Here is a 57,671-nt window from a genome sequence, read left to right on the forward strand (position 1 = left end):
TAATTAATAAAGCAATAGAGAAGTGGCAGACATGAAAGGCTTCTGATAAGATAACGATATATTCTTAGAAAACCAAACACTTAAGGAGAAACAATGAAATCCAAAGATTCGTTAATTACACAAATAAAACCCATTCTAGCGATATTTGATGAAGAACATATCGCATACACCATTGAGGGAGAAGCATCCTGTATCCTGCAAGATGTTGAAGCTTCTATAACAGATCCAATCGCTATTTCCGTTCAATGGGACTTCTACTCTAAAGTTCCTTACCTTTTTGATCAAAGTAAGCTTCAAACGATTATGAAAGATGACCAAAAGATTATTCTTTCTTATTTACACGAAGATCATCCGATTCATTTTATTTTCTATTTTAATCATGTCATCGTCACAGATCCTTTTCGCCTACCAATAAAGACCGGTAAGACAACGGTTTGGGTTCGATCATTGGATGCTGAACTGCGTTTGTTAAAAAAGGAAGATTCTCTCTATCGAGCCATTAAACATCATTTTCAAAAGTTACAAGAATCGAATACGGTTCAAAACGGTGGAGCTTGGAATCAAGAAGCTTATCAGGCTTGGATTAAGCGATTTGGGAGTCCTGACGAAATGGCTCATAAACTGCGTACTCACCCAAAAAGAACATTGTCACATTTACTTGAGTATTTAGGGGATCTTCAAGGTAGGAAAGTGATTAATTTGCTAGGGAGTCACGGAGCCAAGGCCATTGCCATGGCCATTCTAGGCGCATCATCTACGGTCGTGGATATCTCAAATGAAAATGCAAAATACGCGAGAGAAGTGGCCGATGCTGCTGAGGTTCCTTTAAATTATATCGTTTCAGACGTTTTATCACTTCCTGAAACTGAGAAAAACTCCATGTATGATCTTGTTTTGATGGAGCTGGGCATTCTTCATTATTTTATTGATTTAGAACCTTTAGCGACTTTGGTTTATCAGCTGCTTGATCGAAGCGGAAAACTCATTCTGCAAGATTTCCATCCTATTTCTACAAAATTAATTACTTCAAAGGGAAAAAAACATAAAGTCACAGGGAATTATTTTGACAAACAACTTGAAATAAGAGAAGTCGCCTATACGAAACATTTAACGCAATCTCAGGACAATAAACATTACGTTTATTTAAGAAAATGGACGATAGGTGAAATTGTGACTGCTTTTGCTGAAGCAGGATTAACGATCACTCGACTAGATGAATCTCCAAATATTAAAATCAATGATATCGGAATCCCAAAAGTCTTCACACTTGTGGCTCAAAAAAAGGGTTAACGTTGTCACTTGTAAACAGAACAAGGGAAGAATACAATGAATGAAGAAGTTGAAAAGAAAGGAATGATGTGTGGATGACCTATCCTGATGTTAAAGCGACCATGAAATTATTAAAGGATTTAGTATCCATTCCAAGTCCCACAGGCAATACAGGAAAAATAATCACGTTTGTTGAAAATCTTTTACATACATACGGCTACGAAACAGAACGAAATAACAAAGGTGGTTTACTCATCACGATTCCAGGAGAAAATCAGTCTCAGCACCGTTTTTTAACCGCTCACGTGGATACACTAGGTGCCATGGTCAAAAAAATAAAATCAAATGGCCGACTAAAACTATCGATGATTGGTGGTTTTAAATGGAATGCTGTAGAAGGTGAATATTGTACAATCGAGACTTCATCCGGAAAAACGTACACTGGAACAATTCTGATGCATCAGCAGTCTGTACATGTTTACAAAGATGCAGGGGACGCCGAACGAAGTAACGAAAACATTGAAGTTCGCATTGATGAAAAAGTCACAAATGAAGAAGACGTTAGGTCCCTTGGGATTGAAGTTGGGGATTTTGTTTCGTTTGATCCGCGTCCTGTGATCACAGAAAGTGGTTTTATTAAATCCCGCCATTTAGATGATAAAGCAAGTGTTGCTATCCTTATTCGTCTATTGAAGCATTTAAAAGAAGATAACATCACGTTGCCTTATACCACGCATATCCTTATTTCAAATAATGAAGAAATCGGTTATGGGGGAAACTCCAATATTCCACCTGAGACAGTCGAATACGTTGCGGTCGATATGGGTGCTCTTGGTGATGGACAGGCTTCAGATGAATATACGGTTTCTATTTGTGCGAAAGATTCAAGCGGTCCCTATCACTATGGTTTAAGAAAACATTTTGTAGAATTAGCAAAAGAAAATGATATTGATTATAAAGTGGATATTTATCCTTACTACGGATCTGACGCCTCGGCTGCTATATCTGCTGGAAATGATATTATCCACGGCTTGATTGGTGCTGGCATAGAATCTTCGCATGCTTTTGAAAGAACGCATGAATCGTCGATATTAAATACCGAGAAACTCGTGTATGTGTATGTTCTATCAAAGATGGTCATCTGAACGCCTCTCACGTCCTTTAGCAATAATAGAGGATCATAAGGAAATCAATACACACCATTTTCAATGAAAGAAAAGCTGACATCCTTTTTGTCAGCTTATCTTCGTTTTATCCCGCCTTAACGGGCAGTAAAGGGCCCACCGAACTCATAATTTTTGACCCTTGAAAGACGAAACCGTAAATTGCCATATATGACCCTCTTACACTTTCATCCGTTAAATCTGCCACAATTAAATGTTTTGTTCATCTTGCGTTCATAAACAGAGCGTACAATGATGGTTGATTAAGAAAAGTATGTGCATTTTTGATTGGAGGTTTACTTATTTTGCTGAAATTATCAAAGAATTTATATCCTTATAAGTGGTCCATCGTCATGACGATTCTCTTTGTTTTTCTACAGTCCCTTGCTAACTTGTATTTACCGACGTTAATGTCAGATATCGTAGATACAGGGATTGTTAAAGGTGATATCTCGTACATTTTATTAATGGGAGCTTATATGCTTCTAGTCACCTTAATAGCGGGTGGTTTCACCATCTTAGCAAACTATTTATCCGCCAAAGTAGCATCCGGTTTCGGGAGAGACATACGAAATCGCATGTTTAAACATGTCGAATCGTTTTCTTTGCATGAATTTGATGAAGTAGGGACGGCTTCATTAATTACACGATCAACCAATGATATCTCCCAAGTGGAACAGGTCTTTCTTATGATTTTGAAATTGATGATCATGGCACCTTTGATGTGTATTGGTGGAATTATTATGTCTTTTTATAATGATGCGAAACTATCCCTTGTTCTTGTTATTACCATTCCGGTTATAATAGGCACCATTTTACTGATTGCTCGTCATGGAATGCCGTTATTTAAAGTCATTCAAAAAAAATGGATCAATTAAATCTTGTTTTACGTGAAGGTTTAACAGGAATGCGAGTGGTTCGTTCATTCGATCGACAAGAGGATGAGCTAAAAAGATTTGATCAAGCGAATCAAGAGATGACAATGACGGCTGTTCAAGTACAAAAAATTATGGCGGCCATGATGCCGATGATGATGCTCATTATGAATGTTGCAACCCTTGCCGTTGTTTGGTTTGGAGGGCTACGTATTAGTCATGGAGCGATGGAAGTGGGTGATTTAATGGCCTTCATCCAATATGCTATGCAAATTATGTTTTCACTGATGATGGGTGCAATGTTATTTATTATGATCCCAAGGGGTCAAGCCTCTGCCCAGCGCATACAAGAAGTGTTAGCTATAAAACCTGATATTTCGAGTTCAACAAACCATCAACTGAACAAAAAAGAGATAGAACAAACACAGGGTTTGGTTGAATTTAAACATGTCTCATTTTACTATAAAGGCGCAGAGAATCCAGCACTCATGGATCTCAATTTTACAGCAGTACCTGGGGAAACAACGGCTATTATCGGTGGAACCGGTTCAGGAAAATCGACTTTATTAAATTTAATTCCTCGATTTTATGACGTTTCAGAGGGAGAAATTCTCATTGACGGGATCAATATAAAAAATTGGCCGATTGAAGTTCTTCGCCGGAAAATAGGCTATGTTCCACAAAAGGCAGTTCTATTTACTGGGTCAGTCGAAGACAATCTTCGTTTTGGACATGATAATGCAACGGATGACGAAATAAAACAAGCCGCTTCCATCGCTGTTGCTGATGAGTTTGTTCGTCAGATGAAAGAGGGTTATGCCTCCATCGTCTCTCAAGGAGGGAAAAATTTATCAGGGGGGCAAAAGCAACGTTTATCCATTGCTCGTGCTCTTGTAAGAAAACCGCCTATTTACCTTTTTGATGATAGTTTTTCTGCTCTTGATTACAAAACAGACGCAAAATTGAGAGAAGCGCTAATAACGCAGACACAAGCAGCGACATGTATCATTGTGGCTCAGCGTATTAGTACGGTCATCAATGCCGATAAAATTATTGTCCTTGATGATGGCAAAGTAGCCGGTATAGGGTCACATCAAGCCTTGATGAAGTCATGCAAGGTCTATCAAGAGATCGTGGCATCACAAGTCAATAAGGAGGAACTTGCATGAAAAAGGGAACCCGAACGTCACCAGGATCATATTCGATGGGACCTAGGCATGGACATCATCCTGGCTTTCAAGCACCAAAGGTTAAAGATTTTAAAGGAACGTTATTTCGCTTCCTTGGTTACTTAAAACCCCATAAAGGCACCCTATTGATTGTTTTTATCACGGCAATCATCAGTACCATTTTTTCTATCATAGCCCCAAAATTACTTGGAAAAGTGACGACAAAATTATTTGAAGGGTTAATGCTGAAAATCAAAGGTGTCCCAGATGCATCGATCGATTTTGGCTATATTGGACATCTTTTACTTCTACTTTTGATATTTTATCTCATTAGTTCATTATTCCTTTATCTCATGCAATATCTCATGAGTGGTGTTGCACAAAAGATCGTCTATATTTTACGCCGACAAGTGAATGTCAAACTATCAAAATTGCCGCTACAATATTTTGATGATCGGACGCATGGAGAAGTTCTTAGTCGAGCCGTTAACGACACAGAAAATATCAGTAACACCCTGCAACAAGGGTTAACAACAGCGATAACGTCGATTGTAACTTTTATAGGGGTTATTGTTATGATGTTTTCCATCAACATTTTGCTGACTATCTTGTTAATTTTAACGATTCCATTAAGTTTCATAGGAATAAAGATGATTACGGGGAAGTCACAAGGACATTTTGTTGAACAACAAAGGCAAATTGGTCACTTGAATGGACATGTTGAAGAGATGTTCACGGGCCATCAAGTTGTAAAGGTCTTTGGCCGGGAAAAACAAGCCATAGAGACATTCGAGAACATGAATAATAAACTTTATCAATCGGCCTGGCGAGCACAATTCTTATCAGGCATCATGATGCCACTGATTATGTTTGTCTCTAATATTGGTTATGTCTTAATTTCCGTCGTAGGCGGTATTTTAGTGACCAAACGAACAATCGAGGTAGGGGATATTCAAGCGTTTATCCAATATGCACGACAGTTTACACAACCATTAACTCAAATAGCCAATATATCAAACCTTATTCAATCGACCATGGCTTCGGCTGAGCGTGTTTTTGAAATTTTAGACGAAAAAGAAGAGATTCCAGATGATAAAGAGGCTATCATATTAAAATCTCCAAAAGGGGATGTAACATTTGATCACGTGGCCTTTCGATATAAGGATGACGAACCACTCATTGAAGATATGTCGATTGAGGTAAAAGCAGGTCAATCTGTAGCTATTGTTGGACCGACGGGCGCAGGAAAAACAACGGTCATTAATCTCCTGATGCGTTTTTATGAACTAAGGTCTGGACACATTCAAATTGACCATGTTGACATCACTAAAATTAAAAGGCAATCTTTACATCAATTATTTGGCATGGTTCTTCAAGATACATGGCTTTTCAACGGTACGATCCGCGAAAATATTGGATATGGAAGAAAAGATGCGCGTGACGAAGAAATTATAGCTGCAGCTAAAGTGGCAAATGCTGATCATTTCATCCGAACTTTACCTGATGGGTACGATACGATTTTAAACGAAGAGGGATCAAATCTCTCACAAGGTCAAAAGCAACTATTAACGATAGCACGAGCGTTATTAGCAGATCCCGCAATTTTAATCCTTGATGAAGCAACAAGTAGTGTTGATACGCGAACAGAAGTACAGATTCAACTTGCGATGAACAAATTAATGAAGAATCGAACGAGTTTTATTATCGCTCACCGATTATCAACCATTCAAGATGCTGATCTGATTTTAGTGATGGATCAAGGAAAGGTCGTCGAGCAAGGAACACATGAAAGTTTATTAGAGAAAAATGGATTTTATGCTGACCTCTATCAAAGCCAATTCTCAAAGGCTGATCGGTCTTCAATTGGACTAAGTTTGTAAAGAAAAGGATGGAATAGGTATGAATGAAATTAATGGATTAGTTGTGGATGATGATCCAAATATTCGAGAATTAGCGGGATTATTTTTAAAAAAAGAAGGTTTTTCTATTATCGAAGCTAAGGATGGAAAAGAAGCTCTTGCCTATCTTAGCGAACAAACGGTCGATTTCGTTGTTTTAGACATTATGATGCCTGATATGGACGGTTATGAAGCCTGTGAAGAGATTAGACGCTATTATGGACAGGATCTTCCGATATTAATGCTGACGGCAAAGGGAGAAACTGTCCACAAAATCAAAGGTTTTAAACTTGGAGCAGATGATTATTTGGTCAAAACCTAAATATTATTGAACTTGAAACAGATCGACTATCTAAATTAAGTGATAATCTTCTTAAATTAACGTCATTAGAATCAGAAAACCAACCTTTTGATCCAAAACGGTACCGTTTAGATAAACAACTTCGTCAAATTATTTTATCTGTTGAACCACAGTGGAGTAAAAAGGATCTTCTACTTGATATTGATTTAGATGAGGTTCTCATTTTTGCAGATAAAGAATTGCTGAGTCATGTATGGATCAATTTAATACGTAATAGTATTAAATTCACACCTGTTAAAGGAAAGATTTATATTCGTCTAATACAAACTCCAAAAGAGGCGATTGTTCGTATTTCTGATACAGGAATTGGAATAACTCATGAAGATCAAGTCCACTTATTTGAACGTTTTTTTAAAGCGGATAAATCACGTAATCGTACAGCAGGCGGAAATGGTCTAGGACTTTCTATTGTTAAAAAAATCGTCGATATGCACGTTGGAACGATTGACGTCGATAGTCAGGTAGGTGTAGGGACGAACTTTACCATCTATTTGCCTAAAAAGGAACTAAACCCAAACAAAAAACAAGGACTCTAACCTTGTTTTTTTGTTTGATTACTAAAAAGTGAGTTTAAAGGGAAAATGACCCATAATACGCTGATATTTAATAGAATATTTGCTATAATTAATATAGGTGGATATTTAGTTAATTGATGGAAAATAGATCATTGTATTTTTAAGGGAGCATCTTGATTTACTCATGAAGGAGACGCACAATGGCCAAGAGGAAACGAAAGAAAAGTGAAATATGGGGGATTTTTTCATTACTTTTTATTTTTCTAACAAAATTTAAGTTCTTATTAATCGTTTTAAAGGCATTTAAACTTTCTTCTCTCGTGTCGCTAGTATTATCATTAAGTGTGTATGCTATTTTTTATGGATGGAGTTTTGCTGTGGCTTTGATGTATTCCCTTATTTTGCATGAGACGGGGCATATGATCGCAGCAAAACAACGAGGCATCAAGACATCACCTGTGTTCTTTATCCCGTTTATTGGTGCGACTGTTGGTATAAAGGATGAAATAAAACATTCTAAAGATGAAAGTTATGTGGCTTATGCGGGTCCTTTCCTTGGCATGCTGGCAACACTCTTGGCGATTGGTTTATATCTCTTAACGCATTCTAGTTTATATGCTCTGATGGTCTATTTAGGAAGCATCTTAAATTTGTTTAACTTGTTGCCAGTTTCCCCGCTTGATGGTGGACGAATTGTCAGTGCTATTTCACCAAGAATTTGGTTCATAGGGATTATTTTGCTTGCAGGATTGATGTTTATTATGCCAAACCCAATCATTATTTTGATCTTGATTTTTGGTATCATTCAATGTATTAATCAATTGAGACAACCTGTTGATCATAGGTATTATCAAAATGATATTCGTCGATTAAAAAGACGAGCTGATTTCCTTCATAAATTTAATCAAATCGAAGATATCTATGTTAAGAATGAAACCCAATATTTAGATGATTATCGCTCTAAACGATTATCTGAACGATTAATGGAAATTGATGCTAACCAGTCTATATCAAAGTCATTCAAAAAAATTCGTAAGCAACACTATAAAAGACAAATGGACATATATAAAAATACATCGCTCGACCAAAGTGAAGATGGACTGATTTGGTTAGATAAAGAGATAAAGAAAATGCAACAAAAGGCTGACCAAGTGGCTAACTATTATAAAACGTCCATGAAACAAAAGATAGTCATAGGGGTAGCTTATGTCATACTGATCGTCATTCTTGGTTTCTTTTATTATTACAGTCAATTGATTCTTCCAAATCCAAATCAATTGCGTTAGAAAATGGTCTTGTTATTTTAAATCTATAATTTGCGCAACAATTTCCCGTATTATGGTTGAAAAAAACGATTAATTGACGAAGGTAATAGTATCTATTATTTCGTGAAACCATTTGAACTCTTTTTCCGTCTAATATATTGAAGAGGGGAGTTGTACGATATAAAATGGGAAGCTTTCAATTAATGGAGAATGGAAACATGAGTTTTACTTTATTTATCACTGTATTTTTCATTCTTTTTATTCTGATCATTGCAGCAACGATTATTTATCATATTAAACTCGAATCTTACAATCATAAACAACCTTTATCAAAAGTTGAAGCGGCTGTTCTTCAAAAACGGACACAAGAAAACGATTCGTTAAACAAAAATAATACAGACTATTTTGTCACTTTTCAAGTTGAAAGTGGTGCTCGTATTGAACTCGAAGTATCAAGCTTAGATTATGGACAGTTAGTCGATGGTGATCAAGGATCTCTTGTCTATCAAGGCGATCACTATTTAAGATTTAGTCGAATTTAGTATGAATGCCTAAACAATGAGGGTTTAGCTCTATTTCTATCAAACAAGAATGAATCGATCTCATTTATAATGAGAAATGATCAACATATATAAACTCAATAACAAATGACGAGAATAAATTCTTAGATACCCTTGCATAAGCGGGAGTTTATGACTCCTATGATTGATTGGTCACTGTTTTGATTAAACAAAGCCTTCCAAATTGAGGAAGGCTTTTTGGGTGAAAAAGAATTATCTATCATCCTAGTATTAATCCCATAAGTAAGGCGTTTCTTGATAGACATAGTAGTTTAGCCAGTTTGAAAAGAGTAAATGTGCATGCGAACGCCACCTATGTAAAGGTTTTTGGTTCGGATCATCGTTAGGAAAGTAATGGAGTGGTAATGTGGGATTCAAACCTCGCTCAAGATCTCTTTTGTATTCATTTAACAAAGTATCTTCTTCATATTCCAGATGACCGGTAATCATGATTTGCTTCCCATTCTTTGAAGACATGATGAATGGACCAGCTTCTTCTGAGGATGACAAAAGCTTAATATCCGGACATTTTTCTATTTCATGAATATCTACATCGGTAAGACGTGAATGTGGTGCAAAATAAAGGTCATCAAAACCCCGTAATAGTTTCTCCGTCCGATCTTGAATGGTATGTTCAAAAATACCGAAACATTTGTTTGGAAGTAAAAATTTCCCTATTCCAAAGTGATAATATAGAGCCGCTTGAGCACCCCAACAGATATGTAGGGTGGACGTTACGGATGATTTTGACCATTCCATAATGTTTGTAAGCTCTTGCCAATAGTCCACCTCTTCAAAAGGCAGTTGTTCTACTGGAGCACCAGTTATAATCAAACCATCAAATTTCTTATGTTTAATCTCATCAAAACTCTTATAAAATTGATCTAAGTGGAGATGACTTGTATTTTTTGATTCATGCGTCATCATACGTAGAAATGATACATTGACTTGCAAGGGAGTGTTACCTAAAAGCCTAAGTAATTGGGCTTCATATTTTTGTTTCTCAGGCATTAGGTTAAGAATCAGTATATTTAAAGGACGTATATCTTGATTATTTGCCCTTTCATCTGTCATAACGAATATATTCTCGTTCTCTAGTACTTCTTTTGCTGGTAAACGTTCCGGGATCTTAATTGGCAAAGAATCATCTCCTAAAAAAATTTCTGTATATTCATTATAATGATGAATGAAGTTGTGATCAATTCCCTTTTTATAGATCTGTTGTGAATCATGTGCATATTTTCTTTTTGAATAGGGAATAGTTAACTCTTAGGCTTTCTGTATGATACATACGAAAGGAGAATTATTATGACTAGAATACTAGCAAAATCAAAAGATGGTGAATTGCAAAAGCAATTATCTATTCATTCTCTACATAATGAAAACATCGCTTGGTTTTGGGCTGATATAGACTTAAAGCAGTCAAATAAAGACGAATTTAAAGAACTTCAACGTGCCTTACATCTTGATTGGCAATCTATGAATGATCAACAGGGGTTTAGGCGTTCTCAGTTAAAATACGCTAAAGACAACTTTTATTTAGGGGTCTTTGCCGTTGAAGAAAAAAAAGTCAAAGGATATAAAGTCCATTTTTTTGTCAATCAAAATGGTATCGTCTCCGTACATGAAACTGAGCTACCGGAAATCAATCATTCATGGGACTTTTGTTCTAAAGCTGAAAATGCTGATGCGTTAATTAATCCAATGGATATTCTGTATTTAACTTTAGATGATATTGTAGATGGTTATTTCCCTATTATTCACACGTTAGAAGAGAGAATTGAAAAAATTGATCGAAAATCTAAAAATGAGTCCATGAAAAGAGTATTTAATCAAGTCTTTGATATTCGGAGTGACTTGTTAAAATTCAGAAGTATAGTTGCTCCATTAGAAGATATTTTACATCGAATGATTGAATCGGATCATGTAAAAATAGAAGATAATAAAATAGAAAAATTCCAAAATATTTATAGGAATTTAACAAGACTTTCTCATGCGATCGAATCAGATATGGAAATTACGGCAGATATAAGAGATGGGTATATGTCTCTTACGTCCTACCGAATGAATAATATAATGAAAGTTTTGACCGTATTTTCGACAATTTTTATGCCACTTACCTTTATTGTTGGTCTTTATGGTATGAATTTCAAGTATATGCCGGAACTAAACTGGCGATATGGTTATTTTTTATCGTTGATCGTTATGGCTATCATCGGTTTTGGTCTTTATTTTTGGTTTAGAAGGAAAGGATGGTTTCGAGATTAAGCCATCGTCAAGCAAAAGACTTCTTCAAACCAAGAGAGTGTAAAGGAGGGGTTATTCAGTATAGAGATAGTCTTTTTTAAAAGGGAGTACGTATGTTTGCTCCTTATTTTTTATAGTCAATACTATATATAAATAACATTATGTAAACTAACAAATAAAACTATACAAGAAAAAATTGATTAAAGCGCGTGTTCAAAACGATGACAAATAATGGTGAATACTAGTGACACGAGAGAAGAGAGTTTTTGAAGGCTATAAAACTATTTAGAAGCAAGAAGATAAGAGCGAACGGGGCAATTCTAGACATTTTATAAAAACTATAGAAGGAGGGAGGAGGAGCATCATCCACTCCTTTCTATAAGAGGTTTATTCATTTGGGAACTGATCTTCGAGACGTTCATCCATTTTATCAACGGCTTTTTTCAATTCATCATTGGAGAGATGGGTGTATATCATCGTTGTTTGAACAGAAGAGTGCCCGAGTTGGCGTCTTAATTTTGGAATATCATTATTTTCAGCGTGGTATCGGGTAGCAAACGAGTGGCGCAGTTTGTGAACAGATAACGATGGTTTACCAAAGGCTTTTGCGTATTTTTGAACCATATTTTCGATAGCCCGAGGACTAAGCCTACGTGTCGTGCCTTTAGGTCCCATGGGTGACGAAATAAAGAGAGCTTTATTCGATTGGTTGATATCATATTTTTTACTTCTTACAGCCATATAATCATGCAAATCAAGCATCGCTTGCTCGCTAAAGAAGACATATTGTTCTTTATTTCCTTTACGAATGACTCGAGCTGAGAACTTTTTAAAGTCAATATCATCAACATTCAAGCCAACAACTTCAGAAAGTCGAAGTCCTGAACCCAGAATAAGGGAGATAATGGCCGTATCTCGTTCACAGTTTTGCACATGGAAGTTGTAGAGTTTTTTATTATCTTTAAAAACAACACCATAATCATGTGCAACAAATTGCCTAAATTGCTCATATTCATTATCCCAAAGAATTTTCCCAGCCATTTTTTGAGCAACGGCTTCTTGATCTTCTTTAACCGGATTCAGCTCAATTTTAGCCATCGCATTTCGCTGAATGTAGGGCTGAAGGTCAGAGGTTTCAGCAATATTTTGTAAATAGTGAAAAAGCGATTTTAAAGCGGAAAGCTTACGATTTACAGTAAGAGTTGAATTATTAAGACGAAATTGTAAGTACGAAAGAAAATTTTCAATTTGCTGAGGCGTTAATGATTCTAAACAGCTTAATGGAATATCATTGGTTGACTCAGCATCATAAAAACCTTCAGCAAGCAGCCAATCAAAAAAGATCAGATAATCATGACAATAATTCAATAACGTGGCTGGTGACATGATTCGTTTCTTTTTGTTAATGTATTCTGATACATACCAAGGGAGTTTTTGTGATTTTTCATCGATTCGTTCATAAAGATGTAATTTGCGTTCATCATCCATAAAAAAACCTCCTAAGTAAGATATTTATGTAATTAGGTGTTATTAATAAAAAATGTGTTCGAGGTACGTTTTAATTATACACTTTAAACATTACTTCGTCAAAATGATATTTTACGTAGTAATTTAGAAAAAAGAAAAACTCCCTTCTTTAAAGACTATTAGTTTAATTATACCTGGCTTCTTTTGTTTCTCAAACGTATGTTTAGATATTTTATTAAAGAAAACCAGCATTAAGATTGCTTAACACTGGTTTTCTTTAATATTACTTTTTATGATCCTTTTTAGAGTCAACTTCTCTCACAGCAGTAGTCATAGTTTTAGAGAGCTCAGTGTTGATTTTGCCATTCTGATAGTCTCCCTTAACTTTTTTCCATTTTCCGTTGGCTTCTTTATAGGAATATATTGAAATAGTTTCTGGTTTCTCTATTTTTGAAGCATCAACGATATAAGTTATTTCAACTGGTGTCTTGAATTTGGAAATCTTCTGGTCCTCTTGCATTACCGTAAAGTTATATACTTGTCCGATGACAGCACTGTCTGTCACATCTGTACGATTTGAAATTTTTATTGTTAACGACTGATCGGTCTTCAAGTCTGATGAAGGAAGTTTAAATATGAAGTCTCCTTTATTAATTTTAATGATAGTCTTCTGTTTTATCGCATAGGATATGAGATCGGCGTCTAGGGTTATCGATGCTGAATCTCCTGTTTGCTCTGTGACATCCACATTAAGTACGTTATTTTGGATGGCTGGTATGATATCATCCATTAATCTGGGCCTTAACTTATCCCCTGATGCTATGCCTGAGACAGTCACGTAATCCCCTTGATGGAATTTCTTAGTCCATTCTACGTATTTAATTCCGGTTCTACCATCAATTGATACCGTAGTCGTTTGATCACCGTTTACGACATCAAATGTAAAGTTTCCATAACTGTCAGGTTCTGAAATGTTACTTATCTTTACATTTTGAAGAGAGACAAGTTGATACTTAAGATCATCAGAAAGGTTAGGAACGACCTTAGGTGAGAGATTCACATGATCTACAACTTGTGATGCGGTCATATATTTCAATTCGGCCTCGTTGTTATAGGTGGATTTGGTTGCAGTTATTTTCACCTTGTCACCAATTTTCAATCCAGGATCCAGTGATTGATAAACATTAATCGCGCCTGTTCCATCCTGTAGATAAAAACTTTTATTATTGCCAAACTCGCCTGGTGTCGATGTGACAACACCCTCAACGGTTACCTTGGTATTATCGGCTTGTGCTTTTGCATCGGCTAGAGAAAGTACTTTGGCATTTGGATCGGGATCTCGTGGGACATAGACCTCAGAAATCCGGCCTTCTGATGTGTAAGCAAGTGGTTTATCAAAACTTTTTACGAAGTCGACCAGAGCATCAACATCGACCGGACCCTGAACCAAGTTTTTACCTGCATCCCCAATCGCCTTATACTTAGCTCCTGTTGCCGTTGCCATAAAGTTGTTGACTGTTAGCGTATAAGTTTTATCATTAGAGATTTTGTTACCATCTGGTAGATAGATATCGACGGCTCTCCCTGTATTGGTATCCCAGGTGTATTTAAAACCAGCTACACTGAAATCTGGTCCATAATACGTACTTAATTGGGCATTTAGAATGTCCTGCAGATCCTTCCCGGTAATATCCATTTTTACTAGTGTGTTACCAAAAGGTAGAATGTTAAAGAGATCATTCCAGGTAATATCCCCTTTATCGAGGTTATCACGGATTCCACCTCCATTCATAAGTGCGAAGTCACTATTCATGGTCGATTTCATACTATCGGCAACTAAATTTCCTAACGCATTATCGCCTTTTTCACCCTTGGTCGCATAGCCACCTTCCATGGCTATAGAGGCTTCGCCTTCAACTTCATTGAGTTTGGGTGCCGCTTGGGTCTCATATTTATCGAGAATGCTTTTCACTATAGGATCTGGCTCAACCTTACTATCATCTACAAAGGTAATGTCTGAGGATTTCTTAACGATATCATCTGTTGCCGGGTCAATCGTTAAATCCACATCACTGAAAGCCTTTCCGTATTCAGAGGCTTGTACAATTAGCTTGTTGTCGACTGTACCATTATCGACAGCATGGTTGTGAGCGGCGAAAATGACATCGACGTCATCATCAACACTCTTCGCCAAATCTGCTGCCTCTCCTGTAATAGATCCATCCGATCCTTGTGTTGCTGGGGAGTGAGCGAGAACGACAATAGCATGAACCCCCTTCTTGTGCAATTCATTAACGGATTGATTGATGGCTTCAACCGGATCCGTAAATCTGATATCCTGAATGCCACCTGGCATTACCATATCTGGGGTGCTCTTTGTCGTTACACCTATAAAGCCAATTTGTTCACCGCCAACTGTTTTGATTGCATATGGAGGCAAAATTGGTTGTCCGGAATCTTTGTACACTACATTTGCAGCAAGCTCGGGATAATTCATGCCTTCATATGACCGATTTTCATTATCTTTTGGGTAGTCACCGCCATTAACCATGCGCAGAAGTTCCGTTGTTCCTTCATCAAATTCATGGTTTCCGATTGTGCTAACATCCATCCCCATGGCGTTCATAATATCGACCGTGGGTTCATCTTGGAATAAGGCAGATAATGGCGGGCTGCCACCGATAATATCACCGACACCTACGAGTAGTGAGTTCGGAATGGCTTTTTCACGTTGTTTAATGTATGAAGCAAGATACTCCATTCCTCCATAGGTCCCGTCGTTACTTCCGTCTCCGTTTAAGTCCAGACTGTAATGCTGATCAATTTTACCATGCAAATCATTAATGCCAAGGAGTTGGACATTGACCGGTGATGATTCAGCATCAATTAAATCTTCCGCTGAACGGGGTTTTATTTGATAGGTATTTTTAAAAATACTCGCCAATCCAGTAATGTTTAACACAGATCCTTCTTTATAGGTCGCGATAAAATCATCATATGGCATGCCACCTCGGCTATCTACTCGTACTCGAGTTGTCGCGTCTCCATTTACAGCATCAAATTCAAATGTCCCATAGCTATCGGTTTTCGAGATGTTCTTTACCGTCGCCTTCTGTAAAGTGACTAATTGACCTTGATTGCTGCTATCAATAGTCGTAACAACCGACGGAGAGGGAACGGTTCCATCCCCTTCATCAGAAGACTGAATAATGTTGGATAGTTCTATTTCTCCATTATAGGTTGATTTTTGGGCAGTTAATCTAACTTTTTGTCCCAGATGATAGTTATCAGTCCCCTGGTAAACGTAGACCCCACCTGTCTGATCTTGAAGATAAAAGCCCTTTGACCCCCATATTCCTGGTTTCGTCGTTATAACGCCTTCAACTGTGACATGGCTCATTTCATCCGCTTGTCTAGCATTAGCAATAGTTGTGAGCTCTGGAATGGTCGGTGTCGTAGCTTCTTTCTCTGAACCAAATGAGCCCGGCTTGAATGTAGAAGAGTCATACCACTTATAGCCGGATGGTGGTGTGGTCCATGGCTCATGTTCAGGTTCTGTTGAAAGTGAAGGATCTTTTTCATCGTCTCTTAGCGGCGTAGGCTGGCTTAATGGGATCTTTCCTTCAAAGCTAGTGTAGTCCTCTTGGTTGGCAAGCCATTCAACTGTATTAACAAAGTAAGCCTTATCCTGTCCTTCTTTTGAAAAACCATCAAAACCCGTTTTTTTTCTACCATTATCTTCACGAAGATATTTTGGTGTAGAATCCTCTGCAGGTGAGGAATCACCAATGAAGGCCGCTTTTCCTTTACCTACCTTCGAGATGGCAGCAAAGGCACCTTCATCAATGCCACCACCGTTGTAAACACCTTCATCTACGGCTGGTGACCATTTAGATGGATTTTTTGGAAGAAAGATTAAGCCTTTGGCAATATCAGGGTTAATAATGGATAACGTACTACCTGCATGCATTTCAACCGTTGTAACCCCTTGAGTAATTCCGAAAGAGTCACTTGGCGAAACAACTGTTTCTCCATTTGTGATATCCCCAATTGCATTCGTACGGAATCTAACACCAAAGTTATTTTTTAACCAATCAGAGCTGGTAACGTCTTTCATTGCGGCAGAATTTGCTTCTTCAGTTCCCATCCCTTTCGTTGGATTCCCCCATGCACCTCGGCGATAGCCATTATAGATTTCGCCTGAGTCCCATCGATTGAGGTTTCGGTCAGAGTTATAGTGGTCGGCGATAAAAAATATACTACCCCCATTTTTCACATAATCAAGCATAGCTTGCTGCTCGGATGCCTTAAAAGGCACATTGGCTTCTCCTAGGATAAATACATCATATTGGCTTAATTTATCTAAAGTAATTGCCTCTGTGCCAAAATCATATGGAATGGAACGGTCTAATTGATCAACAGTAAAACCGTCAGCTTTTAATCCATCCGCAAAATCTGAAAATCCACCGTTGATGACCCAATCTGCGGCTCCAGCTGTCTCACCGTGAGTATTATCAAAGAGAACCTTCTTTCCTGTCCCACCTAGCGGATCGATTGAAGTCGGATCCGTTGGAGGTGGATTATCTGAGTCATCGACAAAAGAAATCCCCGTTACCAACTTTAATCCAGGAAAACTATTATAGTCTTGAAAACTTCCAGTTATTTTGACTTTTTTGCCTACAATACTTGGGTTTGATTGAAGCCCAAACTGGTTTCTGTTGCCACTAGGTATTTGAACATCGATAAGTTTGGTTTTATCATGTTCGGTCGGGGAATCAGCAATTAAGAAATTGAAATCATTACTGAAAGGGGCGTTAAAGTTGGCTGTATTAGAACCTGTTGCGTGTCCGACAATGTATCCCTCTACTGTGTCAGTATTCTCTTTATTAATTTCATAACTCGCAAGGGCTTCCGTGACAGTCATGGAACCATCTGAAGTTAGCGCATCCGCCTGATAATTCCCCCCAGTATTAAAAAGATTAAAAGGAAAGATGAGCAATAGTGCTAAAAAAACTTTCAATAAAATTCTTCTTTTCAAATCAGTTACCTCCTAGAGAGTTAAATAAAAACGAAAAGGTAAGAAACAACGGTCCGATTACTCGAAGTCTATATGTGTTGTTCTATCATTTGACAATGAAGGCCCTTCCTCCCTTTCCTTATTTCGCCTCCTTAGTTCTTGATCTGCTTGTAAATTATCTGTATATACAATAAAGTTCGATAATTAGACATAATATCCTTTCAAAATTATGGACTAATTAACTGACCAATTTCGACAGTTAAGACAATTTCTGTCGAATGGTCAGTATTTTTTATAAAAAAAGACCATAAAAAACACCCCAAAAGTTAGATTTTTAGGTCTAACTTTTGGGGTGCACATCACCATAGTGGGTCAAACGATTATAGATGTTAATTGACATAGCGTGATGAAAGTTTAATTTTTGATAATTTATTATTTAAATTAGCACGATCCCTCTTCATTTGATTCATTTTGTTTGAAACAACTTTTTTCCCATATCCTTTTGGAGCGGAGGCAATTAAAATAACGTTTTCTTTATTATTCATTGACCAGACCTCCTATTAATTTTTTTGCAAAATAGCAATACGTATACACTTTTGATTCAAGTATAGCAATAAATAAATGTTCTTGATAAGTCTGAAGTTTATATCAATGCTATTTGTTCATTCCCTTTTAATGATCGTTTATCAACCCATCAACATATCCTTACAGTTTAAAAAAAGTTAAAGAATAAATTATCGCATATTTTATATAGTATTCCGCCATGCATAGATCGTTGTTTGCTAAAAAAGTTTCTCTTTAGCGTTACCCAACCCGCGAGTTAATTTCTATTATGTTTCTTCAATCGAGCGAGTAAGAACCCACCTTTAAGTTGTCTTGGCTCATAAGATATAATGAAAGCCTTTGGTTCGAATTTTTCTATTGTAGCAAGCAATTCATTTTCTCTATTTCTTTTTGTCAAGATTTCCATTCTTATCCGATTACTATCTCTTCCTTCACCTGTAAAGATGGTTACTCCAAATCCATTTTTTCGAAGCATATTAATCAATTCAATATTTTTATTTTGCGTATTCACGATGACATTAATATAACCAATCGCGAGCTTCGTCTCAATCTTTGTACCTAAAATGATCCCTATACCGAATCCGACCGCATACACAAACATGGCTATAAAACTTTGATCTCCCCCAAATACAAGCGATAAGCCAAAAACATAAATCAACATCTCAACAATACCTAGAACCGCTGCGAGAGTTGTAATGTTTTTAACCAAAAAGATCGTTCGTAATGTATAAATAGGAACATATAGAAGTTGTAACAACAATATAAGTAGTATATTCAGCATATCTGTTCCTCCCCTTCTCCCTCTTCTAAATCAATACAACATTAACATATTCTAATGTAAACTTAAAATTTTGCAAGCCCAATAATTAACAATATAGTTATGACTAAAATGGCAATAAAAAAGAAGCTAGAATTGAATCCGCTTCTAAAGTAATTCTTATTCTATTTTCCTTTATGATTCTACTTTTTTGATCTACTTCATCCAAATTTTTTTTGATAATGACTTAACGCAAGAAGTGGCCAAATTAAGTCATAGCTATGGTAGTGAATGTAAAAAGCACCTGCCATTCCCTTCCCCTTCGGATAATGATGAACCCAATCCTCTTGTTCGTTGTTTGAGGTTAGAAAATCAATACCGTTTTTTATTTCAGGTGTCACGCGTTTTGATGCAGCAATTAGAGCGTCTATTGCCCAAGCTGTATGTGTACGAGTGCTTGTTTTAAGAGGGATATATCTTTTCTCCTTATCACTTCGGCAGGACTCCCCCCAACCACCATCCTTATTCTGAATCGAGAGGATCCATCTTAATGCTTTTTGAATGGCTGGGTGTTTTATATTGACACCGGCAGACACCATCCCGGTTACTGCAGCCCATGTTCCGTACAAGTAATATATCCCCCATCGTCCTGGCCAATATCCCGCGTCTTCTTGATGATCCAATAACCAGTTAATACCTTTTTGGATCACCGGGTGATGATGCTCTAATGTCGTAGACTCCCCCAAAAAATGCAACGTTCGTCCTGTCAGATCTGCAGACGAAGGATCAATCAAAATGTCCTGAGCCTCTTCGATGGGAAGCCAAGTCAGAAACTGTTTATCTACGTTTCTTTCAAAGGCTGGCCATCCCCCATCGTCATTCTGCATACTCATGATCCATTGAATACCAAGTTTCCATGATTGAAGGTAGTGATGATTCGTTTGTGCAGCCGATCGAAAGGCTCTAAGCGCAGCCGATGTATCATCTACATCTGGGTTCATTGTATTAATATGAGAAAAACCCCAGCCACCTGGTAAAGCACGAGAATTGTGAATAGCCCAATCACCGAATTTTGTATGCTGCCGACTAAGAAGATAGCGATTGGCTTTTTGAACCACTGCCTCTTGATGTCCAATACCCGCTTCTTGCAATGCATAGCTGATTAGGGTCGTATTCCATACATTGGCGGTTGTATATTGAACATGATGATCCCCATCAATCTTACAGACCATAGATTTTAATCCTTGTACCGCCTGTGTGATGATGGGATGTTCTTTCTTATAACCGCGAGCGAGCAGCGCAAAAATCATGAGAAAGGTCGAGCTAAAATAGCTCAAAAGAGTCCCATCAGGTTCAATTCGACCCATCATATATTGCTCGGCTTTACTTAAAGCTGCCTCGTGGGCTTCTTCTGGCAAGGACATTAAGGATTGAACGCCTTCCTTAACAAGATTCACAATCGATCGATAATCAGGATCATCAGTAAATAACACGTCCTCCCGACCTTCTAGTAAATCTGACAAGTCAGGTGCGTCGATTTTATTAATAGAATAGTTATAATCGGCCAACATCAGAATAGGGATAAAATTAGCTCTACTAAATACTGAGAGATCAAATAGATTAACAATGAAAGAGTTTGGGAGCAAGATAAATTCTATGGGGATTTGGATATTTTCGGGCCATTTATATTGCCCTGAAATAGCTAACATAATTTTTGTGAATGTATTAGCTTGGTGCAACCCACCTTTGGAAATAATGAATTTCCTGGCAAGCTGCATCTTTGGATCGTGTTTTAGCTTCAAACCAGAGAATAATAAAGCGTAATAGGCTTCAATTGTCGCTGATAGATTTCCATCTCCCTCATCATGAAAAAGCGTCCAAGAGCCATTTGCTCGTTGTTTTTGATAATTCGATTCGATAGAGATTGGATGAGCGTTTCATCCTCTTTCTCTAATAGTCTAAGTAAGATGATCATATAACAGTCAGTGACGATTCCCGTTTCAAAAGGATAGTCCCATGAACCATCCGGCAATTGATCTTTTTGAAAAAGGTTCATCAGCCGATTTATTTCTAATTTAATTTTTTGCATACTGAACGTATCCCCTCTTTAGAAAATAGCCTTCTATATCCATATTCTAAAGAGAGCGATCACATTCGCTATTTTACTTTTCATATCTAAGTAAAGTAATATTTGTTTTAAGAATTGAGTAGGTCTATTTGTTGCCTGAAAAGTGAGTAGATAGATAAAGAGATTTACCAAATGAAAATTTTCATTAGTAAATCTCTTTTGATTTATTTTATACGAGTAAATTAAATAATGTAGGGTCATTCGTTATTTCTTGATATTTTATACCATGCTCATTCATCCGTTCAATTAAATCGGTATAATCTTCTTTGTTCGCTAATTCTAATCCGACTAGTGCAGGACCTGTTTGTTTATTTGTTTTCTTAATATATTCAAAACGCGCAATATCGTCATTTGGTCCGAGGACATTATCCAAAAATTCTTTGAGTGCCCGAGGACGTTGTGGGAACTTAACGATGAAATAATGTTTTAACCCTTCATACACGAGCGAAAGTTCCTTTATTTCTTGCATTCTATCAATATCATTATTTCCACCACTTATGACGCAAACCACCGTCTTGCCTTTGATTTCCTCTTTATAAAAATCAAGAGCAGCAATTGGCAGTGCTCCTGCCGGTTCAGCCACAATTGCATTCTTTGAATATAAATCGAGTATGGCTGAACAAACTTTCCCTTCAGGCACTACAACAATATCATCAAGAACCTCTTGACAAATATCGTATGTAAGTTGACCCGGTTGTTTGACAGCAGCACCATCAACGAACTTATCAATTTTAGGCAAGGTGATGACTTTGCCTTGTTTCAAAGATTCGTGCATACAGGCAGCCCCTTTAGGTTCAACTCCTATAATTTGAGTTGTTGGGTTAATCCCTTTTAGATAGGTCCCTGTACCTGAAATTAATCCGCCTCCACCGATGGACATAAAAGCATAATCCACCGGTTGATCGATATCATTTAATACTTCAACTCCAATGGTCCCTTGCCCCGCAATGACGCCAGGATTGTCAAATGGGTGAATAAACGTCATATGATGTTGCTCACAATAGGAGACGGCTTCATGATACGAACTATCAAACGTATCACCAACTAAGATCACTTCAACGGCAGATCCACCAAAAAAACGTACCTGGTTGACTTTTTGTTTTGGTGTCGTACTAGGCATAAAAATAGCTGCTTTGATCCCTAATTTATGGCATGTATAAGCGACCCCTTGCGCATGGTTTCCAGCACTTGCACAAACAACGCCATTTTTATAGTCTTCTTCGGATAAACTTTGGATGCAGTTGTACGCACCGCGAATTTTAAAGGATCGCACAACTTGTAAATCTTCTCTTTTTAAATAAACATTGCAGTCATATTTCTCTGATAAGATGGTGTCACGTTGTAATGGTGTTTTTATGACAACATCTTTTAAAACATTATGAGCGACTAAGATATCTTCAATTCGAACAAGTTCCTTTACACTTTTCATCTCGTAATTTCTCCTTACCCTTTTCTTTTTCTACCATAATTAGTCTTTCATTTCTAAATCAATGGTCTTAATAAAAAATTATAACGCTATTTTCAATATTACGTAAGTCCTTTTTTATCCAAGTATCTTGAAAATGTTGGTAGGTATAATCGATATCCTCATTTCATAAGGGGTACAAAATTTAAAAAAGAAGTTATTGATATGTATGTACAACAGCGTCACCTTATGTTCGAATGTCTTACTACCGAGAAAAATGAATCAATAGGAAAAGAGCGTTCAATTGGTTGACGAAATCAACGAGCTCATAATTTGAGCATAATATGGATCTAACAAAAAAACGATTATTCAGATGAACAATCGTTTTTTTGTCTATTTTTATGAATTCTGCTCATTACCATCATGGTTCATTCATCACGTTAACATCGCTGTTAAATAATGAATTGACTAATCATTTAAAAAATCATGTAATGCCTGTTGATTTTTTTGTTGGTCAATTTGAAGTACCAGTCCGCTATCTACGGTTCTAACATTTTCATATGAATTAGCAACCGGCAAGGTTAAACGCTCGATTTCTTTTGGATGTTTAAATAAGAAGTCTTTGACTAATCCAATCCGATCAACGTTTCCTATATTGGTATGGATGTAGGGTTCAATGGTTCCAATCAATTTAGGTGCTTTAAGAACGCCATTTGTACTAATGAGCTCATCCGCTACTGTTTGTAGCACTTGTTGTTGACGCCTAACACGTCCGAAATCGCCTTCAGCATCGTGTCTAAATCGGGCATACCCAAGTAATTCTTTCCCATTTAACTTCTGCTCACCCTCATGTAATGTCACACCAATATTTTTACTCATATCTTTTTCTACGTTAATCTCTATCCCATTTGGTTCAAGTGTATCAATAATTTTTTCAAATCCTGTAAAATCAACCATGACGTAGTATTGGATATTTATATTAAATTCTTGCTTAAGCGTTTTTCTTAATAATTCAGGCCCGCCTAAGTAATAGGCTGTGTTTAATTTATATTCAGAGTACCCAGGTATGGGAACAAACATATCCCGCATTAACGAGACCATCTTGACTTTCCCATTATCCGGATTATATTGAGCAACCATCATAGAGTCCGTTCGAGACTTGGTTTCTCCTTTTCTTTTATCGATACCGAGTAAGAGGACGTTGACATTCCCATTCTTGTCTTTTTCACCATTAAATCTAATGTTTTCCTCACTTTTTGGTTCAGAAGTTTTTTTTCCATCATGATATTGAGCATAACCATAACCAAAAAAGATTAAGAAAAAAATTATAACGACGAGTAAAACGGCATACTTTTTCTTTAATCTTCTTCTTCGTTTGTTTTGTCGTAATTGCTGCATAGTAACCCCTATCTTCTCTTTGTTTTATTCCCAACTCGCTAAGTATATAAATTCGCCGTTCATATCGAATTTTTGTCGTAAAAGATAAGCTGATTCAATTTTGTGAAGAAAAATGTCGTTAAGATTGTATAATTAACCAAATGATGGTAAATCTTCACTTATCAGGAATAAAAAATATTTTTGAGGGACATTCTAACGACGTTAATATCAACTCATCGAGGAGGGACTCAGTTGGAAGATAAAAAGAAACTAGACCTTGCATCATTGGCTTCTATTCCACTCGTCATGACTTTAGGTAATTCTATGTTGATCCCCGTTTTACCAATGGCACAAAGAGAACTAGATATAACAAAGTTTCAATCGAGTCTAATTATAACGGTCTATTCCGTCGTTGCTATATTTTTTATACCTATAGCGGGATATCTTTCTGATCGGATCGGTCGAAAAAAGGTCATTATTCCTAGTCTTTTCATTTCAGGAATTGGTGGATTAATCTCTGGTCTTTGTGCCTGGTTCATCCCACATTCATATTGGTTGATTTTACTTGGACGATTTCTGCAAGGGATTGGGGCATCCGGTGCCTTTCCTGTCGCTATTCCTTTGGTAGGTGACATGTTCAAAAATCAAGATGACGTAAGTAGCGGATTAGGTGTTCTTGAAACATCAAACACATTTGGCAAAGTTCTTAGCCCAATATTGGGGGCTTTTTTAGCCAGTTTCATCTGGTACATCCCTTTATTAGCGATCCCTGTTTTGAGTTTCGCTTCTTTATTACTTGTTGCTTTTTTTGTCAAGTCACCCAAGGGCGAAAAGAAAGAAGTGGTTCCAGTAAAAAAATTCTTATCCGATATAAAAAAGATATTTAAGCAGAAATGGAAATGGATAAGTAGTGTATTTATGATTGGTGGCATCATCATGCTCATTTTATTTGGAACTTTATTTTACCTCTCTGATTTACTTGAAGAAAAAAATCATATTAATGGTATTAAAAAAGGGTTTGTACTTGCTATCCCCCTCTTTTCATTATCCCTTTGTTCTTTTATTACAGGTAAAAAAATTGGTGAAAATAAGGGATTAATGAAATGGTTAACTTTTAGCGGGATGGTCATTTTAATGGCGATGATGATCGTATTGAGTTTTAAACCTTCCCTTTATCTTTTTATTGGGTCCCTTTTTATTGCGGGTATTGGAATCGGTTTAACGCTTCCAAGTCTTGATGCTTTTATTACGGAAGGCATTGAAGAAGAAAACCGGGGAACCATCACGTGCTTATATAGTAGTATGCGTTTTATTGGCGTTGCCTTTGGTCCTCCTCTTTTCGCTTTTTTAATGACGTATTCTGTCAGATTAATGTTTTGGTTAAGTGCTTTATTTGCCCTTTTAGCCATTATTGCGACTTTGTTTTTTATTAGGCCCAGTAAAAACGAAATAAGTGACTGAAATGGAAGGTATGGCCATCCTAACATTCCTCTCTTTTGTAACGGTTGGTTACTGCTGCCTTTCCATATAGTATGAGAGAATTAGTTTTGCTTTTGGATCTGTCCTTGAATTAGACCTTGATCGATCTCCATTTGATTTACGTAAACGGCTGTTCCTGTGATGGTAACAACAGGTTTTTCATCTTGATGCTGAACTTGGACGACCACTTCTCCTCGTTTACCCATTTCTTGGCCTTGTTCAACGACTAACTTTTTACTTTTTCTAGGATGAATATAAGTTAAATAATAGGCTCCCATAACGCCAGAAGCTGTCCCTGTAACGGGATCTTCTTTGATTCCCGAGTAAGGTGACGAGAAGTGTCTGGCGTGCATGTTGCAATCATGACTATACGTTTCCAAACAAAATGGATGAATAGATACCTTTGGCATGTCTTGAAGTATGAAGGGAAAATGCGTGTTTTTAGGTTTCATTCTTTTAAATGCTTCAAGTCGTTTAATCGGGACTAAGAGTGTCCATGTGCCCGTACTTCCGTAAACAATGGGTAAAGATGAATCAATATCATTTTCTGTTAGGTCAAGTGACTTGGTTAAAGATTTAATGGATCCCCGAAATGGTTTAAATTTAGGCGGTCGTTGTTGCATGGTTACTTGAAGCTGACCAATACGATTTCGGTGAACTTTAATAGGCACTAATCCAGCCTTCGTTTCGATTAAGACTTCCTTTTTATGATCAATAATTTTTTTTGCATGAAGCGCGTAGACCATCGCAATTGTGGCATGTCCACACAGGTCTACCTCATGACCTGGTGTAAAATACCTTAATTTAAAATCAGCAACTTTTGAAGGAAGAAAGAACGCCGTCTCACTATACCCAACATATGTTGCGATATTTTGCATTTCAGTCTCACTGAGGTTAGCTGTTGTAATCACAATACCTGCTGGATTTCCTCTATTTGGTATATGACTAAATGCGTCATAATGATAAATCGTTATTTTCTTCAACGTAGTCTACCCCTTTATCTAAATAAAACATGTTCTTGGTTTTTATATCAGGTAATGTACCTTATACTATTCTCTAACATCTCATAAATGAAACATTTTTAGCCTGTATATCTTAAATGATAGAACTCCCTTTTTTTAAAATCAATAATTTAGAGAAATTGGTCTCTTTATAGAACTATCCCGTCTTTAGTTCTTTATATAACATTAAGTTTGCAAAAAAATCAGGATTAATAGAAAATATAGATATCTTAGGATGGGAGGAAAAAAGATGGCAACGACACGATTAAGACGAGATGAAGTTCCTGATATTGAAACCTGGGATCTATCTAAATTGATCCCTACTGACCAAGTGTTTAAAAATGAACTCAAAGAAATTCCACAAGCAGCCAAAAAGTTAATAAAATGGAAAGGAAAAGTTATACAGGATGCAAAAACACTCTTTGATGTTCTCGAAGCTTACACAAATTTAAAAATACGCCTTATTCATTTGGATACCTATGCTTCATTAAAACTTTTTGGTGATACGACGAATACGAAAAATCAAATGGACGAAGCTCAAGCAAATTCGGTTATAACCGAAGCCCAATCGGTATTAACGTTCATAGTTGATGAGCTCTATTCATTAGATGAGACTAGGATCCAGACATTTATCGATGAAGAACCTCAACTAAGGACGTATTCTATCTACCTAAACCGCCTTCTTGACTTGAAACCATATCGTTTAAGTGCAGAAACTGAACAGACTCTTGCCTCATTATCTGAAGTCCTGCAAGCTCCTTATTCCATTTATAAATATAGTAAATTAGCCGATATGCAATTCCAACCCGTGATAGACAGGGATGGTAATGAGCAACCGGTTTCATTTGCCTTATATGAAGGAAAATATGAAGCAAGCGATGATACCGTTTTACGTCGTAATGCCTATGACTCCTTTACCCAAACTCTTAATCAGTATAAACATACATTTGCGACGATTTATGCAACTGAAGTTAAAAAAGAAATCGCCTTGGCCAAGCTACGAGGCTACCAATCTGCGACCGAGGCACTCCTCAAACGCCAACATGTTACGAAAGAGATGTACGATAACCAATTAGACATTATTAGCCAAGAGCTAGCCCCCCATTATCGACGTTATGCTAGATTAAAACAAAACGTTCTCGGTCTTGATAAAATGACATTTCCGGATCTAAAAGCACCGCTTAGTACATATAATCCTCCCATATCCTTTGAAGAAAGTAAAAAATCTATCTTAGAAGCATTAGAAGTCATGGGAGCAGACTATTTGTCTATCATCAAACAAGCCTTTGATGAGCGATGGATTGACTACGCCGATAATATTGGAAAATCAACAGGTGGTTTTTGCTCCTCCCCATATGGTGCACCATCCTATATTCTTTTAACTTGGACGAATCAGATACGGAATATGTTTACTCTTGCACATGAATTAGGGCATTGTGGCCATTTTCAACTGTCCAACAAACATCAACACCTTGTCAATACAAGGGCATCAATGTATTTTATTGAAGCTCCCTCCACGTTGAATGAACTTATATTGACCCAACATTTAAGAAAAAGGGCAACAACTGATCAAATGAAGACATGGATTACAGACCAATTACTAGGCACCTATTACCATAATTTTGTCACGCATTTACTAGAAGGGGTTTATCAAAGGAAAGTGATGAACCATGCTGAAAAAGGAAACCCAATTAATGCGGATGTTTTGACAAAGTTTAAATTAGATACATTGAAAGACTTTTGGGGTGACTCTGTCGAAATTATGGACCGAGATGGACTAACCTGGATGCGCCAACCTCATTACTATATGGGGTTATACTCCTATACTTACTCTGCGGGATTAACAGTTGCTACGGTCGTCAGTCAACAATTTGAAGCGGAAGGTCAGGCGGCTGTTGACCGGTGGTTATCGGTTTTGAAATCTGGTGGATGCTTATCACCACAAGAGCTCATTGAAAAAGCCAATGTAGATATTTTAAATCCTGACACAATACGTCAAGCTGTAAGATACGTTGGCTCGCTGATAACGGAAGTTGAATCCTATTATTCTTAGAGAAGCAAAAATCACATTGACTAATGAAACATAGAGAGCTTAAATGCTCTCTTTTCCTATGTATCTAAAAATGGTTATAGCGATTAAATTCATAAGCAACCACGGCTCTCTAAAAAGACCTTAAACCCTCTTATAAATTTCCTTAAGATGACCTGCAGTTACAGATCAGAATCTCGTTTCCTTTTTCTAGCATTCCTATTTGCTATCTAAACATGGTATAATAAACGGAAATCACTTTTTTGGAGGAACTGCGTATTGATTACAGTAAATAATGTTGGGTTGCGTTATGGCGATCATAAGCTCTTTGAAGAGATCACTATTAAATTTAATCCAGGCAACTGTTATGGCCTCATAGGGGCAAATGGTGCTGGAAAATCAACATTTTTAAAAATATTATCAGGAGAAATTGAACCACAAACAGGTGACGTTCATATGACTCCAGGTGAGAGACTCGCTTTCTTAAAACAAGACCACTTCCAATATGAAGAACAGGTTGTTCTTGATGTTGTTATTATGGGCCATACAAGATTATATGAAGTCATGCAAGAAAAGAACGCCATTTACATGAAGCCTGATTTTTCAGATGAAGACGGTATGAGAGCCGCAGAACTTGAAGGGGAATTTGGTGAATTGAACGGATGGGAAGCCGAATCAGAAGCAGCCGTTCTATTAAATGGTTTAGGTATTTCTGATGACCTTCATTCTAAAAAAATGAATGAATTGACCGGTTCAGAAAAAGTAAAAGTCCTCTTAGCACAAGCTCTATTTGGCAAACCAGATATACTTCTTTTAGATGAACCGACGAACCACTTAGACAGTCGTGCCATTCAATGGCTAGAAGAATTTTTAATAAACTTTGAAAACACGGTTATTGTTGTCTCACACGACCGTTATTTCTTAAATAAAATCTGTACACATATTGCAGATCTGGATTTTGGTAAAATTCAAATCTATGTCGGGAATTATGATTTCTGGTATGAATCAAGTCAATTAGCTCAAAAATTGATGCAAGAATCAAATAAGAAAAAAGAAGAGAAAATCAAAGAACTTCAAGCCTTTGTTGCTCGGTTCAGTGCTAATGCCTCAAAATCCAAACAAGCTACTTCACGTAAGAAGTTACTTGATAAAATTACGCTCGATGATATTCAGCCTTCTTCACGCCGGTACCCTTTTATCCATTTCAAACCAGAACGCGAAATTGGAAATGATGTCCTCTTCGTCGAAGGCTTAACGAAAACAATTGACGGCGTTAAGGTTCTTGATAATCTCCATTTCACTCTTGGTCGTGAAGATAAAGTGGCCTTTGTAGGCCCGAATGAACTTGCCATTACGACTCTATTTAAAATCTTAGCGGGTGAACTTGAACCAGACAGTGGATCATTTAAATGGGGAGTCACGACAAAGCAGTCTTACTTTCCAAAAGACAACACCGCTTACTTTGAAAATAGTGATCTAACATTAGTCGATTGGCTTAGACAGTATTCGCCTGATGACCAAAGCGAAAGTTTCTTAAGAGGATTCTTAGGACGCATGTTATTCTCTGGTGAAGAAGCACTCAAAAAAGCGAAAGTTCTTTCTGGTGGCGAAAAAGTACGCTGCATGCTATCAAAAATGATGTTATCTGGCGCTAATGTATTAATGCTTGATGAACCAACGAACCACTTAGATCTCGAATCCATTACAGCTCTGAACGAAGGTCTAATCAACTATAAAGGTGTCCTTCTTTTTGCCTCACATGACCATCAATTTGTCCAATCGATGGCAACAAGAATTATGGAAATCACACCTCAAGGGTTAATTGATAAAGAATGCTCTTATGACGAGTATTTGGAAGATGCGGAATTACAAGAAAAAGTTAACAGTATGTATTAATTCTAAAACCATGTCTGTGTGAGATCTCACGTAGACATGGTTTTTTTTCGCTTTTCACACCACTCTATCAGATATAGGGTTATTAATAGTTTTTAATATTCTTGTTTGTGGTCCTAAATGTTTTGGTTAAAAAGAAGCTTTTAAAGTAATTACGATACTACTTTATCCCTCCCCTTCCTCTCTTCTAATCACATTTCTATTAAAAAATCTATTTCTATCATATTTCAAAAGAATCACTCATAGGTTTATAGAGACAAGGATCAGATAGGAGGATACCCCATGAATTCACGACCCAACAAAGACCAGCAGCCTTTCTTTACCAACCTTTTATATAAATGTTTAATTTTATTTCTAACCATCTATGGTTTTATTCTTATTCTGGTTCTCAATCACACACATGTAGGAGTTGTAGACTCTTATTTAAATAACATGACCATTCATTCAAAAACACTTTTCTTTGAAACTTTTGGAAATGAAAATGCCAACTTCAAACAAGTGGTATCTAAAGACGATGAACCCGTAAATGTTTATAATTTGTTACTTCAAACCGTAACAAATATAAAATTTAATGATATTCGTAGCCTCATGGGCTCAGAAATTCCTGGATTTTCCTCTTACAATGCCAAAATTTTTGTAGCTGGTAAAGGCGTCAACTATACTAACCTACCAGAGGAGTCTCCACCACCACCAAAGAATAGTCTTCCCGATAAAGAAAATGAAAATAAAGATAATAATGAAAATAATAACCAAAAAAATGAACAAAATAATCCATCGAACTCGATTAAGAAAAAAGTGGTTTATATATATCATTCACATAGTTGGGAATCCTACTTGCCGGCTCTTGAAAATAAATCAGATCCAAATGCCGCTGTCAGTAACGATCCGTCAAAAAATGTCCTTCGTGCAGGTAAAGACATACAAGATTATCTTGCCAAAAAAGGTATTGGTTCGAATCAAGATACAACAGTCAAAAAGAATTATAACCAAGCTTATCAGATTTCACGAGGTATTGTTCAAAATGCGATGAAAAAAGATAAAGATCTAAACTACTTAATCGACATTCACCGTGATGCCTCTGGGCGTAAATTAACAACATCGACGATTAAAAATCAAACGTATGCTCGAGTTGCGATTATCATTGGAGAAGCCAATCCGAACTACTCGGCAAATCTATACTTTGCCAAACAGATTCACAAAGTACTCGATAAACGTTATCCTGGATTAAGTCGAGGTATTATCGGAAAAAGTAAATTAGAAGGAAACGGTGTATATAATCAGGATCTTTCTAAAAATGCCATCCTAATTGAAATTGGTGGTGTTCAAAATACGTTAGATGAAGTCGATCGATCTGCTAATGCTTTTGCTGAAGCTTTGACAGAAGTCATAAATTCAACAAATTAATTTTAAATATAAAAGGCCTCGTCTTCACATCATTAGTCCCACTACCTAAGGCCTTTTGTTTTTTTATAAGTGACTTTTGTAATTTTTTAGAGAGTTAACACGTTCTGAGTAGGCCATTTTTCTGATCTATGTTAAAATAAAAAAAGTAATATAAATATTAGTAGCAGGTCATAATATTAAGTAATATAATATAACTATAGAAATATCTTTACTATATAAATATTTGTGACTCTGTGAACATCATAAACTTTTTAACAAGGAGACAAAATATGGAACTTAGCGATCTTATAGCACCTGACCAGTACAATTTAACAAGTGAAATAGAAGCCTTTGCTTCAGACAAAACAGCCATTATTTGGGAAGATGAAACGGGAGAACAAAAGAAAATATCTTATAATGAGCTCTTATCAAGAGCCAATCAATTGGCTAATGGACTAACGCGTCTAGGTCTTACAAAAGGCGATAAAGTTTTAGTTATGGTCCCAAGGTTGATTGAAGCTTATGTCATCTATCTTGGTTGCCTTAAAGCAGGGATGGTTCTGATACCTGGATCTGAGATGCTCAGAACCAAAGATATCCATTATCGTATTCATCAAGGTGAAGCAAAAGCCGTGATATCCTATAAAGACTTTTGCCCACAAATTGATCGAATCACGGATCCGACACCAACTTTAAAATTCAAATTTTCTATTGGTGGGAAAGTTGAAGGTTGGGAAACTCTTGAGTCTATTACGAACCTTGAATCTAAGACATTCAACACGGTTGAAACAAAACAAGATGACACGGCTTTCTTGACCTATACATCTGGTACGACAGGAAATCCTAAAGGCGTCGTTCATAGTCATGGATGGGCCTATGCTCACCTACGTATTGCTCCCACTCGCTGGCTCAATATATCAGAAAATGATACTGTTTGGGCAACGGCAGGTCCTGGTTGGCAAAAATGGGTTTGGAGTCCCTTCTTATCTGTATTAGGTAAAGGTGCTACTGGGTTTGTTTATCATGGTCGATTCAAACCAGAAAACCAATTAGCTTTATTAGAGAAACATCAGATCAATGTATTATGTTGTACACCAACTGAGTATCGACTCATGGCTAAAGTGGATCATTTAAGTGATTTTGATCTATCAAAGTTGCATAGTGCCGTCTCTGCAGGTGAACCATTAAATCGTGAGGTTATTACTATTTTCCAAAACGCCTTTGATATTCAAGTTCGTGATGGGTATGGTCAAACGGAAAGTACTTTACTCATCGGTACACTTAAAGGTATGGAAATTCGTCCTGGATCGATGGGTAAACCCCTTCTCAGTGAATTTATAACCATTGTTGATGAAGAAGGAAATCCCGTACCTCCAGGTGTCGAAGGAAATATTGCCTTAAGACGTGATTTCCCCGCTCAGTTCAAAACGTATTATAAAGAACCTGAACGTATGAAAGCAGCGATAAAAGGTAATTACTTTTTAACTGGCGACCGTGCAACAAGAGACGAAGATAACTATTTCTGGTTCCAAGGTCGTCGCGACGACATTATTATCAGTTCTGGCTATACCATTGGACCTTTTGAAGTTGAAGATGCTCTAATGAAACATAAAGCCGTCAAAGAATGTGCGGCGGTTGCGAGTCCAGATGAAATTCGTGGTAATATTGTTAAAGCCTTCATTGTTCTTAAAGACGGCTACACAGGTTCAGAAGAACTTATCAAAGAACTGCAAACGACGGTCAAAGAAAATACAGCTCCCTATAAATATCCACGTGCCATTGAATTTGTTGAGGAGTTACCAAAAACAGATTCTGGTAAAATTAGACGAGTGGATTTACGTAATCGAGAACTTCAGGCAGCAAAGCGGTAATAGACCTGATATTTCTCAAAATAACATTATGAAAAGGACTCTCACTTCTAAAATGAGAGTCCTTTTCATTTTGCAAAAAACTACAATTTTAATAAGATCTTTCCAATACATTGTTATAAGGGGTTAACGGCACGTATGATGAGAAAATCCATGAACCAATGATAATAAGAAGAATGAGACAGGTAAATAAAACATCATATCGACTAAATCCGATTTGATAATAGTATGTCCTCTTTTTAACCATTGAAAATTGTTTTGCTTCCATGGCGACAGCAATTCGCTGAGCACGACGGATCGCTTGGGCTAATAAGATAATAGCATACCTTTTCATACGCCTGTAAAAGGCACGGAGTCCCTTTTCTTCCGACATCCCTCTTACTTTCATCGCGGCTCGAATAATTCGATATTCTTCTATCATGATGGGAATTAACCGAAAAGCCGCTAGGAAGGAGTAGGCATATTTAGGAGGAATTCTAAGCTGCTGCATGACAGAGTAGAAAAAAGGAACGGGCTCCGTTGTTGAAGCAAAGATCAATCCTAACATACCATAGACGAATGTCCGTAGCCCTAAATGTAAACCCCTTGTCATACTTTCAATCGATATCGTAATAAGGTGCCATTCAAAAAGCATATGTGTTCCTTTTCCAAAGAACACCATGGCTGACGCACTAAAAACCGATAGGATAAACGTCATGGCCACAAGCCAGAACGAGAGTTTTTTGGAAAAACCGTTGCAGAATAGGTAAAAAATAAAAAAAGCAAACGAGGAGACTAACATCACATTAAAATTATGGACGAAGAGATAAATCATAAAAATAGCAGCTATTGTCAAAAACTTCAAGCTTGGATTGACTCGTGCTAACCATTTTTGATTCGGGTTCCAGTAGGTGTTCATGTAACGACCCCTTCCAATTGCATCCCTCGCTTCGTTTTTTCATCTGACTTAATTCGGCCGTTATGAATCCTAATTTTGCGAGTCGCCAAACGATGAACAATTTCTTCTTCGTGAGTAACCATAATCAACGTTGTCCCTTCTTCTCGCATCGTTTCAAACTGCCTAAGCAGGGAAAAGGTATTTCTTGCATCTTGTCCAAAGGTAGGCTCATCTAATAAAATGACACTTGGTTTATGAATGATCGAAGAAGCAACGCTTAACCGTCGCTTTTGGCCAATGGACAATTGAAAAGGATGTAAATGTCGAACATGATCCAAATTAAATAACCGAAGGGCATCATTTACTTTTAATTGAATCTCCTCTTCTTCTCCTCCCCTAATGACAAGCCCGAAAGCCATCTCTTCTTCTACACTATCCGTCACAAATTGGTATTCTGGGTTTTGAAATAGAAAACTTACATCATCTTTCTCATTTTTAACCTTCCAGATCCGATCTCCCTTTGTTTTGATTAAATCCATCATTCCTTCAATAAATGTGCTTTTTCCAGCTCCATTTTCGCCAACGATAGCGACCCATTCTCCTTTATTGATTTGGAATTGGGATACCTCAAATTTCACTTGTTTGCCCCGGTAAGCTCTAAAATTTTTTAATATTAAACGTGGATCTGTTGAAACTTCTTGAGGCAATTTTAAGATCTCCTCTTCTGGAAACGTTTCTTCCCAGATTCCGGGATGCCAAATACCATATTGCCGTAATTCACTTTTGTATTGGTTAAAAATCAGTTCTTTTGGACCATCAGCAATGATCTGGCCATTGAAGTTAAATAAGACAATTCGATCAACAAAGTCGATGACATGATCGATTTTATGTTCGACAATGATAAGTGTTTTATCTTTTGAGATAGTTTGTACCGTTTTCCACAGATCTTCTGTTCCTTTAGGATCCAGCAAGGCGGTCGGTTCATCAAGAAATAAGACATCCGGTTTTAAGGCTAAGACAGACGCTACAGCTAGCCGCTGTTTCATTCCTCCCGATAGCGTAGAAATGAGTTGATGTCGATGATTTAACTTAAGCCCCACAGCTGTTAGATACTGATCAATCAAGTCTTTCATGTCATCTTTAGGAACTTGTTGATTTTCAAGGACGAAAGCTATTTCTTCATCTACATAGGGCATACAAAATTGTGTTTCTGGATCTTGAAAGATAATGCCGCATCTTTTTGGGATGCGGCTATCTTTCGTTTTAATCGGTATTTCAATACTATTGGGTATCAATCCAGATAAGACTTGTAAAAGCGTCGATTTCCCGCACCCTGAAGGACCTAAAAATAAGATTTTCTCGCCTTGATGATATTGGAATGTCAGGTCTTTTAAAAATAAGTCCTTCTCTTTCGGAAATACAAGTCTAAGATCTGTCACGCCAAACGCCTCTCTATTTGTTAAGGACATCATAGTCATCCTTAGAGGCTGGTCTCACAAGATTTGTAACTCCCGTTTTCTCAAGTGCTTTAACAAGGAAATAGGCAATAAATCCTGAAATAACAATCGTTCCTAGGAAACGGAAAACAACATTTAACAGTATATTCCACCCTGCTAAATCAACAAGATCGCCATAATAATAATCTAAGATATAAGAGCCTACAGCAGCAGCTAAGCCAGATAAAATGGTTACTGGAAGATTAAATTTCTTATAAGCAAAGATTAAGAAAATAATTTCAGAAAAAGCCCCTTGAATAATTCCGTAATAAAAGTTAATGATTCCACCACTTCCAGCAAATAAAACTTCCATCATGGCGGCTGCAACTTCAGCTAATAGAGCAACGCCAGGTTTACGAATAATTAACATAGCGACTGGAGCAGCAATAAAGTAAATACCATATGTTAATTGTTCGGCTTGGAATCCCAGTATTTTTACAATGTCATATAGTGGGCCTGAAATTTTGTAGATCAACCCAAAGACGATAGCAATCACAATGGTAACTAAAATATCGGTTAATTTAAGACGTTTACTCATGAAACGACTTCCTCCCTGTGTAATATTATGACACTATAGGTTTGATTGAACCTTATCCTGTCTTTGATCAGTATTTATCAGCAATACTACGAAACCTTATAATTGGTCAGCCAATAAAAAAACCACTCCAAACGACAGGAAGTGGTTGATTTTCTCTATGAAAAAAGATGAATGAAGACCATGAGAAAACCACTTTCCTACGCTGGTCCTAACCAGATCAGGTCTAAGGGTCAAAGCCATACGCTTTTCTCAGCCAAACGCTCCCCTAGTGGACAAATATGTATTTAATTCTTTTATACGATACACCAATTTCCACTATCTTTCAATAGGTTTTTTTGGGAGAGAGATAAAAGCTAAATGAAAGTGTCTATTAGATCATCTCTTTATAAAAACTTAGTTGTATAACTTGTACTAAAGGTGGAAAGATAGAATTTGAGGAGGTGTTAGTTGTGTCTCATCCTTATACCTGTCCGAATTGCAAGACAAATAAAACGAGGTTTAATCTTATTGATCAAGTTGCTCATGCCGTCAAACTGGATCCGAGTTCCGGAGACGTCGTTCAAGAGTACTCATCTGGTCAACTTGACCCTTTCCATATCCCTTACCGTGGTCCGGAAAGAAAGGTTCAATGTGGAACTTGTGGTCTTATCGAAGATGAACTGGTTTTTATAAAACAAGCAGAATACTTAAAAACAAAACAACGTAACGGATGATCTTTTCAAAAATAGCTCTAACGGCTGGCTTCATCCTTTCTGTAGTACTTAATTGGCATGAGCCTCTCGTAGATAGTGAGCATTCATACCGAAATGTAAGACAATTAATCAAAACGTCAGATGTTATCGTTCTTGGTACGATCCAAAACGTGAACCATCAAGTCCGGACAAATCGTCAAGTTGGGAATGGTCAGTTAGTTAATTATGAACAAAAAGTTAACATCAAACATGTGTTTAAAGGGAATCCTAGTTCCAATCTTTCATTAATAACGACAGGCGTGAACCCACTTCCTCCCCCTCGGGATCCTATTAATAAACGTTATACCGGACCACTTGCAGAAGGAGACTATCTTCTCTTTTTGTCTTCGCTAAAACAAGATAGTTATTTTCGATTAAACAGTGGATTTCAAAGTGTCTACCCATTTATTAATCAAAAAACGATTGCGTTAGAAGAAGGATTTCATTCCTTACATGGACTTACAATAAATGAAGTAACAAACTATCTCTCTCAATAATTAATTAAACTTCCATCTATCTCGCCTTTTTAAAATAGATGGAAGTTTTTTCCAAATTCATTATATACCTTGATCTAGCCAACCTCGTAGTGGAAACTTAATGCCCTCTCTTTGAACTTACAACGGTCATTGATCCCATGGAAATCTATTAAAATTTTTTCTTTTTGGTATAAGTTTAATAGGACAAGCATAAGATTTACTATTAAAACCAAGGAGGAGTCTTACATGATGATAGAAAAAAACGCACAAAAAACGATCTCTTATTCCGACCAACTCTTTCGAAAATTGAGCCGCTCTATTCGTAACCTTCAACACCTAACCGCTGAAGCTTTATTAGAGAAGATCACTAGTATCATGTTTGGAATGATTCTATTACTTGGTATTCCCTATTTCATCTACATCTTAATCCGGTTTTTGCTCTTGTCCCATTAACTGCTCAAGGATCGTATCTAGGGCATAATCAATCGCATGAATGGTATTTAGAAATCGTTTCCTTCGCGTATCTTTCTGAAAAGCCGTTACCGAAACAATGGATAAATTTTCAACTAAATTTTCTACCTGAAGTGGATAGACGTACTTAGGATGACATTCACGAACCCATGTCATGACAAGAGGTTCAAATTCCTCAAGGATTTCTTTTAATTCATCAGCGAATGGTTTAACCATACCAAAGAAGTCGATTTCCTCTTCAGGGTGGGTTGTCCGTTCAATAAATATATCATGCAAGGCTTTATTTTTCAGACGTAATTTTTCAGTCAGTAATTTTAATGTTTGGAACTTGTTAGAATCCATGTCATTCACCTCTTGACACATCATACCAAAAGGACTATAGAATGGGAAATGTTGTCCTTTGAACCGTTAATTAAGTGTACCTGTATGAATGGGTTGCAAGCGTTTAGCCTTAACAGGGGTGAAACGATAAACTGAGTTTTGCTCTGTTGATATTTGATGTTTTTGGGCAAACTGATCTAACTCATTATCAATAGTTTTCATCTGTTCATCAATACGTTGCATGGCAAGATAAATGTTCTCTAACTCCAAGCGTTGTTTCTGTACTTCCTGACTGATCATTCTTTCTGCTTTATTCTCGACTTTACGTTCCATTTGTTCTAATTTTAATTCAAACAAATCGAGTCGAAAGGAAAAGTCCTCTTTCGTTTTACCATTGTTTTGATTGTTAGTCATCTCGCTTGTATCCATTGCTTGTTTTGACATATCGGTCACTCCTTCAGTTTTTGTTGTAATTACACATTTCTTCATCCCGTTTCATTTCCCTTCCCTCTTGACAAAACAAGTGTCCCTTCTTCAAAGAAAGTGTCTTTTCTTTTGATTTAGTAAAAATTCGACAATAAGAGGAAATAAAGCGGGGATCCTTGAAATGATTAATCTGAAACCTATCGCTTATAAACTTATTTCTAAGCCATATGAAATAAAAAGAACAAAAGATCCCCTTTTTTGTTATAATAGGTCTGTTATCTTGTCATTAGTGGGATTATTCATGTGTTTTCAGATTCATACTCTAATCCCTTTAAATGATTGAAAATGAATACTTAAGCAAAAGGAGTTTTGCCTCTTGACCTTTTATTATCCTAATGGTAAACCCTATAAGGAGCCTTGTGAAACGGGTAAAAAAACGATCAAACCCATGAATAAAAATAAGATCCAATATGGGAATAGAGGGATGTCCTTAGAAGATGACTTAAACTTAACAAATCGATACTACCTTGAACGACAAATGGCCGTGGTACATAAAAAACCCACTCCAGTACAAATTGTAAAAGTTGACTACCCTAAGCGTAGTCAGGCTAAAATCACGGAGGCTTATTATAGACGTGCTTCAACAACGGATTATAATGGTGTTTTTCAAGGTAAGTATATTGATTTTGAGGCAAAAGAAACGCATAATGTTAACTTATTACCGCTCAAAAATTTTCATGATCATCAAATCAAACACATGAGACAGGTAATGATGCAGCAAGGTATTTGCTTCATTATTATTAAGTTTTCAAAAAAACAGGATGTATATTTACTTGATGCGGGTATTCTTATTCGGTATTGGGATCTTCAACATACGGGTGGAAGAAAATCGATTCCAAGGGAGACAATAGAACGTGAAGGCTATTTAGTTCCTCAATCGTATTTGCCTCGTCTTGATTATCTCTCTGTCGTCAAGCAAGTATACTTATAACTTAGCCATAATTATTTGATAGCATTCGAATAATATATGTGAATGAGAATAGCCGCTGTAGAAAGGTAGGATTTTACAACTATGGTCGAATATAATTCGAGAATGGAAAGACGGAGAGCCATGCAGAAACAAAAAAATAAAAACGCTCAGCATGGACAAAAACCGAATCCAACGAAGAAAAATAGAAAAAAAGGTTTCAAACGAGTTGCCCTTATTTGTTTACTTCTGTTCTTATTTTTCATTCTTGCTAGTATGATAACTGTATTTGCAATCATAAAGAATGCACCTGCGTTGGATCCTAAAATGCTTAAAGACCCCATTTCTAGTCAAATTATGGACAAGAATGGAAAAATGGCGACCAATGTATTTAATGGTAACAATAGAACTTATTCAGATATAGATAAAATACCGAAAAATGTGCAAAATGCGTTTATTTCAACTGAAGATGCTCGGTTTTACCAACATTTTGGTATCGATCCATATCGTATCGGTGGCGCAGTCGTCGCTCAATTTAAAAAAGGATTTGGATCTGAAGGTGCAAGTACGATTACACAGCAAGTGGTACGAAATTCATTTTTAACCCAGAAAAAACAAATGACAAGAAAAATTCAAGAAGCTTATCTTGCCATTAAATTAGAACAAAAATATACTAAAAAACAAATTTTAGAAATGTATCTTAATAAAATTTATTTAGGAGCTGGTGCCACTTATGGCGTTTCAAATGCTTCTAAACTCTACTTTGGTAAAAATATTCAAGATGTGAACCTCCCTCAAGCGGCCATGCTCGCAGCCATGACGAGGAATCCAGGGTACTATGATCCATTAAGACAACCTAAGCATGCCAAACAGCGACGAGACCTCGTTCTTGATTTGATGGTTCAACATCAAGCCATTTCAAAAGAAGAAGCTGAAAAGGCAAAAGAAGTTTCGATTAAAGAAATGACTAAAGGACACGCAAAAGTTAAACAAAATAAAACGAAATATAGTGCTTATGTGGACTATCTCTATAAAGAATTAGTCGAAGATAAAAAAGTCATCTCAGCAAATGATTTTTATAACGGTGGACTAAAAATTTACACGTCTCTTGATCCTGCCATTCAATCTCGAGTGGAAGAAGTCCTTGATAATGAAAATAACTTCCCTGGAGTTAAACATAATTTTCAGGCAGGCATTTCCATTGTGGATACGAAAACCGGATCCATTCAAGCCATTGGTGGAGCGAGAAATTATGTTAAAGGAAATTTCAACTATGCGACATCAGATAGTAATAACATAGGATCGACAGCTAAACCTATCATTGACTATGGCCCTGCTGTTGAATATATGCATTGGGCAACGAATCATACGGTGGATGATACGGCTGCAGAGGCCCATTATTCTGGGGGACAATCTTTCGGAAACTGGAATAGTACCTTCGAAGGCCCGATGACGATGCGCCGGGCATTGGCGCGATCTCGAAATGTTCCTGCTGTCCAAACGTTAAAGATCTTGAAAGATCAAGTTGGCGATGCAAAAATTAAACAATTCACTAAAAAATTAGGTATCCCACTCGATACAGTCTATGAAACATACGGGATCGGTGCATTTGGCGTCTCACCATTACAGCTCGCTGGAGCCTACGCTACCTTTGGGAATAATGGTAATTATAATCAACCCTATGCAGCGATTAAAATTGAATATCCGGATGGTCAAATTCAAGATCTTGATCATGTTCAGCATGTTGCCATGCATGACTATACAGCTTATATGATTACCGATATGTTGAAAGATGTCGTAACCAGCGGGACAGGAACAAATGCAAACCTTCCAGGCGTACCTTTAGCCGGAAAAACAGGCACACAAAATGTACCTGAAGAGATAGTTAAAAAGTACAATCTAAGCAGCTATGAGGAACGAAATGGAGCGATCAGTTCGTGGTTTGTTGGTTACACTACTAAATATACGGCTTCCATATGGACTGGATATAGTAATTCTAATGATAAGAATGCCGGCCATGTATTGATCGGAGAAGAACAGCACTACAATCAAAACCTATTTAAATATATCATGAGTGGATTCATGCAGGGATCTCAAGATTTCAAACGACCCCATTCTGTCATAGATATTGGTGGTGGAGAACTCGCCGTAAGAGGTACTCAATCTGAGGTTCGAAAAGAAGTTGAAAAAGATAAGGATGAAGCTAAAAAAGTCGATTCACCTACTGGATTGAATGCTCAATATAATGAAGCATCCAAAGTCGTTTCAATTCAATGGAATTATGACGATGATGCAACATTTATAGTTAAGCAAGACGGCGGACCAAGTACATCCACTTCAAACAAACAAGTGACCGTCCAAAATGTCACGCCTGGTCGAACTTACACGTTTACTGTTACTGCGAAAACGGAAGATGGTTTAAGTAAACCGGCTAGTGTTGCCATTAAAATACCGCAAGCTGCAACAACGAATCCTAATGAAAACTCAAATAATCAGGAAAATAATAGAAACTCAAACACTAATAATAACGGAAACGCTAATAATAACGGAAACAATAGTAATAACGGAAACACCAATAATAACGAAAATACTAATAGTAACGGGAACACTGATAATAGTAACAGGAATAATGGTAATAACCCGAACAATAATCAAAATACGAATGAAAATACCAATACTACAGACGATAGCAATACATCAGCAAACAATGATAAACCAACTAACGGTACTGAAGATGAAAATCAAAGTCAAACGCAAAATCAAAATGACAAGAAAGACGATTCGAACAAACAAGAAAAAGATCAGAAAGATAATAATCAATAGTAAAGAAAACGTGCAAAGGTGCAGACAGAGACCTAGTTGCATTTAAATATTTATACTTTCTTAAAGTGTAAACAAAAACCGCTGAAGAGTTTCAGCGGTTTTTACATTTTTCTTATTTTCCTTGCGACATATTTTTTCCTTAATTCATCATACAAAGCATTTAATTGAATAAAACTTGCATGATGCACGGGTTTATGACAAATGTAACGAACGCGGTCCGGAGCGTTCACAGGTATTAAAGCTAATCTTACCATATCACGATACAAAGATTGATCTAATGTAGGAACAGGTTTACCATTTATCCAAAATAGAAGGTCAATATAATTGGCTAAGGCTAATATAATAATGGCTTGCACATGCTTCCCTCTTCGATTATGGAAGGCGTCTTTTAATTGTGGGCTAATCATTTTCCAGTGATCAAATAGTGCTTCAACAGATCCAATGTCTTGCCATGGCCATGTCGTTATCTGATCATCATGACTTAGATATAATACATCATAGAAAAACGGAAAGCTATCTTGCGTCTTTATGTCTAAGGGTAACATATCCCCTTCATGGTAAAATGGCGGATAACAAAATGAACGAGGAATTCTTATTTTAACGGTATCATTTTTCAACGCTAACATCTCTTAAATTTTTATTCATACGTTTTTTCCCTTCACGGCAGAGGTCTAGGAGTGGACACTCAGGGCACTCAGGTCTCTGAGCTTTACAATGATATCGCCCGAAAAAAATCAATCGATGATGGGTTTCAGACCATCTTTCTTTAGGAACGATCCTCATTAACGTTTTCTCCACTTCCAGTACACTGTCTTTCCATCGACAAATTCCTAGACGTTTTGATACACGCTCGACATGTGTATCAACAGCGATAGCTGGCTCACCGAATGCGACCGAGACGATAACATTGGCCGTTTTCCGTCCAATTCCAGCTAATTTTAATAATTCTGCGTGATTTGAAGGAAGTTCCCCTTCGTAATCTTCAATTAACTGCTGACATAGTTTTCGTATATGCTTCGCCTTATTACGATATAATCCAATTGAGCGAATGTCATTTTGTAACTCTTCGATTGATACAGCTAAATAGTCTTCTGGATGATGGTATTTTTGAAATAGATGAGGCGTTACTTTGTTAACGAGTGCATCTGTACATTGTGCAGATAAAATCACGGCGATAGCTAACTCGAAAGGATTGTGATGGTGTAATTCACAATGCGCCTCGGGAAACATCTCACCAATGACATCTAGCGCTTCGAGCGTTTTTTGTTTACTTAACATGAGCCCTTCCCTTTCTCCTCCTTATTATTTTTCTAACCAATTATACAAAGGAAATGTCTGTTGCACTTGATTTTCTTTCTCTTTCACAGGACGTTGATAGCCTTTCGTATGAGAACGAATTTTTTCACCATGTGCTTTTGCCTGTTCTAATGTAGTGATGCCCTTTTTCTTCCAATCAAATAAGATACGATCAATGTAACGGAAATTTAGTTTGCCAGAAATCACAGCCTCTCGTAGAGCGCCTTTGATTAGCTGTACCGAATGGTGATCTTCTTCCAACCATAGGGATAAGGTTTCACATTCGATCGGAGATAATGGTCGACCAAATTCATTCTCGAATATCGTATACAAACTCTCTTCCTCTTGTTGATTGGGTTCAGCTTCCGTTTTACAATACTCAGATACCATTCTTTCCCATAATGGATCAAGGGAATAGCTTTCGGAATAAAGGTGATGATCATTATTTTGTTCAATAGCTAAATAGCCTTGTTGAATAAGCTGTCTTAATAATTGAGCACATTCCGTCCTAGTTAATGTCATTTTATGAGATAGATCTTCAAGTGAAGGAAAGCAAATTCCTTTTATAATGAATGCATGTAATTGGATAAGTAACATACAACTCTTTTCATTCAGACCCATTGTTTTATATGTCTCTAATAATAACGTTGGAATCATAATATTTCCATTCAAGATCATTTCTTTTAACTTTTTATTCTCCATCATTCGACACCTCTTATGCCATTATAACATGCTAAAAGTATGGATTGTGACTCATATGATTAATAAATAAAAAGAAGAATGATTAGAAATATTGTATAAATGAAGGATGATGTTTAGGTTATAGTACAATAAAAACCCCACATTGTGAGGTTCTTAGAGGTTGTTCAAAAAGCCACCAAATGATAAGCTGCGAATCTCGGCGTTGGCTTGTTTTTCCGGTCCTCATGTAGTAAAAACCTACATTCCGGTCCTCAAAACGGCGCCGCCTTGATCTTCTTGCTTCTAATTTGTCACCTTTTTGAACTCGCATACAAAGGTTGTTCAAAAAGCCACCAAATGATAAGCTACGAATCTCGGACGCTATCCAAGAGGATCTTCAACTAAAATCGCTCACGTCCTGTGGCTGGCGTTGAAGCTACCACATCCTGTGGAATGCCGGTCCTCAAAACGGCGCCGCTCTTTTCTTCTTGCTTCTAATTTGTCACCTTTTTGAACACAAACTTTTATTGTATTAAGGATAAATACGGTTTAATAATCTAGGGAATGGACTTGTTTCCCTAATATGTTCAATTCCACAAACCCATGCGACGGTTCGTTCAAGACCTAAACCGAAACCTGAATGTGGAACCGAGCCATATTGTCGAAGTTCCAAGTACCACTTGTATGCAGGATCGGTTAAATTATGCTCTTCATATCGTTTCTTAAGAAGCTCTAAATCGTCAATCCGTTGACTACCTCCAATAATTTCTCCATATCCTTCTGGAGCGAGGAGGTCTGCACAAAGAACTACTTCCTCACGACCCGGCTGTGGTTTCATATAGAATGCTTTGATCGCAGTTGGATAATTGGTGACAAAGACAGGAAGATCGAAACTTTCGGCAATCGCCGTCTCATGAGGTGCCCCAAAATCCTCACCCCATTCTATATCATCAAATCCTTTATCTTTCAACAATTTAATCGCATCATCATAAGTGATTCGTGGGAACGGGGCTTTAATTTTTTCAAGTTTACTGATATCTCGGTCAATGGTCTTCAAATCCGTTGGACAATTTTTAAGGACGGATTGAATGAGAAAAGAGACATAATTTTCTTGAATAACAAGACTTTCTTCATGATCAGTAAAAGCCATCTCAGGCTCAATCATCCAAAACTCAATTAAATGGCGACGTGTTTTTGATTTTTCAGCACGGAAAGTGGGTCCAAATGAAAATACTTTACCAAAGGCCATCGCGGCTGCTTCCATATATAATTGACCACTTTGAGACAAATAAGCATCACGGTCAAAGTATTCAGTATGGAATAAATCTGTTGATCCTTCAGCTGAACTTCCAGTTAAAATCGGTGGGTCAATTTTAATGAAGTCATGATGATTGAAAAATTCATAGGTTGCTCGAATGATTTCATTTCTAATTCTTAATATGGCATGTTGTCTTGAGGATCTTAACCATAAATGGCGATGATCCATCAAAAATTCTGTGCCATGTTCTTTTGGTGTGATTGGATAATCTATGGCATATTGTATAATGTCGATATCTGTCACCGTGAGTTCAAATCCAGATGGAGCTCGGTCATCTTTACGAACGAGACCTTTAACATATAATGAACTTTCTTGTGTTAGATGTTTTGCCGCTTCCCAGGCTTCCTCCGATACTTCTTTTTTGACAAGAACGCCTTGGATAAAACCTGTACCATCCCTCAATTGTAAAAATTGAATTTTTCCACTGGAACGTTTATTAGCTAACCATACGCCGATCGTCACTTCTTGATCGACATATTGGCTGACTTTTGAAATGGTTGTTTTTAACATAAATATGACCTCCAATTTCTAAATATGCAAAATATGTTGTATCTCTTCCCCATCATCAAAAGTTAAAGAGACATAGTTGTAATGTTTATGATGATCGAGAAACGTAATTTCCCATATTGGAACATCATCTATTGCCCCAAGTTTAACTGAAACAACTTTCAAGGTGTCATACTTAAGTGCGTAGAAAATACTTAAGGCTTTACTTTCTGTTATGCCATCCTTTACTTTTCTTTCAATGTAACTCCCCTTCTTTGCATCGGGCACCCATAGATAAACATCCTGACCCTTTCTCTTAGTTTTAATTATGTGATAAGGAGTTTTACCATTGTAGTAAGTCACATCTGAAATTTGTGAAGATGAAATCTTGTAATGTTTTTCTGCCTTCTGTACGGCTGTTTTTTCTTCTTTATTTTTATAAGTGACTGTTTTGTGATAAGTTATCCATGATTGTGAAATGACCACTATAACAATAATTGAAACGATAATTATAATCCATTTTTTCAAAATATCACCTTTTATGTACTTAAATCTTGTTAAATTTAGTTTTAAAATACGACTCTCCCTTATATAGAAATGACATCTCTGCCATTCATATCCTCCTTTACGTAAAATCTGTTAGACATAGTTCAATGGAAAAAGGTCAAACTATGATTACCCTACTTTAAAGGGAAAAATGATTCCTAACTCACACGCTTTAAAACGAAACCTATTCTCGGTTTCGTTTTTTTACATAAATGTAACTAAACTCTGTCTGCGCAAATGACAAATTGACCAGTGAAAAAAGTCGACCAAAGTTTCAATTGAACGATTTATCCAGCCTTAACGGGAAGTAAAGACCCCCACTGATGGAAGTTTCACTTTATCCTAATCATTATATCACGAATTAACCCCAATTATCATGGTATGGAGTAGACTCGATAATCATTTGGTGATAACAGGATTAATACAGTCCCTGTTTCCATTAAGTTATAGACATCAATAAAGTTAGATTGTAACTGTCGACAAAGTTCAGGGCTAGCCCGGTACCCTTTTTTCTTGAAAATCACAACCATTTCTGGGTCTAATTGATTTATCCAAGTTGAATCCAGTCTTGATTTTAACCCAAAATGGTCGATTTTAATAATATTGGCTTGGGGAGTTTTTTTATTTGTCCATTCGAAGGGTACACTTAAATAATACATGTGTTTACGACCATAGGATAAGAGTAAATTCGCTCCTTCAGGGCGCTCATTCATCACATCTATTTTTAGTTTACCGATATTCTTCAGTTTAGAGAATGTTTGATCTTTGCTAATTAATTTAGGTGCTATGTATTGTTTAATATGGTATTTTTTTACCAAGATATCTTTATTTCCCGTATAGAGCCTCCCCACTTTTGTGATGATTAAGGCATCTATCTTTTTTACTCCATACTTATCTAACCAATTAAACAACTCGTTTCTTGAACTTTTTGCACCTGTATTAATCAATGTTGTTCGGTTGGCTTCTTGTATTAATGTTGCTTCACCGTTTGATAACTTTAAAAAACTAATCGCAATTTGATCATTTTTAAAATGAATGACCACTTCTTTCTTTGCATATGTAAGAGAGGCATAACTAAATAAAAAGCAAAGTAAACCTATAATCCAAGCAAATCTTTTCATCATTGATCCCCCGTTCATATGTAGTTTGCATATGAACGGGGGAATTTATAACATCACTTTAAACTATGAAGACTTTTTCTTTAGATACCAATTAAATTGAACCTTTTCATTAATAAAGTGAAACTTCCATCAGTGGGGGTTTTCTTCATCCCCCACCTATCTTCTTTGAATACTCAGAATCTTGAGGTGGGGGTCTTACTGCCCGTTAAGGCGGGATAAACGGTGCGCTCTTTTTCCCCATTTTTTATAGACTGAATGGTATTATCCTCATTCATGAAAGCCACGATAGGTTCATAATCACGACATTGTTTATCGTCAATGACCGCATAGGAAATAATAATAATTGTATCTCCTTCTTGAACGAGTCTAGCAGCAGCTCCATTTAGACAAATGGTTTTTGACCCCGCTTCACCTTCTATCACATAGGTTTCTAACCGAGCACCATTGTGATTATTGACAATTTGAACTTTTTCATTAGGTAAAATGTTTGTTGCCTCTAAAATATCACGATCAATCGTAATACTTCCCATATAGTTCAAGTTAGCTTCCGTGACTGTTGCACGATGAATCTTACTTTTCATCATATGTCTTAGCATAACCCAATGCCTCCTTAGGTGCAGGAATCATAAGAATTCGATTATCAATTAATCTTGCTTGTTTGTACTTCACGGCACAGGCGATAATCACTTGTCCTGAAAGCTCAGCAGCGGGTTTAAGTTCTGGATAGCGAAGGATATCAACGTAATCAACTTCTCCAAGAATTAAATTTTCATAAAAATAACGAGTGATGGAGCTTTTAATCACGTCAGATGACTTTTCACCTTTTTCAATGAGACTCTCACCTAACTTCAAGGCACGGTTAAGATGTAAAGCCTCTTTTCTTTCTTCAGCACTTAGTTTACTGTTACGTGAACTCATAGCTAAGCCATCCTCTTCACGAATCAGTGGACAAGGAAAAAGCTGAATTTGAAAATGAAAATCCTGAATAAGTTGCTGAACAATCGCCACTTGTTGAGCATCCTTTAAACCAAAATAGACGTGATGAGGTGAAACAATATGAAATAACTTGGTTAGAATTGTCGCAACCCCATCAAAATGTCCAGGCCGTTTTTCTCCGCATAATACGTCGACGCCTTGAGTGACATGAACCAAGATAGGATTATCTAGAGGGTACATGTCTGTTACACTCGGGCTAAATAAAACGTCTGCACCAAGATCTTCAACAAGTTTTGCATCTTCGTCTAGGGTTCTTGGATAGGTTTCATAATCTTCATTCGGACCAAATTGAGTAGGGTTAACAAACACACTTACGACAACAAAATCAGACGTTGTTTTAGCTTTATTGATTAATGACGCGTGTCCCTTATGAAGGTTTCCCATGGTTGGTACAAAACCAATCGTCTTTCTTTTCTCTCTTACCTCTGCCGCCAACTTTTGCATGTCTTCAATTGATGTGATGATGTTCATTTTGAATCTCCTCCTTTTAATGCGTGTAAAACTTGATCATCCAAATGAAAGACATGTTCTGACGTTGGGAAAACAGATTCTTTAACTTCTCGTATATAATCTAATATTCCGTCACGAGAAGTTTTTGAAAGATCAGCATAGGATTTTGCAAATGAAGTCAATCTATCCGTTCCATATTTTAAGACGTCGTGATAGACAAGGACTTGTCCGTCTGTATATCGACCTGCACCAATTCCAATGACTGGAATTGTTAATTTCTCTGTAATTAAGGTTCCAATGGGTTCAGGAACACATTCAAGCACAAGCGCAAATGCACCGGATTCTTCCGCAGCAATGGCATCTTGTATTAATTTTTCAGCAGATTCTAGATTCTTTCCTTGTACTTTGTATCCTCCCATGGCACCAACAGATTGCGGAGTTAGACCAAGATGTGACATGACTGCAACACCGGCACCCGTCAACCTTTTAATCATATGAAAAACGTCGCCGCTTCCCTCTAATTTAAGAGCATGTGCTCCGCCGCTTTGAATCAACTTTCTTGCTGTTTGTATCGTATCAGATACGGTTCCATGATACGTTAAAAAGGGCATGTCAGTAACAATAAAGGTGTTTTGTGCCCCGCGCTTAACCGCTTTTGTATGAAGAATCATTTCATCCAATGTGACATCAACAGTCGATTCATAGCCATGAACGACCATTCCAACTGAATCACCCACGAGGATTAAGTCAATCCCTGCTTCTTCAGCACCTTTAGCTGACGGATAATCATAAGCTGTCAACATGGCAATTTTCTCGTGATTCTTTTTCATTTTTTGAAAATGGGTTATTGTTTTCAATCGTTTTCCTCCTTGTTATTAAAAAGAGGACTGGTAAAAAAAGATCATGACCTCATGTCTCTTAATTAGTGTAAAAAAAGAAAAAGCCCACACCTTTAACATCTTATCATTTAAGATGACTGGCGAAGACAGAGGTATACCATTTGACTTAAAAATCGCGAATAAAAACGCTTTTATAGTCAAATTGTTCTTATTTAAATACCATCCTCTGTCCAAGTCCATTCTCTGGATCATGGCAGACTATTTGGGGTTTTGTTATCAAACACATGGTGCCGCTTCTATAAATGAATGCAGCCCTTATCCTTACCTGTGTTGATGACTATCTACCCATTGGTAAGTATACAGAAGATAGGATGATTTAGCAATATCAGAAAGAGGATGTTCAAAAAGCCACCAAATGATAAACTGCGAATCTCGGCGTTGGCTCTAAGAGGATCTTCAACTAAAAGCGCTCACGTCCTGTGGCTGGCGCCTGAAGCCACCACATCCTGTGGAAGGCAGGTCCTCATGTAGTAAGAACCTACATTCCGGTCCTCAAAACGGCGCCGCCTTGATCTTCTTGCTTCTAATTTGTCACCTTTTTGAACTTGCATATAAAGGATGTTCAAAAGCCACCAAATGATAAGCTGCGAATCTTCGCCGCTTACTTGTTTTTCCGATCATAGTAAACATCGCCTTACTGAAATTAATACGTTGGTTGTTAAACGTTCGTGTATTTTTTTATGTGTAAATGGTAATCATTGAAATAATCATCTTTTATAAAATTTTGTAATCGATTTGGGGTTTATTATGGATAATCAACTTAAAAAACAAGTGGAAATTAACATTGAAGAAAATATAGTCTATCTTAAACATGAACTCGGCGTTGGAAAGAACTTTGATGTTATTCATTTAGATGTTGAGTATGCTGAAAAGAAAATGGCCATGTTTCTAGTAGATGGATTAATTAACGATAATCTCCTTCACCTCCTATTGAAATTTCTCGCAAAGGTAAAAAAAGAAGAGTTAAAAGGAAATACATTAAAAAAGCTTCTAAGATCAGAAATTCCTCACGTTGAGGTCAGTTCAAATGACGATTTAAATCAAGTGGTTGATATCATTTTGACAGGTCAAACGGCTCTTCTCGTTGATGGCATTAACGAAGTTATTGTAATTGATGCAAGAACGTATCCCGTCCGTGGACCGGAAGAACCTGACACAGAAAGAGTCGTTAGAGGCGCTCGTGATGGATTTGTTGAAACCATCGTATTTAATACCGCTTTAACAAGAAGACGAATTCGCGATCGTACATTAAGAATGGAATTTTTACAGCTTGGGCGTCGTTCAAAAACGGACATCGTCATTTGTTATATTGGAGACATCGCAGATCCCGAGATGGTACATAAACTAAAAGAAATACTTTCAGACATCGATACTGATGGTCTTCCTATGGCTGAAAAAACGATCGACGAGTATATATCAGGGGGTTACTGGAATCCGTTTCCGGTTGTCCGGTTTACTGAACGTCCTGATACAACAGCAGCCCATCTATTTGAAGGGCACATCTGCATCTTTGTTGATGGTTCCCCATCTGTCATGATTACGCCTGTCACTTACTGGCATCATCTGCAACATGCAGAAGAATACCGAAACAAACCTTTAACAGGCGCTTATTTAAGGTTTGTACGATATATTGCTGTTTTTGCCTCTATTTTTATTATGCCTCTGTGGTATTTACTAAATTTAGAGCCTGGTTTAATACCCGATCAGTTCGATTTTATTGGTCCGAATGACAAAGGTCAAGTACCACTTCTACTCCAATTTCTACTTGTTGAAGTTGGAATGGATATGTTACGAATGGCGGCGATTCATACCCCTACAGCCTTAGCTACCGCCCTTGGACTTGTTGCAGCCCTAATGATTGGACAAGTCGCTGTTCAAGTTGGTCTATTTACGAATGAAGTTATCTTGTATTTTTCTATTGCCGCAATCGGAACATTTGCTACACCTAGTTATGAACTCGGCTTAGCCAATCGGCTTGTACGTATTGTCTTGCTTCTTTCAACAGCTTTGTTCCACACACCAGGTTATGTTATTGCATCAACGATATTTATTATTCTATTAGCACGTATGCAATCCTTTGGTGTTCCCTATCTCTGGCCGTTCATACCATTTAATTACAAGGCTTTTCGAGATATATTGGTTCGCGCGCCAATGCCATTGAGAAATCGGCGACCGCGTATTCTTAAGCCTAAAGATCCTGACAGATAATCAGGCTTCTTTCCGGCTTTGAAAAACCGAGTAACGGGCAAATTTTTGTGGATGGTCAACCACTAGAGGGTCTAAATCATAAAGCATGTATGATGTTTCAAGATGGTCGGCTTCTCCCTTGGAAACGTGTGTTAGAAAATGTGGAGTTAGGGTTAAAAGGAAATCATCGAGAGGAAGCCATCGAAGCTTTAAAAAATGCAGGACTTGACCATCGCCTAACGGAATGGCCTTCTAATTTATCAGGAGGGCAAAAACAACGAGTTTCCCTGGCACGGGCTTTGATTCACAAACCAAGCTTGTTATTACTAGATGAACCACTGGGGGCTTTAGATGCGTTGACTCGCCATGAAATGTAAATTCTGATTGATAAAATAAGAACTAAAACAGGTTTTACAGCATTACTAGTCACTCATGATGTAGAGGAAGCCGTTCTGCTAGCGGATCGTGTTATTTTACTTCAGGATGGATCGATTGCCCAAGATATACAAATTCCAATCTCGAGACCTAGGCAAAGAAATCATCCCGCCTTCTCACCATTAGTGAATCAAATATTAAATCAAATTTTAGGTCGAACTGATAAAGATATCATGATGATTTGATCGATAATTTTAGCCGACCGTCCCATGTGAGAATGGAACAGGTCGGCTCTTATTTAAGAAAACCCCCACTGATTGATTTCACTTTATCCTAATATTTATGGGAATTATATGACATTCTCTTAAGTTAATCAGAATACATTAATAAAAGAGGACGAGTCATCATATCTCATTTAATGTTAGGATGATTTTATTTGAAAAGGCATAATACGATTTACATAATGAGTTATTTGTCGAAAAAATACATATTGATTTTTATAGGTGCCGTCATTCAAGGTTTTTCTATGGGTGTTTTTTTATTCCCTAATGCGATCCCAACGGGCGGAGCAGCTGGAATAACCGTATTACTTAATTATTGGATTCATGTACCTCTTAGTTTGACATTATGGATATTAAACTCATCTGTGCTATTATTCGCCTATCAATATTTAGGTGGTGGGTATGTTGTTGGAACCCTTTTCGGTATTACAGTAACATCCGTTTCTATCGATGTTTTTGGGAAATTTTTGGACACGCCTTTTTCTAACGTCTGGATTGACATGTTTGTCGGTTCAATATTTTTTGGTATTGGTATTACCTGTCTATTAAGGCAAGGAGTTTCCAATGGAGGAATCGGTGTCATCGCCTATATTATATCGAGATATCGACATATTGATCCTGGAAAACCCATGTTTTGGATTAATGGCTTTATTTTTGTGATTACAGCTTATGTGATCGATTGGCAAATCGTTATACAAGCCATTCTTTGTCAATGGATTTCCTCAAAAATTATCAATTGGTTATATAATCTTTCTGTTGAGGTGAAGGCACCATCTTTAGCTTGGCGTAAAAAATAACCATCTTAGGGGTGTAGGGGTTGTCTTCTAAACACTACCTAAAAGTTTATCGACCCCCAACCGGTTCTAAAATCGTCAAATTCTTCTCTTTTTTGCCTCTTTTTCCTTTTTTATTTTTACCTGTTTGTTCTTGTTCGTTATCCTTGACACGGATCAAAAACAAAGCAAGTACGCCCACTAAAAAGGTAAATCCAGCAATGGATAAAAACATCCCCATTCGGGACCATGAAATTAACCAACCAAAAACAGGTGGACCAACAGCTACACCAAGAAAACGAACGGATCCATAAAGGGACGTGACAAAACCTCTTCTCTCTTTTCCTACGGCTCCAGTAATAAAACTGTTGATACACGGAAGAATTAAACCAGTTCCGACACTGCTTATTACAAGGACCGATATAAATGGAACAATGCTTTTAAAAAAGCTTAAAGAACCATAAGAAATTGTCACAAAAATAAAACCTAAGATGATCAGCTTTTTCATCAGCTTTTGGTTTTTACCAATTTTGCTTCCTGTGATATAAGACGTTGTACACATCACTAATAGCGGGATAGCTAGGACAAGGCCTTTTATAACACCATCGATATGATATGCTTTTTCCAAAGTATCGGATAAATAAAAAAGGATACCAAATAAGGTGAATAAACAGGTTGCTCCAGCAAGGTAAGCCGTAAGAAGCCATTTTCCTTCTTGTTTAAAGACACCTAATAATCCTTTAACGTATTCGCCAAACTTTGGTGCCTCTTTCTTCTTCTTTTTTTCCTTAATAAAAATCCACGTAAGAATAACGGATACAAGAACGACGGCAGGAAATGCAAAGAAGACACCATACCAGACAAGTAATGCAACTAAAGATCCTAGTATAGGTGATAATACCTTACCAAAACCATTTGATGCCTCGACCAGTCCAAGGACTTTACTTTCTTCAGATCCTTTAAATAGATCTCCTGTTAAAGCCATGGCTATTGGCGCTGTCCCTGATGCTCCAATGCCTTGAAGTATTCGTCCAACGATGATCCATATATAAGCATTTGTAAACATGGCTGCAGCAAAGCCTGCCAATATTCCTCCTAATCCATACAATATCAACGCCGGAATAATAACCGCTTTTCGAGAGAAACGGTCTGATAAGTATCCAAGGATAGGGATAGAGATGGCTGCTACAGCAGAAAAGGATGTTATTGTTAAACTGGTTTGAAATGAATTAAGTTTTAATTCGGATTGCATTTTTGGCAATATAGGAATGAGCATGGAATTCCCTAAAGTCATGATTAATGGGATAGATCCTATTGCTGCGATTACCATTGCCGAAGGTTTTTTATTAGTCATTATGAATGATCCTCCACATCAATTAACTATTTTCCATGTTAGATTGTCCTTTGTGTAAAAACTTATTCAGTGATTAAAATGAGAAGTTTTTTCTTTTTCGTTATCGGATCATAGAGAATAGCTGGGTTTCGTCTTTTGATCATAAAACACATTTTTAGATAGTCGGATGTATGAAGTATAATGAGAGGGTTTTAAGGAGAAAATACTCCTTATTCATATAAAGGAGCAGAGTTCATGAAGTTATTTATCGAGCATATTTTAGATCATATTGAACAAATAGGAAAAAGAAATGAATTTACAGTTTCTCTTTCTTCCACAAAAAATGAAGATAATTATTTACGGGGCGTCCTACAATTTTTTGATGATATGTTTAATGTTCATTACGTTGTCTTTTTCAGTTATCCAGAAGAACACCCAAACCTCAACTATATCTTCTGGATTCTTGATAAAAAGGGAAATGAACAAACAATAGAAAAAGATGGATCTAAAGAAAAAATGCTAGAAGTTGTAAAAGAATTAGCAATTAAAGAAGTCCACGTGAATCTTGCTAAAGGCAAGGATATTCGTAAACTTTTTAAAGAGTTAGAAAATGTAATGGCGAATGAAAAGAAAGGATCCTAAAAGTATTCTCTCTCTATGCAACCATGGCTCAGTTTACTTTTTTAAAATAGAGAGTTTCGATATGTAGTATGAGTAAGAAGAGTCAAATAATTTTAACTACTTCTTACTCCATAAAGGATGAAAGCTATTCCTGTAAAAATCCACAAAATTTTAATAAAAGAGATTTTATCAGCTATCCCTATAAGTCCAATGGATGTTGTTGCTATGAGAATCAGTGGACCAACGATGGCTAAGGAGCTATTTATAACCAGTGCTTTATCTATTTGATTGACCTTTAACATGAGAATGGCTGCTATAATTTCAATACTACCTGATAGAAATCTTAAAGTGGCCATACCTAATACTGCTTTCTCAAATAATAAAAACATAAGTTTGCTCCCCCATTTTTCCGAATTTCATTCTATTATATGCAGGAGTTGGATTTATAGGACAGGTTTTTCAAATGAGATGTAGCATGATTTGGTTAAAATTATGGGATGTATCCTTATATAGGAAATCCGCCTGAATAACTAAATGCAATAAAGAAAACTTGTAAAGGCGAAGACAGAGGCTTAGTTGCGTATACTTTATGCCTTAAATTTTTCTTAGAAGTGCAAAAAAAAAAGAGGGCTCATGACCTTCCCCTCTTTCATTTAAGCCTTATTTTATTTCAATGTCTGCGGAATAAATTTTGTGAATAGAACCTTGATCATCTTCTAGTAAAAGCGCACCCTCTTCATCTATCCCCTTAGCGAGACCAGTTAAGACTTTTCCATTAAATAATCGAGCATTGATCCGTTTACCAATACTCACAGCATGGCTCTCCCACATCCATTTAATAACCGAGAATCCTTCGTCTAAATAGCGCATATAAAGATCTTCAAAATAAAAAAGGATCGTTTGAACAATTAATGACATGTCATGAGATTTTCCAGTTAATGTTTTTAAGGATGTGGCAATGGAACGTATTTCTTCTGGAAAATCATTTTTATCGGCATTAATATTCATCCCCATACCAATAATGACAGCTTTAACATTTGTCCCTTCGGTTTGCATTTCCGTTAAAATACCCACCATTTTTTTGCCCTTGACAAGGATATCATTTGGCCATTTAATATCTGTTTGAATACCCGTTACGTCTGTAATAGCTTTCACAACGGCGACCGCGGCAATAAGTGTTAATTGAGGAATTCTATTAATGGACAGCTCAGGTCGTAATATCAAACTCATCGCAATTCCTTTCCCTTTCGGCATAGACCAAATACGTCCTAGTCTGCCGCGTCCAGTCGTTTGATGACTCGTAATGACCAATGTGCCATGTGGTGCCCCATCCTCAGCTAAGTGTTGAGCCTCTTTTTGGGTCGACCCGATGGAATCAAAGTAGATCAAATGTTGTCCTAGTTCTTTCGTTTTTAAGCCAACTAGAATTCGAGCTTCACTTAATTCTTTTGGTGTTGAAAGGAGTCGATAGCCCCTCTTTTGAATGGCTTCA

The 57,671-nt window shown here is 37.0% G+C and carries 49 protein-coding genes, 2 pseudogenes and 1 riboswitch (1 of these 52 running past the window's edge); of the genes and pseudogenes, 23 read left to right on the forward strand and 28 right to left on the reverse strand.

The features are described 5' to 3' along the window. Positions 1 to 93: 93 nt before the first annotated feature. The 8 genes and pseudogenes from GMB86_RS11255 (at position 94) to GMB86_RS11290 (ending at position 9,057) form a co-directional block, all read left to right on the forward strand. Positions 94 to 1,290, forward strand: a complete 1,197-nt coding sequence (locus GMB86_RS11255) for a class I SAM-dependent methyltransferase (protein ID WP_155219954.1) — start codon at positions 94 to 96, stop codon at positions 1,288 to 1,290. Between the two features lie 74 nt (positions 1,291 to 1,364). Then, the gene (locus GMB86_RS11260) at positions 1,365 to 2,414 is read left to right on the forward strand and encodes a M42 family metallopeptidase (RefSeq protein ID WP_155219957.1); all 1,050 of its coding nucleotides are present in this window, start codon (positions 1,365 to 1,367) and stop codon (positions 2,412 to 2,414) included. 323 nt (positions 2,415 to 2,737) lie between these two features. Then, a pseudogene (locus tag GMB86_RS11265) lies at positions 2,738 to 4,476 on the forward strand (ABC transporter ATP-binding protein). Further along, positions 4,473 to 6,356 (forward strand): ABC transporter ATP-binding protein, encoded by a 1,884-nt coding sequence (locus GMB86_RS11270; protein WP_155219960.1) that lies wholly within the window; start codon positions 4,473 to 4,475, stop codon positions 6,354 to 6,356. Before GMB86_RS11265 ends, GMB86_RS11270 begins: the two are co-directional and overlap by 4 nt. Before the next feature lie 19 nt (positions 6,357 to 6,375). Next, positions 6,376 to 6,690 (forward strand): annotated as a pseudogene (locus GMB86_RS11275) (response regulator); the annotation flags it as partial. 224 nt (positions 6,691 to 6,914) lie between these two features. Beyond that, positions 6,915 to 7,271, forward strand: coding sequence for a sensor histidine kinase (locus tag GMB86_RS15820; RefSeq protein ID WP_230459093.1), 357 nt, complete (start codon positions 6,915 to 6,917; stop codon positions 7,269 to 7,271). A 179-nt stretch (positions 7,272 to 7,450) separates the two neighbouring features. Further along, entirely contained in the window at positions 7,451 to 8,536 is a 1,086-nt protein-coding gene (locus GMB86_RS11285) for a site-2 protease family protein (protein WP_155219966.1), read from the forward strand. Positions 8,537 to 8,700: 164 nt separating this feature from the next. Continuing rightward, positions 8,701 to 9,057 (forward strand): DUF2500 domain-containing protein, encoded by a 357-nt coding sequence (locus GMB86_RS11290; protein WP_155219968.1) that lies wholly within the window; start codon positions 8,701 to 8,703, stop codon positions 9,055 to 9,057. Between the two features lie 249 nt (positions 9,058 to 9,306). On the opposite strand, the gene metA is transcribed toward GMB86_RS11290, so the two are convergent. After that, positions 9,307 to 10,215, reverse strand: a complete 909-nt coding sequence (gene metA, locus GMB86_RS11295) for a homoserine O-acetyltransferase MetA (protein ID WP_155219971.1) — start codon at positions 10,213 to 10,215, stop codon at positions 9,307 to 9,309. Positions 10,216 to 10,383: 168 nt separating this feature from the next. On the opposite strand from metA, the gene corA reads away from it, so the two are divergent. After that, positions 10,384 to 11,343 (forward strand): magnesium/cobalt transporter CorA, encoded by a 960-nt coding sequence (gene corA, locus GMB86_RS11300; protein ID WP_155219974.1) that lies wholly within the window; start codon positions 10,384 to 10,386, stop codon positions 11,341 to 11,343. A 366-nt stretch (positions 11,344 to 11,709) separates the two neighbouring features. Here the strand turns inward: corA and xerS are convergent, their stop codons facing one another. The 7 genes from xerS to GMB86_RS11330 all read right to left on the reverse strand — a co-directional run bounded on the left by xerS (position 11,710) and on the right by GMB86_RS11330 (position 24,058). Beyond that, positions 11,710 to 12,810, reverse strand: a complete 1,101-nt coding sequence (xerS, locus tag GMB86_RS11305) for a tyrosine recombinase XerS (protein WP_155219977.1) — start codon at positions 12,808 to 12,810, stop codon at positions 11,710 to 11,712. Positions 12,811 to 13,072: 262 nt separating this feature from the next. Then, positions 13,073 to 17,827: a 5'-nucleotidase C-terminal domain-containing protein gene (locus GMB86_RS11310; RefSeq protein ID WP_155219980.1), complete on the reverse strand. Its 4,755-nt coding sequence runs from the start codon at positions 17,825 to 17,827 to the stop codon at positions 13,073 to 13,075. Between the two features lie 368 nt (positions 17,828 to 18,195). Next, entirely contained in the window at positions 18,196 to 18,351 is a 156-nt protein-coding gene (locus tag GMB86_RS15555) for a hypothetical protein (RefSeq protein WP_196220206.1), read from the reverse strand. Positions 18,352 to 18,626: 275 nt separating this feature from the next. Continuing rightward, entirely contained in the window at positions 18,627 to 19,151 is a 525-nt protein-coding gene (locus GMB86_RS11315) for a DUF2179 domain-containing protein (protein WP_155219983.1), read from the reverse strand. Between the two features lie 197 nt (positions 19,152 to 19,348). After that, positions 19,349 to 21,052: a terpene cyclase/mutase family protein gene (locus tag GMB86_RS11320; protein ID WP_329602900.1), complete on the reverse strand. Its 1,704-nt coding sequence runs from the start codon at positions 21,050 to 21,052 to the stop codon at positions 19,349 to 19,351. A gap of 372 nt (positions 21,053 to 21,424) precedes the next feature. Continuing rightward, positions 21,425 to 22,684: a threonine ammonia-lyase IlvA gene (gene ilvA / locus GMB86_RS11325; protein WP_155219986.1), complete on the reverse strand. Its 1,260-nt coding sequence runs from the start codon at positions 22,682 to 22,684 to the stop codon at positions 21,425 to 21,427. Positions 22,685 to 23,128: 444 nt separating this feature from the next. After that, entirely contained in the window at positions 23,129 to 24,058 is a 930-nt protein-coding gene (locus GMB86_RS11330; protein ID WP_155219989.1) for an LCP family protein, read from the reverse strand. Positions 24,059 to 24,289: 231 nt separating this feature from the next. On the opposite strand from GMB86_RS11330, the gene GMB86_RS11335 reads away from it, so the two are divergent. Continuing rightward, positions 24,290 to 25,498, forward strand: coding sequence for an MFS transporter (locus GMB86_RS11335; RefSeq protein WP_155219992.1), 1,209 nt, complete (start codon positions 24,290 to 24,292; stop codon positions 25,496 to 25,498). An 80-nt stretch (positions 25,499 to 25,578) separates the two neighbouring features. On the opposite strand, the gene GMB86_RS11340 is transcribed toward GMB86_RS11335, so the two are convergent. Continuing rightward, positions 25,579 to 26,499, reverse strand: a complete 921-nt coding sequence (locus tag GMB86_RS11340) for a PhzF family phenazine biosynthesis isomerase (RefSeq protein ID WP_155219994.1) — start codon at positions 26,497 to 26,499, stop codon at positions 25,579 to 25,581. A gap of 268 nt (positions 26,500 to 26,767) precedes the next feature. Between GMB86_RS11340 and pepF the strand changes: the two genes are divergently transcribed. From pepF to mbcS, 4 genes are all read left to right on the forward strand, one after another. Next, a complete protein-coding gene (gene pepF, locus GMB86_RS11345) occupies positions 26,768 to 28,570 on the forward strand; it encodes an oligoendopeptidase F (protein ID WP_155219997.1) in 1,803 nt (600 codons plus the stop codon). 255 nt (positions 28,571 to 28,825) lie between these two features. Next, positions 28,826 to 30,442: an ABC-F family ATP-binding cassette domain-containing protein gene (locus tag GMB86_RS11350; RefSeq protein WP_155220000.1), complete on the forward strand. Its 1,617-nt coding sequence runs from the start codon at positions 28,826 to 28,828 to the stop codon at positions 30,440 to 30,442. A 279-nt stretch (positions 30,443 to 30,721) separates the two neighbouring features. Beyond that, a complete protein-coding gene (gene spoIIP, locus GMB86_RS11355; protein ID WP_155220002.1) occupies positions 30,722 to 31,843 on the forward strand; it encodes a stage II sporulation protein P in 1,122 nt (373 codons plus the stop codon). A 269-nt stretch (positions 31,844 to 32,112) separates the two neighbouring features. Further along, positions 32,113 to 33,693, forward strand: coding sequence for an acyl-CoA synthetase MbcS (gene mbcS / locus GMB86_RS11360; protein WP_155220005.1), 1,581 nt, complete (start codon positions 32,113 to 32,115; stop codon positions 33,691 to 33,693). An 88-nt stretch (positions 33,694 to 33,781) separates the two neighbouring features. On the opposite strand, the gene GMB86_RS11365 is transcribed toward mbcS, so the two are convergent. The 3 genes from GMB86_RS11365 to GMB86_RS11375 are packed head-to-tail and all read right to left on the reverse strand — an operon-like array spanning position 33,782 to position 36,601. After that, the gene (locus GMB86_RS11365; protein WP_155220008.1) at positions 33,782 to 34,588 is read right to left on the reverse strand and encodes an energy-coupling factor transporter transmembrane component T family protein; all 807 of its coding nucleotides are present in this window, start codon (positions 34,586 to 34,588) and stop codon (positions 33,782 to 33,784) included. After that, complete coding sequence (locus GMB86_RS11370) at positions 34,585 to 36,036, reverse strand: ABC transporter ATP-binding protein (RefSeq protein WP_155220010.1); 1,452 nt, start codon at positions 36,034 to 36,036, stop codon at positions 34,585 to 34,587. Before GMB86_RS11370 ends, GMB86_RS11365 begins: the two co-directional genes overlap by 4 nt. Further along, on the reverse strand, positions 36,020 to 36,601 hold the full coding sequence (locus GMB86_RS11375) for an ECF transporter S component (protein WP_155220012.1): 582 nt from the start codon (positions 36,599 to 36,601) through the stop codon (positions 36,020 to 36,022). Before GMB86_RS11375 ends, GMB86_RS11370 begins: the two co-directional genes overlap by 17 nt. 177 nt (positions 36,602 to 36,778) lie before the next feature. Beyond that, a riboswitch (TPP riboswitch) is annotated at positions 36,779 to 36,878 on the reverse strand. Between the two features lie 172 nt (positions 36,879 to 37,050). Between GMB86_RS11375 and GMB86_RS11380 the strand changes: the two genes are divergently transcribed. From GMB86_RS11380 to GMB86_RS11390, 3 genes are all read left to right on the forward strand, one after another. After that, entirely contained in the window at positions 37,051 to 37,314 is a 264-nt protein-coding gene (locus GMB86_RS11380; RefSeq protein WP_329602897.1) for a DNA alkylation repair protein, read from the forward strand. Further along, positions 37,311 to 37,829: a hypothetical protein gene (locus GMB86_RS11385; RefSeq protein WP_155220014.1), complete on the forward strand. Its 519-nt coding sequence runs from the start codon at positions 37,311 to 37,313 to the stop codon at positions 37,827 to 37,829. Before GMB86_RS11380 ends, GMB86_RS11385 begins: the two co-directional genes overlap by 4 nt. Before the next feature lie 225 nt (positions 37,830 to 38,054). Next, positions 38,055 to 38,261: a hypothetical protein gene (locus tag GMB86_RS11390; protein ID WP_155220016.1), complete on the forward strand. Its 207-nt coding sequence runs from the start codon at positions 38,055 to 38,057 to the stop codon at positions 38,259 to 38,261. Here GMB86_RS11390 and GMB86_RS11395 read toward each other — a convergent pair. Together GMB86_RS11395 and GMB86_RS11400 are read right to left on the reverse strand one after the other, a co-directional pair. Next, a complete protein-coding gene (locus GMB86_RS11395) occupies positions 38,232 to 38,621 on the reverse strand; it encodes a YppE family protein (protein WP_155220018.1) in 390 nt (129 codons plus the stop codon). The genes GMB86_RS11390 and GMB86_RS11395 overlap by 30 nt on opposite strands. Positions 38,622 to 38,687: 66 nt before the next feature. Further along, on the reverse strand, positions 38,688 to 39,044 hold the full coding sequence (locus tag GMB86_RS11400; RefSeq protein WP_155220020.1) for a hypothetical protein: 357 nt from the start codon (positions 39,042 to 39,044) through the stop codon (positions 38,688 to 38,690). A 358-nt stretch (positions 39,045 to 39,402) separates the two neighbouring features. Between GMB86_RS11400 and recU the strand changes: the two genes are divergently transcribed. After that, positions 39,403 to 40,017: a Holliday junction resolvase RecU gene (gene recU / locus GMB86_RS11405; RefSeq protein ID WP_155220022.1), complete on the forward strand. Its 615-nt coding sequence runs from the start codon at positions 39,403 to 39,405 to the stop codon at positions 40,015 to 40,017. Between the two features lie 81 nt (positions 40,018 to 40,098). After that, on the forward strand, positions 40,099 to 42,816 hold the full coding sequence (locus tag GMB86_RS11410) for a penicillin-binding protein 1A (RefSeq protein WP_155220024.1): 2,718 nt from the start codon (positions 40,099 to 40,101) through the stop codon (positions 42,814 to 42,816). 101 nt (positions 42,817 to 42,917) lie between these two features. Here GMB86_RS11410 and GMB86_RS11415 read toward each other — a convergent pair whose 3' ends face one another. The 11 genes from GMB86_RS11415 to GMB86_RS15565 form a co-directional block, all read right to left on the reverse strand. After that, the gene (locus GMB86_RS11415) at positions 42,918 to 43,433 is read right to left on the reverse strand and encodes a YpoC family protein (protein ID WP_155220028.1); all 516 of its coding nucleotides are present in this window, start codon (positions 43,431 to 43,433) and stop codon (positions 42,918 to 42,920) included. Further along, positions 43,423 to 44,094, reverse strand: a complete 672-nt coding sequence (gene nth, locus GMB86_RS11420; RefSeq protein ID WP_155220030.1) for an endonuclease III — start codon at positions 44,092 to 44,094, stop codon at positions 43,423 to 43,425. The genes GMB86_RS11415 and nth overlap by 11 nt, the downstream gene beginning before the upstream one ends. 24 nt (positions 44,095 to 44,118) lie before the next feature. Continuing rightward, the gene (locus GMB86_RS11425) at positions 44,119 to 44,817 is read right to left on the reverse strand and encodes a DnaD domain-containing protein (RefSeq protein ID WP_230459094.1); all 699 of its coding nucleotides are present in this window, start codon (positions 44,815 to 44,817) and stop codon (positions 44,119 to 44,121) included. Positions 44,818 to 44,932: 115 nt separating this feature from the next. Beyond that, positions 44,933 to 45,124: a hypothetical protein gene (locus GMB86_RS15560; protein WP_196220208.1), complete on the reverse strand. Its 192-nt coding sequence runs from the start codon at positions 45,122 to 45,124 to the stop codon at positions 44,933 to 44,935. A gap of 201 nt (positions 45,125 to 45,325) precedes the next feature. Beyond that, positions 45,326 to 46,621: an asparagine--tRNA ligase gene (gene asnS / locus GMB86_RS11430; RefSeq protein WP_155220032.1), complete on the reverse strand. Its 1,296-nt coding sequence runs from the start codon at positions 46,619 to 46,621 to the stop codon at positions 45,326 to 45,328. Between the two features lie 18 nt (positions 46,622 to 46,639). After that, a complete protein-coding gene (locus GMB86_RS11435; RefSeq protein WP_155220036.1) occupies positions 46,640 to 47,125 on the reverse strand; it encodes a cell wall elongation regulator TseB-like domain-containing protein in 486 nt (161 codons plus the stop codon). A 392-nt stretch (positions 47,126 to 47,517) separates the two neighbouring features. Beyond that, entirely contained in the window at positions 47,518 to 48,264 is a 747-nt protein-coding gene (locus tag GMB86_RS11440; protein ID WP_155220039.1) for a ComEC/Rec2 family competence protein, read from the reverse strand. Between the two features lie 173 nt (positions 48,265 to 48,437). Next, the gene (gene panD, locus GMB86_RS11445; RefSeq protein WP_155220042.1) at positions 48,438 to 48,860 is read right to left on the reverse strand and encodes an aspartate 1-decarboxylase; all 423 of its coding nucleotides are present in this window, start codon (positions 48,858 to 48,860) and stop codon (positions 48,438 to 48,440) included. After that, positions 48,835 to 49,731 carry a pantoate--beta-alanine ligase gene (panC, locus tag GMB86_RS11450; protein ID WP_155220045.1) on the reverse strand — a complete coding sequence of 299 codons (897 nt, stop codon included), beginning with the start codon at positions 49,729 to 49,731 and terminating at the stop codon, positions 48,835 to 48,837. The genes panD and panC overlap by 26 nt, the downstream gene beginning before the upstream one ends. Continuing rightward, entirely contained in the window at positions 49,728 to 50,567 is an 840-nt protein-coding gene (gene panB, locus GMB86_RS11455; RefSeq protein WP_155220048.1) for a 3-methyl-2-oxobutanoate hydroxymethyltransferase, read from the reverse strand. Before panB ends, panC begins: the two co-directional genes overlap by 4 nt. A 452-nt stretch (positions 50,568 to 51,019) precedes the next feature. Beyond that, entirely contained in the window at positions 51,020 to 51,160 is a 141-nt protein-coding gene (locus GMB86_RS15565; protein ID WP_196220209.1) for a hypothetical protein, read from the reverse strand. A gap of 196 nt (positions 51,161 to 51,356) precedes the next feature. Between GMB86_RS15565 and GMB86_RS11460 the strand changes: the two genes are divergently transcribed. From GMB86_RS11460 to GMB86_RS11470, 3 genes are all read left to right on the forward strand, one after another. Further along, on the forward strand, positions 51,357 to 52,817 hold the full coding sequence (locus tag GMB86_RS11460) for a spore germination protein (protein WP_155220051.1): 1,461 nt from the start codon (positions 51,357 to 51,359) through the stop codon (positions 52,815 to 52,817). Between the two features lie 47 nt (positions 52,818 to 52,864). Then, positions 52,865 to 53,173, forward strand: coding sequence for an ATP-binding cassette domain-containing protein (locus tag GMB86_RS15825; protein WP_329602898.1), 309 nt, complete (start codon positions 52,865 to 52,867; stop codon positions 53,171 to 53,173). Between the two features lie 461 nt (positions 53,174 to 53,634). Next, positions 53,635 to 54,249: a YitT family protein gene (locus tag GMB86_RS11470; RefSeq protein ID WP_155220132.1), complete on the forward strand. Its 615-nt coding sequence runs from the start codon at positions 53,635 to 53,637 to the stop codon at positions 54,247 to 54,249. 46 nt (positions 54,250 to 54,295) lie between these two features. Here GMB86_RS11470 and GMB86_RS11475 read toward each other — a convergent pair whose 3' ends face one another. Further along, positions 54,296 to 55,579 (reverse strand): MFS transporter, encoded by a 1,284-nt coding sequence (locus GMB86_RS11475; RefSeq protein WP_155220054.1) that lies wholly within the window; start codon positions 55,577 to 55,579, stop codon positions 54,296 to 54,298. Between the two features lie 234 nt (positions 55,580 to 55,813). On the opposite strand from GMB86_RS11475, the gene GMB86_RS11480 reads away from it, so the two are divergent. After that, complete coding sequence (locus GMB86_RS11480) at positions 55,814 to 56,200, forward strand: hypothetical protein (protein WP_155220057.1); 387 nt, start codon at positions 55,814 to 55,816, stop codon at positions 56,198 to 56,200. 92 nt (positions 56,201 to 56,292) lie between these two features. On the opposite strand, the gene GMB86_RS11485 is transcribed toward GMB86_RS11480, so the two are convergent. Together GMB86_RS11485 and GMB86_RS11490 are read right to left on the reverse strand one after the other, a co-directional pair. Then, entirely contained in the window at positions 56,293 to 56,568 is a 276-nt protein-coding gene (locus tag GMB86_RS11485; RefSeq protein ID WP_155220060.1) for a YqhV family protein, read from the reverse strand. Between the two features lie 271 nt (positions 56,569 to 56,839). Continuing rightward, positions 56,840 to 57,671, reverse strand: the 3' portion of a protein-coding gene (locus tag GMB86_RS11490) for a biotin--[acetyl-CoA-carboxylase] ligase (protein ID WP_155220063.1). It continues 161 nt past the right edge of the window; the window shows 832 of its 993 coding nt (coding positions 162–993); its start codon lies beyond the right edge, outside the window; it ends in the stop codon at positions 56,840 to 56,842.

The organism is Terrilactibacillus tamarindi (assembly GCF_009718825.1).
GTDB classification, from domain to species: domain Bacteria; phylum Bacillota; class Bacilli; order Bacillales; family Sporolactobacillaceae; genus Terrilactibacillus; species Terrilactibacillus tamarindi.

Excerpts from the sequence above, each read along its gene's own strand:
- GMB86_RS11485 (WP_155220060.1), bottom strand. The coding sequence starts at position 56,568 with ATGTTTTTATTATTTGAGAAAGCAGTATTAGGTATGGCCACTTTAAGA.
- pepF (WP_155219997.1), top strand. The coding sequence starts at position 26,768 with ATGGCAACGACACGATTAAGACGAGATGAAGTTCCTGATATTGAAACC.
- GMB86_RS11410 (WP_155220024.1), top strand. The coding sequence starts at position 40,099 with ATGGTCGAATATAATTCGAGAATGGAAAGACGGAGAGCCATGCAGAAA.
- GMB86_RS11390 (WP_155220016.1), top strand. The coding sequence starts at position 38,055 with ATGATGATAGAAAAAAACGCACAAAAAACGATCTCTTATTCCGACCAA.
- GMB86_RS11315 (WP_155219983.1), bottom strand. The coding sequence starts at position 19,151 with ATGCTGAATATACTACTTATATTGTTGTTACAACTTCTATATGTTCCT.
- spoIIP (WP_155220002.1), top strand. The coding sequence starts at position 30,722 with ATGAATTCACGACCCAACAAAGACCAGCAGCCTTTCTTTACCAACCTT.
- GMB86_RS11365 (WP_155220008.1), bottom strand. The coding sequence starts at position 34,588 with ATGAACACCTACTGGAACCCGAATCAAAAATGGTTAGCACGAGTCAAT.
- GMB86_RS11330 (WP_155219989.1), bottom strand. The coding sequence starts at position 24,058 with ATGCAGCAATTACGACAAAACAAACGAAGAAGAAGATTAAAGAAAAAG.
- GMB86_RS15565 (WP_196220209.1), bottom strand. The coding sequence starts at position 51,160 with ATGCAAGTTCAAAAAGGTGACAAATTAGAAGCAAGAAGATCAAGGCGG.
- nth (WP_155220030.1), bottom strand. The coding sequence starts at position 44,094 with ATGTTAAGTAAACAAAAAACGCTCGAAGCGCTAGATGTCATTGGTGAG.
- GMB86_RS15555 (WP_196220206.1), bottom strand. The coding sequence starts at position 18,351 with ATGAATAATAAAGAAAACGTTATTTTAATTGCCTCCGCTCCAAAAGGA.
- GMB86_RS11470 (WP_155220132.1), top strand. The coding sequence starts at position 53,635 with ATGAGTTATTTGTCGAAAAAATACATATTGATTTTTATAGGTGCCGTC.
- corA (WP_155219974.1), top strand. The coding sequence starts at position 10,384 with ATGACTAGAATACTAGCAAAATCAAAAGATGGTGAATTGCAAAAGCAA.
- GMB86_RS11440 (WP_155220039.1), bottom strand. The coding sequence starts at position 48,264 with ATGAAAAGATTTGCTTGGATTATAGGTTTACTTTGCTTTTTATTTAGT.
- GMB86_RS11255 (WP_155219954.1), top strand. The coding sequence starts at position 94 with ATGAAATCCAAAGATTCGTTAATTACACAAATAAAACCCATTCTAGCG.
- mbcS (WP_155220005.1), top strand. The coding sequence starts at position 32,113 with ATGGAACTTAGCGATCTTATAGCACCTGACCAGTACAATTTAACAAGT.
- panD (WP_155220042.1), bottom strand. The coding sequence starts at position 48,860 with ATGCTAAGACATATGATGAAAAGTAAGATTCATCGTGCAACAGTCACG.
- GMB86_RS11400 (WP_155220020.1), bottom strand. The coding sequence starts at position 39,044 with ATGTCAAAACAAGCAATGGATACAAGCGAGATGACTAACAATCAAAAC.
- GMB86_RS11270 (WP_155219960.1), top strand. The coding sequence starts at position 4,473 with ATGAAAAAGGGAACCCGAACGTCACCAGGATCATATTCGATGGGACCT.
- GMB86_RS15560 (WP_196220208.1), bottom strand. The coding sequence starts at position 45,124 with ATGCGAGTTCAAAAAGGTGACAAATTAGAAGCAAGAAGATCAAGGCGG.
- GMB86_RS11285 (WP_155219966.1), top strand. The coding sequence starts at position 7,451 with ATGGCCAAGAGGAAACGAAAGAAAAGTGAAATATGGGGGATTTTTTCA.
- GMB86_RS11290 (WP_155219968.1), top strand. The coding sequence starts at position 8,701 with ATGGGAAGCTTTCAATTAATGGAGAATGGAAACATGAGTTTTACTTTA.
- asnS (WP_155220032.1), bottom strand. The coding sequence starts at position 46,621 with ATGTTAAAAACAACCATTTCAAAAGTCAGCCAATATGTCGATCAAGAA.
- xerS (WP_155219977.1), bottom strand. The coding sequence starts at position 12,810 with ATGGATGATGAACGCAAATTACATCTTTATGAACGAATCGATGAAAAA.
- panC (WP_155220045.1), bottom strand. The coding sequence starts at position 49,731 with ATGAACATCATCACATCAATTGAAGACATGCAAAAGTTGGCGGCAGAG.
- GMB86_RS11375 (WP_155220012.1), bottom strand. The coding sequence starts at position 36,601 with ATGAGTAAACGTCTTAAATTAACCGATATTTTAGTTACCATTGTGATT.
- GMB86_RS11480 (WP_155220057.1), top strand. The coding sequence starts at position 55,814 with ATGAAGTTATTTATCGAGCATATTTTAGATCATATTGAACAAATAGGA.
- GMB86_RS11460 (WP_155220051.1), top strand. The coding sequence starts at position 51,357 with ATGGATAATCAACTTAAAAAACAAGTGGAAATTAACATTGAAGAAAAT.
- GMB86_RS11260 (WP_155219957.1), top strand. The coding sequence starts at position 1,365 with ATGACCTATCCTGATGTTAAAGCGACCATGAAATTATTAAAGGATTTA.
- ilvA (WP_155219986.1), bottom strand. The coding sequence starts at position 22,684 with ATGAAAAGTGTAAAGGAACTTGTTCGAATTGAAGATATCTTAGTCGCT.
- GMB86_RS11370 (WP_155220010.1), bottom strand. The coding sequence starts at position 36,036 with ATGTCCTTAACAAATAGAGAGGCGTTTGGCGTGACAGATCTTAGACTT.
- GMB86_RS11385 (WP_155220014.1), top strand. The coding sequence starts at position 37,311 with ATGATCTTTTCAAAAATAGCTCTAACGGCTGGCTTCATCCTTTCTGTA.
- GMB86_RS11395 (WP_155220018.1), bottom strand. The coding sequence starts at position 38,621 with ATGGATTCTAACAAGTTCCAAACATTAAAATTACTGACTGAAAAATTA.
- GMB86_RS11425 (WP_230459094.1), bottom strand. The coding sequence starts at position 44,817 with ATGATGGAGAATAAAAAGTTAAAAGAAATGATCTTGAATGGAAATATT.
- GMB86_RS11475 (WP_155220054.1), bottom strand. The coding sequence starts at position 55,579 with ATGACTAATAAAAAACCTTCGGCAATGGTAATCGCAGCAATAGGATCT.